This window comes from Rathayibacter sp. AY1C4, from assembly GCF_002932195.1.
Lineage (GTDB): Bacteria > Actinomycetota > Actinomycetes > Actinomycetales > Microbacteriaceae > Rathayibacter.
Genome location: NZ_PSWE01000011.1, coordinates 1 through 57,147, shown reverse-complemented (window position 1 = coordinate 57,147; position 57,147 = coordinate 1). Strand labels below are relative to the sequence as shown.

The following is a 57,147-nucleotide window of genomic DNA, read 5'->3' as shown; positions in this document are numbered from 1 at the left end:
TCCTCGCCCTGCGGCACGACCCGGCAGTTGTCGTACCAGCGGTGGTAGAGGCCGGCGACCTCCTCGAGGTACCGCGCGACGCGGTGCGGCTCGCGCAGCTCCGCGGCGTGCGCCACGATGCGCGGGAACTCCTGCAGGCCGCCGAGCAGCGCCGACTCGGTCGGATGCACCAGCGTCTCGGGCGCGAACGGCTCGACGGGGACGCCCGACGCCGCGGCCTTCGCCGCGACCTGGCGGGTGCGCGCGTGGGCGTACTGCACGTAGTAGACGGGGTTGTCGTAGCTCCGCTTGGTCAGCAGGTCGAGGTCGATGTCGAGGGTCGAGTCGGCCGAGGAGCGCACCAGCGAGTAGCGCGCGGCGTCCACGCCGACGGCCTCCGTGAGGTCCTCCATCGTGACGACGGTCCCCGCCCGCTTGGACATCCGGACCGCCTCGCCGTCGCGGAGCAGGTTGACCAGCTGGCCGATCAGGATCTCGAGGTTCACGCCCGGGGTGTCGCCGAACGCCGCGCACATCGCCATCATCCGGCCGATGTAGCCGTGGTGGTCGGCGCCGAGCATGATGATCGCCCGATCGAAGCCGCGCTCGCGCTTGTCGAGGTAGTAGGCGAGGTCGCCCGCGATGTAGGCCGCCTCCCCGTCGCTCTTGATGATGACGCGGTCGCGGTCGTCGCCGAACGAGGTGGTCCGCAGCCAGGTGGCGCCGTCCGCCTCGAAGATGTGCCCGAGCTCGCGGAGGCGCTCGATCGCGCGGTCGACGGCGCGCGACTCGTGCAGGGAGTTCTCGTGGAAGTACACGTCGAAGTCGACGCCGAACTCGTGCAGGCTCTGCTTGATCTCGCCGAACATCAGCTCGACGCCGATCGAGCGGAAGGTCTCGGCGAGCTCCTCCTCGGGCAGGACGGCGAGGTCGCCCGGGTAGGCGGCCGCGACGCGCTCGGCGATGTCGCCGATGTAGGCGCCGCCGTAGCCGTCCTCCGGGGTCGGCTCGCCGCGGTGGGCGGCGAGGAGGCTCCGCGTGAAGCGGTCGATCTGCGCGCCGTGGTCGTTGAAGTAGTACTCGCGGGTCACCTCGGCGCCCTGCGAGAGGAGCATCCGGGCCAGGCTGTCGCCGACCGCCGCCCAGCGCGTCCCGCCGATGTGGATGGGGCCGGTGGGGTTGGCGGAGACGAACTCGAGGTTCATCCGGACGCCGGCGTAGGCGGACCCGGTGCCGTAGGCCTCGCCCGCCTCGACGATCGCGCCGGCCAGGGCACCCGCGGCCGCGGCCTCGAGCCGGACGTTGAGGAAGCCGGGACCGGCGACCTCGACCGTGGCGACGCCCTCGACCGCGCCCAGCCCCTCGGCCAGCTCGGCGGCGAGCTCGCGCGGGTTCGCGCCGACCCGCTTCGCGAGCTTCATCGCGATGTTCGAGGCCCAGTCGCCGTGGTCGCGGTTCTTCGGGCGCTCCAGCACGACGTCCGAGAGCTCGACGCCCGCATCGCTCCCCCGTCGCTGCACGGCGTCGAGGACGAGGGCGTGCAGGGAGGCGGCGAGCTGTTCGGGAGTCACGGGGAGCGATTCTACCGGCCGCCGCGCCCGCGCCCCCCGTCCCTCCTGCACCGCGGGGCCGCTCGGCAGGGCGGCGTTGCTAGGGTGCGACGCATGCGCCGTCCCGCCGCCCTCCTCCTCGTCGCCCTCGCCACGGCGGCCCTCTCCGGCTGCTCCCCCGCGGCCGACCCGGAGCCGAGTGCGAGCGGCGCCGTCAGCGGCACGCCGATCCCCCTCGCCTGCGAGCAGCTGGTCCCGGCCTCGGCGCTCGCGGGCCTGTGGGGCGGATTCTCCCCGGACGACGGCATCGGGACCACCGCCGTCTCCGAGGAGATCGCCCAGTACGATGGCCTGGTCTGCGGATGGTCCGACGATTCGGGCGCCGAGCTGCAGCTGGCCGTGGCCCACCTCGACCCCGCGGTGATCGAGGCGCTCAAGAACGAGTTCTTCACCACCAGCAAGGCCGTCCCCACTTACGGCAAGCCGCCGGAGATCGAGGGCTACTACCAGGTGGCCGAGGGGCGGGGCGTCGCGGACGCCTTCGTCGGCGAGTACTGGATCGAGGCGTCCAGCGCCTCCTTCGTCGAGCCGGGCGACCCCGAGCCGCTCGTGCGGTCGGCGATCGGCGTCCTCGCCGACTGAGCCCCGGCGTCAGCCCAGGCGCACCGGCGAGACGTGGTCGTCGACGAGCGCCGCGTCGCAGTCGGCCTCCACGCTCATCCCGGTCAGGCGCAGGTCCGTCAGGTAGCTGCTGAGGAACGCGGTGTCGGCCGTGTCCCGGCCGGACGAGATGCGCAGCATCGACCCGCGCGGAGCCAGCCGGGTCGCGTCCACGACGTGCCAGGCGCCGCCGACCCAGGCCTCCGTGACCGCGTGGAAGTCGCGCGGCTCGAGGCCCGGCGCGTAGACCGCCGTCACCCGGGCGGGGATGTCGAGGGCGCGGAGCAGCCCGGCGACCGTGTGCGCGAAGTCCCGGCACACGCCCTGGCCGCTCTCGATGACCTGCGCCGCTCCCCCGGTGCCGACCGTCGACCCGTAGACGTACGACAGGTGGCCGTGCACCCATTCCTCGACGGCCGTCAGCGCCTCGAAGCCCCGGGCCCGCCCGAACTCGCGCCGGGCGATCCCGCCGAGCACGTCCGCCTCGGCGTACCGGCTCGGCCGCAGGTACTCGACGAGCTCGAGCTCGCTCGGCTCGTCCGGAGCGCCGTGCCCGGCGACCCGCGCCCGGTACTCGACCCGCAGGTCGCCCTCGTTCCCCGCGACGCGGTGCACGCGGGCGCCGTGCCGCGCCGGGAACTCCCGCACCGGCACGTCCTGCCCGTCGAGCCGGACGGTGAAGGAGTCCTCGAACGAGTCGCCCGTGGGCGTCGCCGCCACCAGGAAGATCAGGTCGGTCGGGCCGTTCAGACGCAGATCCAGCGAGGCGGAGACGGTGCGCAGCATGGCTCCATCGTGGCATGCGCGAGGACCGCTCCCGGCGTCGGGGCCCGCCCCGCCCGGGTGCTAATGTGGTCAGGCACTCCTGGCCCCCATAGCTCAGGGGATAGAGCACTGCCCTCCGGAGGCAGGGGCGTAGGTTCGAATCCTACTGGGGGCACACCCGCGGTCCTCCGCTCTCCTTCCTCGCACACGGGCGCTCAGCTCCGGTGCTCGACGCCCCTCGAGGCGCACCCCTCCATCACGGACCGAGCGGCGTCACCCGGTGGGCGACCGAGTCCGACCGTGGCGCTCCTCACCCGGCGCTCCGACACTCCCGAGACAGCACGAAGGCCCGCGATCGTCGATCACGGGCCTTCGAAACGTTCACCACCGGCACTCGGCCGGTCGGGCTCACTCATAGAGGTGGAAGGTGCCGGCGCAGTCGGCCGAGCAGAAGCCGTCGCGGCGACGGGCCGAGGCCGCTCCGCAGGCTTCGCAGCGGCGGCGTCCGAGCATCCGCGAGATCAGGCTCTGAGGCGCCGACGCGACCACCGAGACCGGGGTGTCGGGGCGCACGGGGGATCCCGTGGTCGAATCGAGCTGGATCCCAGCGATGTCGAGCGTGGCGCGAAGCATCCGTGTTCCTTCCGTTCGGTGAACTATGTGCGAGCACTGTATTGCCAGTCCCTGAGATTCTGCGAAGGGCTTGACGCGGCTCGCGATCGAGAGGAGCCGAAATCGACATCTGTCGGTCAGTCGGGATCGACCCGGGGAACGACGAACAGCCGCGCCCCCTCCTGGCGGAGAGAGGCACGGCTGTTCGGGCGTCGGGGATCGGTGGGCGGACGACGCCGGAGCTCATGGGAGCGGGGCGTCGAGCCCGGAACGACCGGGAAGTAGGCCTAGTACGCGCCGCTGGTGCTCCGGGTGTCGATCGCCACCGTCGGTGCGGGAACCGGCACCGGTCGCAGGGCGGGGAGCGAGGCGCTCCTGCCCGTGCGGAACGGCAGCAGGACGAGCATGACGGGAAGAAGGACGATCCACAGGAGGACCGACAGCGCGAGACGCGCCCAGATGGAAAGAATATTGAGAATTTTTGTGCCGCCTTCGGGTGACGGTAGAGGTGAACTTCGCGAACAGGATCATCGGGCCGACGGGGAGAGAAGAGTAGAAATGCGCCACTGATCGCGCCTCTCCCGCCACGCCCCCGAGCGGTCTGTTGCTCCTCATTCGTCGCCCAGCGCCGATCGGATGGGTCGATCCCGCATCCGATCGACACACGGCCCGCCCAGTGCGTCCTCCTGGGAGCCGGGCCGTAGGGTGAGCGCGTGAAGATCCTTGTCGTCGAAGACGATCCAGCCATGGGTGAGGCCCTCGTCGGCGGCCTCGAAGACGCCGGCTACGAGGCCGTGCTGACCACGAACGGCATCGACGCGCTCGTCGCGTTCAGCAACGCCGAGTTCTCGGCCGCCATCGTGGACGTCATGCTGCCGGCGATGTCGGGCTTCGAGATCTGCCGCCGGATCCGCGAGCTCGGCCGGCCCACGCCGATCATGCTGCTGACCGCGCGGGACGCGATCGAGGACCGCGTCTTCGGCCTCGACGCCGGAGCGGACGACTACCTGACCAAGCCGTTCGCGTTCACCGAGCTCAACGCGCGCCTCCGGGCCCTCCTGCGCCGCAGCCCGTCGCTGATGTCCACCTCGATCGACGTCGGACGCATCACCGTGGACGGATCGAGCATCCGGCGCACCGCCGACGGCTCGCGCATCCACGTCAGCCCGAAGGAGCTCGAGCTCCTCAAGCTCCTCATCACTCCCGTCGGCTCCGTCGTGACCCGCCAGCGGATCCTCTCCGAGATCTGGGGCGGCGGCGAGATCGTCGACAACAACATCGTCGACCAGTACGTCAGCTACCTGCGCAAGAAGCTCCCGACCGAGGACACGGGCGTCAGCATCGTGACCGTCCGCGGCAAGGGCTACTTCCTCCGCCCGGTCGAGTAGCCCGTGTCGCGGATGAGCACGGCACGCCGCCGGGTCGGCGCGCTCTCGATCCGCGCGAGGATCACCGTGGGAACGGTCGCTGTGGCGACCGCCCTCTTCGCGCTCGCGGCGCTGCTCTTCTACCAGTTGGTCACCGGCATCGTCGACCGCAGCGAGCGGACGATCCTGATGTCGATCGAGGACGAGGTGCGCCGCGACATCTCGGCGGGCAACGTCCCGCGCACGCAGGGCTCGTCGACGGGCCAGCTGTTCCTCGCTCTCGCGCCCGACGGGAGCGTCAGCACCTCGACCATGCCCTCGCGCCTGAGCGGCGAGGTGCTCAGCGCTCTGGCGGAGGAGCCGGCCGACACCTCGCCCCGGTACGCCGACGTGACGACGGCGAACGGCAGCTACCTGGTCCGCTTCACGGCCATCGAGAGCGATCGCGGCGTCTGGCAGGTCGCCTCCGCCCGCGATCAGGCCGCGTCGCAGCTCGTCCTCGACGACTTCGCCCACGTGCTCGTCTACGCCGCGATCTTCCTCGTCGTCACGTTCGGGCTCGCCTCGTGGATCCTGACGGGCGCGGCCCTCGCCCCGGTGCGCCGGATGCGGGCGCGCGCGGATCAGATCGCCGCCGAGCCCGGGCAGGGCGACCAGCTCCCGGTCGTCGGCACGCGCGACGAGATCGACGAGCTCGCGGTGACGCTGAACGCGTTCCTGACCAAGCAGACCGCGTCGCTGGCCCGGGAGAAGCAGATGGTGTCGGATGCGAGCCACGAGCTCCGCACTCCCCTCGCCGCGCTCTCCGCCCAGCTCGAGATCGCCCACCACCGCGTCGACGACCCGGTCGCGGTCGACCGGGTCATCCTCGACGCGCAGAAGAGCGTCGACCGGCTCGTGCGCCTCGCATCCGCCCTCCTCGACATCTCGCGCATCGAGAGCCGCACCGTCCGCCCGACCGCTCCCTTCGCCGAGCTCGTCGACGAGCTGGTGGGCGCCGTCGACCGCACCCGCCTGCTCGCCTCGGAGTCGGGGGTGGAGATCGACTACGAGATCGACGAGCGCGAGCCGGCGCGGCTCTACGCGGTCGCGTCCCAGGACTTCGGCCGGGTGATCGACAACCTCGTGAGGAACGCGATCCAGGCGATGACCGGCGGCGGCATGATCGTCGCCTCCCTCTCGCAGTCGGACGGGCGCCTGATGCTCGGCGTCTCGGACGACGGACCGGGGATGCCCGACGCCTTCATCCCGGTCGCCTTCGACCGCTTCTCCCGCCCGGACGACTCCCGGACCCTCGCCTCCGGCGGCAGCGGTCTGGGGCTGGCCCTGGTGCACACCACCGTGCTCTCGGCCGGCGGGACGGTCGCCCTGGTCAACCGCTCCCCCCGGGGTCTCGCGGTCGACATCGTCCTCCCGCCCGTCGGCTCCGCCTGATCCGCCCCGCCCCGGGAACGAATAAGGCCCCCGGCAGACCGGGGGCTTTCGTGGAGGATCGTCAGCGCGGGTCGTCCTCGGGGCGGACGGGCTGCGGCTGCGGGTCGCCGACCGCGGCGGGCGGCGGAGCCCAGGCCGTCTGCGGCGCCTCCGCCGGGGAGGTGCCGCCGTCGAGCAGGTTGCGCGCGCGGTTGACCACCTCGGGGTCCACGAGCACGGAGTAGCTGGTCGCGATCACCTGCATGGTCGAGGTGAAGTCGCGACGGCGGCGGTTCACGGCGTAGGAGGCGAGCCCGAAGAGCATCCCGAAGCCGGCGCCGAGGAGGACCGCCGCGATGAGGAAGGAGAACTCCGTCGTCGGCGAGAAGATGATGAGCAGGAGGCCCAGGAAGACACCGAGCCAGGCGCCGGAGGCCGCTCCGGCGAGGGCGACGCGGCCCCAGGTGAGCTTGCCGGTCACCCGCTCGACGCTCTTGAGCTCGTTGCCGATGATGGCGAGCTGGCGCACCGGGAAGTCGGCGCGGGCGAGCACGTCGACGGCGGCCTGCGCCTCCTGGTACGTGTCGAACGTGGCGAGGATCTCCCCGCGCGGGATCGTGGGGAAGGCCGGCCCTCGGCCGCTGAACGGCGTCTGCTGAGTCACCCGGACAGAATCGCACAGGCCACTTGAAGGTCTCTGAACGGATTCGGAGAACCGGCCGAGGGCGAGCCGGGAACGCTCGGCGTCCGCCCGGCTGCACGGGACTAGGTTTGTAGCCGTGAGTTCCGCCAGAGTCTTCGTCGCGCGCTTGGCCGGATGCAGTGTCTTCGACCCGGCCGGCGATCGCGTCGGCAAGGTCCGCGACGTGCTCCTGGTCTACCGGCAGAACGACGCCCCGCGGGTGGTCGGCCTGGTGGTCGAGATCCCCGGGCGCCGTCGGGTCTTCGTGTCGATCGGCCGGGTCACCAGCATCGGCAGCGGCCAGATCATCACCACCGGGCTGATCAACGTGCGCCGCTTCGAGCAGCGGGGCGGCGAGGTCCGCGTCATCGCCGAGCTCCTCGGCCGCCGGGTGAGCTTCGTGGACGGCTCCGGTGACGCGGTCGTCGAGGACGTCGCGATCGAGGAAGCCGCTCCCGGCGAGTGGGAGCTCGCGCAGCTCTTCGTCCGCCGGCCCAAGACCAGCCCCTCCCCCTTCGCCAAGGGCGCGACCGCCTTCGCCGGCTGGCGCGAGGTCCGCGAGAGCGTCTCGACCGAGGCGCAGTCCGCCGAGCAGTACGTCGCCAGCCTCTCCGAGCTCAAGCCCGCCGACCTCGCCAGCACGCTCCTCGACCTGCCGCAGCAGCGGATGCTCGAGGTCGCCGGCGAGCTCTCGGACGACCGCCTCGCGGACGTGCTCGAGGAGATGCCCGAGAGCGAGCAGGTCGAGATCCTCGGCCGGCTCGACGACGACCGCGCAGCCGACGTCCTCGACCAGATGCAGCCGGACGACGCGGCCGACCTGATCGCCCAGCTCTCGGAGGAGCGCGGCGAGGCGCTCCTGGAGCTGATGGAGCCGGAGGAGGCCGACGACGTCCGCATGCTCCTCACCTACGCCCCGGAGTCCGCCGGCGGTCTGATGACCACGGAGCCGATCATCGTCTCCTCCGAGGCGACCGTCGCCGAGGGTCTCGCCCTCATCCGCCGCCACGAGCTCGCCCCGGCCCTCGGCGCCGCCGTCTGCGTCACACTGCCGCCCTACGAGCCGCCGACCGGCCGCTTCCTCGGCATGGTGCACTTCCAGCGGATGCTCCGCTACCCGCCGCACGAGCGCCTCGGCACCCTGCTCGACCAGAGCATGGACCCGATCACGCCCGAGACCTCGGCGGCCGAGGTCGCCCGGATCCTGGCCAGCTACAACCTCGTCTCGGTGCCCGTCGTCGACGCGTCCCACCGCCTCGTCGGCGTCGTGACCATCGACGACGTCCTCGACTACCTCCTCCCCGACGACTGGCGCAGCCACGGCGACGACGACGAACCGAGGAGGCCGGTGACGACGGCGACGCAGGGCGTCCCGCTCGTGCCGCCGGCACCCGCGGCGACAGGCAGGACACGACGGGGACGGAGGGGCGCGCGTGGCTAGGGACACCAAGCAGGACCGGCGCCTGGACGCTCCCAAGGGCTTGCGCACCCGCGTCCTCTCGCGGCGGAACCGCCCGAGCAGCGACCGCTTCGGCCGCCTGACCGAGTCGTTCGCCCGCGGCATGGGCACGCCGTGGTTCCTGGTCGGGATGACGATCTTCTGCGTCTTCTGGCTGATGTTCAACACCTACGGGCCCGCGGACGCTCGCTTCGACTCTCAGGCCCTCGGCTTCACGGTGCTGACGCTGATCCTCTCGCTGCAGGCCTCCTACGCCGCGCCGCTCCTGCTGCTCGCGCAGAACCGACAGGACGACCGCGACCGCGTGCAGATCGAGCAGGACCGGCAGCGGGCCGAGCGCAACCTCGCGGACACCGAGTACCTCGCGCGCGAGGTCGTGGCCCTGCGCCTGGCGATCCGCGACATGGCGAGCAAGGACTTCATCCGCTCGGAGCTGCGCGGCCTGCTCGAGGAGCTCGAGAAGGATCGGGCGCAGGAGCCCGAGCGGCGCGATGCCTGACGTCGCCGCCATCGAGACCGCCGTCAGGACGGCGCTGGCCCGGGTCGTCGATCCGGAGATCCGGAAGCCCATCACCGAGCTCGACATGCTCGAGTCGGTCGAGGCGGCCGTCGACGGAGCGGTCCGCGTCGCGATCCGGCTGACCATCGTCGGCTGCCCGGCCGCCTCCGCGATCGAGCGCGACGTGCGCGAGGCCGCGGCCTCGGCTCCCGGAGTCACGGCGGTCGACGTCGTGGTCGGAGTCATGACGCCGGCGCAGCGCACCGCCCTCACCGAACGCCTCCAGGGCGGCCGCCGGAGCATGCCCTTCGGCCCGGACTCGCTCACCCGCGTGTACGCGGTCACCAGCGGCAAGGGCGGCGTCGGCAAGTCGACCGTCACCGCCAACCTCGCGGTCGCCCTCGCTCAGCGGGGTCTCGCGGTCGGCCTCGTGGACGCCGACGTGCACGGCTTCTCCATCCCCGGCCTGCTCGGCCTGATGCACGACGGGCGCGTCGCGGGGCCCACCCGCGTCGGCGAACTGATGCTGCCGCCGGTGGCGCACGGCGTGAAGGTCATCTCGATCGGGATGTTCCTCGAGGGCGACACCCGGGGGGCGGCCGTCTCCTGGCGCGGACCCATGCTGCACCGCACGATCTCCCAGTTCCTCACCGACGTGTACTTCGGCGACCTCGACGTGCTCCTGCTCGACCTGCCTCCCGGCACGGGGGATGTGGCGATCTCCATCGGGCAGCTGCTCCCGCATGCGGAGGTCCTCATCGTCACCACCCCGCAGCCGGCGGCCGCCGACGTGGCCGAGCGCAGCGGCGCGCTCGCCCGCCAATCGGGCCAGCGCATCGTCGGAGTGGTCGAGAACATGTCGGGGCTTCCGCAGCCCGACGGCTCGGTGCTGGAGCTCTTCGGCAGCGGAGGCGGGGCCGAGGTCGCGCGTCGGCTCACTGCGACGGGCGACGAGGTGCCGCTACTCGCGTCGCTGCCGATCTCCGTCGCGCTGCGGGCGGGGGGCGACGAGGGCGTGCCCGTCGTCGTCGGCGATCCGGAGGATCCTGCCGCCCGGGCGATCGACGCCCTGGCGGCGACGCTCGCCGCGCGGCCGCGGGGACTGACCGGCCGTCGTCTTCCGCTCGCCGTCGGCTGACGCCTCCGCGCGGCTTCGTGCGGGCGGCGTCGGTCGAGACGCCCGCCCGACGCTCCTCGCGGAGCAGGGCTCAGGTGGCCTCGGAGTCGATCGGCGGCGGCGCGACGCTCGAGAGCGTGCCGGACGAGACGGAGCGCTGCATCGTCGTGTAGTAGCTGTCCTGCGCGGAGCCGGTGCCGCCCGGCACGACCGGAGCGGCGACAGCGGTGGGCGGCTTCACGGTGGGGGCCGGATCGTCCTCGAGCAGGGCGTCGCGGATGATGCGGCGGGGATCGTACTGGCGCGGGTCGAGCTTCTTCCAGTCGACGTCGTTGAACTCGTCGCCCATCTCGTCCTTGACGCGCTCCCGGGCCTGCGTGGCGAATCCGCGCACCTTGCGCACGAGCTGCCCGAGCTGGGCGGCGTAGTGCGGGAGGCGGTCGGGACCCAGCACGAAGACAGCGATGACCCCGATGATGAGGAGCTTGTCGAACGTCAGACCGAACACGAGGACAACACTAACCCGCCGCGCCTCCCTCGCGGAGCCCGCGCGCCACCGTACCCTGACGATGCCCGGGCGCGATCCGCTCGGTGCACCGATCAGAGGAGCGCCCCCGTGTCCGACAAGGATGCCAACTGGAAGTACGCCGAGGACGCGGTCGTCGAGTCGGAGGCCATCGCCTCGGCCCGCCGGCTCTCGGTCGAGCTGGGCATCGACGCCGTCTCCCCCTCGATCGGAGCGCAGGCCGCGCTGGTCGCCGCCGCGGCGCGCGCGACCTCCATCATCGAGATCGGCACCGGCACCGGAGTGAGCGGCCTGTGGCTGCTCGACGGCGCCCCCGAGGCGATGCTCACCTCGATCGACTCCGAGGCCGTGCACCAGCAGCACGCGCGCGCCCAGTTCCACGAGGCGGGCATCTCGCCCAACCGGCTGCGGCTCATCCCGGGCCGCGCCCTCGAGGTGCTGCCCCGGATGAACGAGAACTCCTACGACATCGTCTTCGTCGACGGCGATCCGCTGCAGGTCATCGAGAACGTCGAGCACGCGCTGCGGCTCGTCCGTCCGGGCGGGACGGTCCTCGTCCCCCACGCGCTCTGGCGCGGACGCGTGGCCAACCCCGCGCAGCGCGACGAGATCGCGACGGCGTTCCGCACGCTGGTGGCCGAGGTCTGCGCCTCCCCCGCCGTGGTCAGCGTGCTCTCGCCGATCGGCGACGGCCTGCTGCAGGCCAACAAGCGCCGCGCCTGACGAGCGCGGCCGACCGAGGAAAGACGGAACGCCCGCCGCACGGTGTGCGACGGGCGTTCACGACGGTGCGGATCAGGCGGGAGACACCACCGACGCGAGCGCGTCGTGCAGCTCTTTCGCCTCTGCATCGTTGACCGAGACGACGAGGCGTCCGCCTCCTTCGAGCGGAACGCGCACGACGATGAGTCGGCCCTCCTTAACAGCCTCCATCGGTCCGTCTCCGGTCCTCGGCTTCATGGCCGCCATAGAGTTCCCCTTTCGTGACGTATCCCCCTATTATCGTGCATCCGCGGGGGTGTTCCGAACCGCGCCCGGAAGTCGGGCGTCAGCCGATCACGGCGGGGACCAGTCGCCCGGGGTGAACACCCAGCACAGCAGCACCCAGACGATCTGCCCGACGATCGATGCGGCCACCACGAACACCCTCAGGAGGGTCGACCGCGGCACCGCGAGCGCCCCGGCCAGCGGGAACATCGGCATCAGGATGCGGAACGTGCTCGACTGCGGGTAGAAGAACGCGAAGAGGTAGATCGCGTAGCCGCCGACCCAGAGCCGCGAGAAGACGTCGAGGCTGCGCGTGGCCCGCGAGAACAGGATCGCCAGGAATCCGAGCACCACCACGACAGTGATGCCCATGCCCGTGATCGGCGAGCCGAACCAGAGGCCTCCCCACCAGCCTCCACCGGCGAACCAGGAGGTGAAGGGGATGAGCTCGCCCTCGCCGATGAAGACGCTGCGCCAGGCGAGCTCGGTGTCGGTGTAGGCGGTGAAGGAGCCGGTCACGGCCCAGGCGATGAGCAGCCAGGCGAAGCCCACCGCGAGGGACCAGACCGTGAGGGAGACCGTGAAGGCGAACTCCCGGCGGGCGAACGGCTCGGTGCCGCGCACGTGGCGCCAGACGCGGTAGAGGAAGTAGAGGCCCGTCATCGCCGCGATCGCGAGGCCGCTCGGGCGCAGGAGCCCCACGACCAGCACGACGGGGAACGTCCAGATCCACTTGCGACGCACCAGCAGGAGGAGCAGCACGGCCGTCAGGAGGATGCCGCCGGACTCCGCGTAGCCGATCTGCAGGATCGGGGACGTCGGAGCGACGCAGAAGAAGACGATCCCCATCAGCGCCTGGCCCTCGCTGAGCGAGACGCGGAACAGCCGGTAGATCACCAGGCACGCCGCTGCACTGCAGACCAGGGCGACGAGCACCGCCGCGTTCGCCCAGTCGAGCCCGGTGATGTTCATCAGGCCGCGGACGGTGAACGGGTAGACGGGCATGAACGCCCAGGGGTTCTGCTCCACGGCTCCGGACGGCGAGAGCGGCAGCACCGACGGGTACCCCGTCATCCCGATCCGCTCGTACCAGCCGCCGTCCCACGTCGTCGCGAACCGGACGTAGGTGTCGCGGAGTCCCGTCCACTCGACGCCCTGACGCACGGCGCCGACACGGAGCATGATCACGGTCGTGACGACGCGGGACACGGCGAAGACCAGGAGCACCTGGATCCACCACGGGATCCTCCGGAGCAGACCCCAGCGGGAGCGGGACGGAGAGGCATCCTCCGTCTCCGGCGCGATCGCGGTGGCGCTCACGCGAGAGGCCCGCGGTCCGTCGAGGAGGCGGAGGCGGTCGTCAGCGGGGAGCGGGCGGGTGTCGCCGCGGCTCGCCGGCGGGTCGGCCGGAGGAGGGGCGACGCGTGTCGCGGCTCACCGGCTGGCGTGAGGGGAGACATTCCGACGAGCATACCCGTGCGGGAGTCGGGAGTCCCCGGAGGAGCACCGCGCCGGGCGGGCGCGCGGCACGATCACGGCGGGGTCCAGTCCGATCCGGCGACGGCCCAGCAGATCGAGATCCAGACGATCTGGCCGCCGATCCCGAGCAGGACAAGCGCGCCGCGGAAGACCGGCGAGCGCGGCACCGCCAGCGCTCCGACGAGCGGGAACATCGGGCCCAGCAGCCGGAAGGTGCTCGACTGCGGGAAGAAGAACGCCAGCAGGTAGACGCCGTACCCGGCGACCCAGGCCCGGCTGAAGAGATCGAGCCGCCGTGTCCACGGTGCGGCGAGGATCCCGACGAACGCCGCCAGCAGGAGCACCACCAGCACGACGCCGACGGCCGGAGCACCGAACCACCACGAGCCCCACCAGGCGCCGCCCTGGAACCACGGGGTCAGCGGGAGCAGCTCCTGGTAGCCGATGTAGACCGCACGCCACGCCAGCTCGGTGTCGGTGTACGCGGTCATCGACCCGGTGACGGCCCACGCCACGGCGGGCCAGAGGAAGCCGACCACGAGCCCCCACGCCGTCAGGCCCACGGCCGGCAGCCACTCCGACCGCGGGAACGGCTCCGTGCGGCGCCGGACGAATCGGTAGACGACGTACAGGCCGAGCGCGGCGGCGAAGGCGAGCCCGCTCGGCCGGGTCAGGCCCAGCAGCAGCACGACGGGCACGACCGCGAGCCAGCGCCGCCGCACCAGGAGGAGGAGCGTGACCGCGGTCAGGAGCATCGCCATCGACTCCGCGTAGGCGAGCTGCATCAGCGGCGAGGTCGGCGCCACGCAGAACAGCAGCACCGCCGTCAGCGACTGCGACTCGCCGAGGGAGTGCCGGAAGAGGCGGTACAGGACGAGGCAGGCTCCGGCTCCGCACAGGACGGAGACGGTCACGGCGGCCGGAGCCCAGGTGAGGCCGGTGAGCGCCATCAGCGCCTTCACGACGCCCGGGTAGAGCGGCATGAAGGCCCAGGCGTTCTCCCCCACGTGGCCGTCCTGCGTGATCGGCAGGAAGTCGGGGTACCCGGTGGCCGCGATGATCTCGTACCAGCGGCCGTCCCACATCGACGCGAAGGCCGAGTAGGACGGGGAGGGTCCGGTCCACGGGTTCGCGAGCTGGTGCGCGGCGAACTGCAGCAGGATCACCGTCGTGACCACGCGGGTCGCGATGTACACCAGGAGGACCCGCGCCCACCACGGGACCAGGCGCAGGCGGAGGCGGACGGGGACGGCCGTGGCGCTCGCGCTCACGAGGACGCGGTCAGCCAGCGGCGGAGGCCCTCGGTGCACTCGGTGATCTCGTGCACCGCCACACGCTCGTCGTCGGCGTGGGCCCGGAGCGGGTCGCCCGGTCCGTAGTTGACAGCCGGGATGCCCATGGCGGAGAACCGCGCGACGTCGGTCCAGCCGTACTTGGGCTTCGCCTCGGCTCCGACGGCGGAGAGGAAGGCCTGGGCCAGAGGTGCGTCCAGCCCCGGGCGGGCGCCCTCGGCCAGATCGTCCACCGTCACCTCGAACCCCTCGAAGAGCTCCTCGAGGTGGGCGAGCGCCTCCTCCCCGGACCGGTCGGGGGCGAAGCGGTAGTTGACCTGCACCGTGCAGAGGTCCGGGATCACGTTGCCCGCGACCCCGCCGGTGACGCGCACGGCGTTGACGCCCTCGCGGTACACGAGCCCCTCGACCTCGACCTCGCGCGGTACGTAGGCGGCGAGGCGGTCGAGGATCGGCGCGGCCGCGTGGATCGCGTTCTCGCCGACCCAGCTGCGGGCGGAGTGGGCGCGGACTCCTCGGGTGACCACGTCGACCCGGAGCGTCCCGTTGCAGCCGCCCTCCACTGCTCCGCTCGTCGGCTCGCCGAGCACCGCGAAGTCGGCGGAGAAGAGGTCGGGGCGGTGCCGGGAGAGGCGGCCGAGGCCGTTGAGGTCCGCTGCGACCTCCTCGTTGTCGTACCACATCCAGGTGATGTCGACGGCCGGATCGGAGAGCTCGGCGGCGAGGACGAGCTGCACCGCCACTCCGGCCTTCATGTCGACGGTCCCGCGGCCGACCAGGTGCTCGACGCCGTCGATCGTCTCGGCGACGACGGGCAGGTTGCCGTTGACCGGCACCGTGTCGAGGTGCCCGGCGATCACGACGCGCTGGGCGAGGCCGAGGTTCGTCCGCGCCACGACGGTGTGGCCGTCGCGGATGACCTCGAGGTGGTCGTACTGCTCGAGCGCCCACTGCACCGCGTCCGCAATCTCGAGCTCGTCGCCCGAGACGGACGGGATGTCGCAGAGGATCCGCGTCAGGGCGACCGGATCGGTGCGCAGATCGAGCGGAGGGGCGGTGGTCGGATCGGCCATGCGCCCCAGGGTAGCGGCCGGACGCTCCGCGCTACCCTGATCGGCATGACCCTCGAGCACTCCGCAGACTCCTCCGCGCCCGCCTCCGCCTGGGGATACGGGCTCGCCACCGTGGCCGCCGACGGCACCGTCCTCGACACCTGGTTCCCGGAGCCGCGCCTCGGCACCATCCCGGCCGGCCGCGACCCCTGGATCGTGCCGGCGGAGTTCGAGGAGCAGGCCGGCGAGGATCCGCGCCGCGAGGTCCGCATCGACGTGGTCACGCTGCAGATCGACGTGCAGGCGCCGCCCGCCTCCACGTCCGACGCCTACCTGCGGCTGCACCTGCTCTCGCACCTCCTGGTCCGCCCGAACGAGGTGAACCTCGACGGCGTCTTCGCCCACCTGCCGAACGTGGTGTGGACGAACGCCGGTCCGGTCTCGCCGGAGTCGTTCACCCGCCTGCGGCCCTCGCTCCGGCGCCACGGCATCCAGGCCACCGGCATCGACAAGTTCCCGCGGCTGACCGACTACGTCACCCCCGCGAAGGTGCGCATCGCGGACACCTCGCGCGTCCGCCTCGGCGCGCACCTGGCACCCGGCACGACGGTGATGCACGAGGGCTTCGTCAACTTCAACGCCGGGACTCTCGGCAGCTCGATGGTCGAGGGGCGCATCTCGCAGGGCGTCGTGGTCGGCGACGGCTCGGACATCGGCGGCGGCGCCTCCATCATGGGCACCCTCTCGGGCGGAGGAGTGCAGCGCGTCTCGATCGGCGCGCGGGCGCTGCTGGGTGCGAACTCGGGCATCGGCATCTCCCTCGGCGACGACACCGTCGTCGAGGCCGGCCTCTACGTGACCGCCGGCACCAAGGTCGTCGTGGTCGGCGGAGCGCCGCGCGCCGACGGCGCCCCGCAGACCGTGAAGGCCGTGCAGCTCTCGGGCGTGCCGAACCTGCTCTTCCGCCGCAACTCACTCACCGGAGCTGTCGAGGTCCTCCCCCGCACCGGCGCCGGCATCGAGCTGAACGCCGCCCTGCACGCCTGAGGACGGGCGTCCCGCGCCGCCGGGCCCAGCAGGCGGCACCCCGGGACGAACCGTGCTGATCGAGTCCGCGGCGACCACGCCGCTCTGCGTCCCGCCTCGAAGAAGCGGTTCGAGCCTCGGACGGCCGACGAGAGGCGGGTGCGCCGCACGGCGAGAGCCCGCCCCCGGCGGGGACGGGCTCTCGGGGACCGGTCAGCGGTCGGTCGGCCAGTGGCGCTCGGGTGACCCCATGTAGAGCTGCTGCGGGCGGCCGATCTTGGTCTGCTTGTCGGTGTTCATCTCGCGCCAGTGGGCGATCCAGCCGGGCAGGCGGCCGATCGCGAAGAGCACGGTGAACATCCGGGTCGGGAAGCCCATCGCCTTGTAGATGACGCCCGTGTAGAAGTCGACGTTCGGGTAGAGGCGCCGCTCCTTGAAGTAGTCGTCCTCGAGAGCGAGGGCCTCGAGCTCCATCGCGATGTCGAGCAGCGGGTCCTTCACGCCGAGGGCCTGCAGGACCTCGGAGGCGCTCTCCTTGACCAGCTTCGCGCGCGGGTCGTAGTTCTTGTACACCCGGTGGCCGAAGCCCATCAGGCGCACGCCCTCCTCCTTGTTCTTCACCCGCTCGACGAACGTCGACACGCTCTCGCCCGACTCGCGGATCCGGCCGAGCATGGTGAGCACCGCCTCGTTCGCTCCGCCGTGCAGAGGGCCGAACAGGGCGTTGATGCCGGCCGAGACGGAGGCGTAGAGGTTCGCCTCGGTGGAGCCGACGAGGCGGACGGTCGACGTCGACGCGTTCTGCTCGTGGTCCTCGTGGAGGATCAGGAGGCGGTCGAGCGCCTTCGAGAGCACCGGGTCGACCTGGTACTGCTCGGCCATCGTTCCGAAGTTGAGACGGAGGAAGTTGTCGACGAAGCTCAGCGAGTTGTCCGGGTAGAGGAACGCCTGGCCGATCGCCTTCTTGTGGGCGTACGCCGCCATCACGGGCAGCTTCGCCAGGAGGCGGATCGTGGTGAGCTCCACCGCCTCCGGATCCTTCGGGTTGGAACTGTCCTCGTAGTACGTCGACAGGGCCGAGACCCCGGCCGAGAGCACCGACATGGGGTGCGCGCTGTGCGGGAGCGCGTCGAAGAAGCGCTTGAGGTCCTCGTGGAGGAGCGTGTGGCGGCGGATGCGCTCGTCGAAGCCCGCGAGCTCGTCGGCCGTCGGCAGCTCGCCGTAGATGAGGAGCCAGGCCACCTCGAGGTAGGTCGCGTTGGTGGCCACCTCCTCGATCGGGTAGCCGCGGTAGCGGAGGATCCCCTGGTCGCCGTCGATGTAGGTGATCTGCGACTTGGTCGCCGCCGTGTTCACGAAGCCGTAGTCGAGCGACATGAAGCCGGTCTGCTTCGACAGGGTCGAGAAGTCGATGCTCGAGGAGCCGTCGACGCTGCGCAGGACCGGGAAGTCCGCGGTGCGGTCGCCGAAGGTGAGCGTGACCTTCTCGGGGAGCTCCTGCTCCGCCGGCGCGGGAGGCGGCGTCGTGGCGCTCCCGGTCGCGGGCTCCGTGGAGCCCACCGTCGCGGTTCCGTCGCTCTGCGTGCCGGATTCGGTCACAACGCCTCCCAGGTCGTCGCGGTCGCACCCCGGGAGCGCTCGCGCGGAGCGGGCGGCGCCGGGTCTGGATCGTGGTGCAGCCGGGGCCTCGCGAGGCGCCGTCGACCGAACCACATACAGCCTATGGGCAAAGCGGGGGCACTGTGACATCGCCCAGCGCTGGGGCCGGGTCCTTGTCGGAACCCGCCAGGATCGGCCGGGTCGAGCGCCTCAGAGGCCGCCGGACAGGCGCTCGACGGCCGCGTCGATCCGCTCGTCGGAGGCCGTCAGCGAGAGGCGCACGTGCTCGGGGAAGCCCTCCCCGTAGAAGACGCCGGGGCCCGCGAGGACGCCGAGGCGGGCGAGCCGGTCGATGGACTCCCAGGCCGCGCGGCCCTCGGTCGCCCACAGGTAGAGGCCGGCCTCGCTGCGGTCGATCCGGAATCCCGCGGACTCGAGGGCGGGCCGGAGGCGGTCGCGGCGGGAGCGGTAGCGCTCCTTCTGGGCGGCGACGTGCTCGTCGTCGGCGAGGGCGACGATCATCGCCTCCTGCAGCGGACCGGGCACGATCATGCCCGCGTGCTTGCGGACGGTCACCAGGCGCGCGATCAGGGCCGGGTCCCCGGCGACGAAGGCGGCGCGGTAGCCGGCGAGGTTCGACTGCTTGCTCAGCGAGTAGACGCCGAGGACCCCGGTGCGGTCCTCCCCCACCACGCGCGGGTCGAGGACGCTCGGGATCGGCTCGTCGGCCCAGCGGCCGTCCCAGCCGAGCTCGGCGTAGCACTCGTCCCCCGCGATCACAGCGCCCAGCTCACGGGCACGCGCGACGGCGCGCTGCAGGGCGGGCACGTCGAGCACGGCGCCATCGGGGTTGCCGGGAGAGTTGAGCCAGACCAGGCGGGTCGTCGCGGGCCACTCGGCCGGGTCGTCGGAGGCGAGCGCCTCGGCGCCGGCGATCGCCGCGCCCATCGCGTACGTCGGGTAGGCGGCGCGCGGATGCACGACCACGTCCCCCTCCCCGAGTCCGAGGAGGAAGGGCAGCCAGGCGACGAGCTCCTTGGAGCCGATCGTCGGCAGGACCTCGTCGATCCCGAGGCCCTCGACTCCGCGCCGCCGCGCGTACCAGGCGGCGATCGCCTCGCGCAGAGCGGGGGTGCCCACGGTCGTGGGGTACGCGTGCGAGTCCGTCGCGCGGGCGAGCGCGTCGCGGATCGGGGCGGGCGTCGGGTCCACCGGCGAGCCGATCGACAGGTCGACGATCCCGCCGGGGTGCTCCGCCGCCGTGCGGGCGAAGGGCGCCATCAGGTCCCAGGGGTAGTCGGGCAGCGCGCCGAGAGCCATGGGAGCGGCCTCAGTGGCTCTGCGGAGGCAACGCCGCGATGACCGGGTGGTCCTTCGCGATCACGCCGACCTTGGCGGCTCCGCCCGGGGAGCCGATCTCGTCGAAGAACTCGACGTTGGCCTTGTAGTAGTCGGACCACTCCTCGGGGAGGTCGTCCTCGTAGTAGATCGCCTCGACGGGGCAGACCGGCTCGCAGGCACCGCAGTCGACGCACTCGTCCGGGTGGATGTAGAGCGAGCGCTCGCCTTCGTAGATGCAGTCGACCGGGCACTCGTCGATGCAGGCGCGGTCTTTGACATCGACGCACGGAAGTGCGATCACGTAGGTCACGGTGCTCCAGGTCCCTTCGAACAGTGTGTCTATCGTACGGGGGCCGACGGGGCGTCGGCGTCCGCCGGCCGCGGGGCGGCGGCGGGAGCGGCCGCCCGCAGCCGCGGCCAGGCGATCACGACGAGGGCGATGAGGGCGGGGAGGAAGGTCCAGGCCACGCCGAGGCCGTTCGCCGGGACGAGGACGGATCCGCCCGTGCTGCGCAGGGCGAGCAGCCCGATCATCCCGAGCAGGCCCATCGCGGTGCAGAACGCGACGAACCGGTCGATGAGCACGAGGCGCAGCCCGAGCAGGAGCAGCAGCACGCCGGCGAGGGAGGCGGCGAGGCCGACCGGGAGGACGACACCGCCGACCGACACGGTGCTCTGATGGGCGACGGTCGTTATCGCTCCGACCACCGCGCCGACCAGGACTCCGGCGACGCCCGACAGCACCCGCGATCCCAGCGTCGGACGCTCCTCCGGCAGCGGCGCCGGACGCCCCGCCTGCGCGACCGGGCGGAAGCGCTCGATGCGGCCGATGGGGAACGGCGGACCGCTCGAGAGGCGGGCCTCGTCGCCGTCGACCACCAGCTGCGTCGCGTGCGCCTCGAGGGCCGCGCGCTTGCGGGCGTGGTCCTCGGCGGACAGCTCGATCACGACGTCCCCGGGGAGGGGCGGGGCCGCGTCGGGGAGGACGGCGAGGAAGCGCAGGCCCAGCAGCTCGGCGGCGCGCTCGGCGACCCGGGCGGTGCGGACGTGGTCCGGGTGGCCGTAGCCGCCGCCCGCGTCGTAGGACAGCACGACGCCCGCGTCGACCTGCCGGAGGACGGCGACGAGATCCGCCACCTCCTCGTCCTCGGGCGCGGCGGTGAAGGACGCGGGATGCACCGGCTCGAGCGGCACCGGGACGCGGCCGGGCCCCCACTGCATGCCGGAGTCCCGGTAGACGCGCGGAGCGAGGCCGGGTGCGCGGGCACCCGCCTCGCCGAGGAAGCGGTGGTCGGCGACGCCGAGGGCCGTCAGGGCGACGACGAGCTCGGTCGTCCGGTGCGCGGCCAGCTCGGCCGAGCCCTCGAGCGGAGCGAGGTCCTCGGGGATGACCTCGCCGCACTCCCCCCGCGTGGCGGTGACGACGGTGACGGAGGCGCCCTGCGCCACCAGCCGCGCCAGGGTCCCGCCCATGGTGATCGTCTCGTCGTCGGGGTGGGCGTGCACCGCCACCACCCGCTCCGCTGCTGCGTCCCGGCCCGCGTCCACTCTCCGCCTCTCGTCCTGCGCGGCCTCCGCTGCGGGCGCTTCTGGACAGCGACCGGGCAGCGGACTACAGTCGAGCCGGGTTAGGCAAGGCTTACCGAACAACGGAGCCCCGCCGACCGGATCGACTCGGGGCGGGAGTCGCCCCCTCCTCGTCCACCATCGACCAAGAGAACACGCGTGCTCGCAAACTACCTCATCGGCCTCCGCGAAGGCCTCGAAGCCGGCCTCGTCGTCGGCATCCTCGTGGCCTACCTGACCAAGCTCGGCCGGCGCGACGTGCTGCCGCGGCTCTGGACCGGTATCGCCGCCGCGATCGCGATCTCGCTCGTCACCGGTGCGATCCTCACCTGGGGCCCCTCGACCCTGTCGTTCCAGGCCCAGGAGCTCATCGGCGGCGGCCTCTCGATCCTCGCGGTCGGGCTGGTCACCTGGATGATCTTCTGGATGGGCGCGAACGCCCGCAGCCTCAAGGGCGACCTCGAGTCCCGGCTCGACGGCGCCGTGGCGGGGTCGGCCCTCGGCATCGTGGTCCTCGGCTTCATCAGCGTCGGGCGCGAGGGCATCGAGACGGCCCTCTTCGTCTGGGCGAGCGTGTCCTCGAGCAGTGCGGGATCGGGATCCAGTGCGTGGGTCGGCACGGTCGGCGCGCTGCTGGGCATCCTCAGCTCGGTCGTCATCGCGTACCTGATCTTCCGGGGCTTCGTCCGGATCGACCTCGGGCGCTTCTTCACCTGGACGGGCGGCTTCCTCATCCTCGTCGCGGCCGGCGTACTCTCCTACGGCGTCGGCGACCTGCAGGAGGCGTCGCTCCTGCCCGGCTGGGGCACCCCGCTGTTCTCGCTCGGCCCGATCCTTCCGCCGCCCGTGACCGCCGTGGTCGGCGGCCTCTTCAACTACACGCCCGAGCCGACCGCTCTGCAGTTCGCCGCCTGGCTGCTCTACCTCGTCGTCGTCGGTGCCCTGTTCGTCCGCCAGGTCCGCCTGCGCGGTCCGCGACGGGGCAGCGCGGCCCCGGTCGCCGCTCCCGCTCCCACCTCCGTCTGACCCGCTCCGGCACCGCCGGCGCACTCGCCCCGATCCAGGAGAAGCATGTCCTCGCGCGCTCGTCCCACCCTCCCCCGCGTCACCCTCGGCCTCGCCGGCGCCGGCGCCCTGGCGCTGATCCTCACGGGCTGCGTGCCGAACACCCCCGCGTCCTCCTCCTCCGTCGCGCTCGACGTCGCGATGAGGGACGACGCCTGCGAGGTGTCGACGGCGACCGCCGAGGCGGGAGCGGTGACGTTCTCACTGACCAACGGCGGCTCGGACGTCAACGAGTTCGAGATCCTGGCCGAGGACAAGCTGCGGATCGTGGGCGAGAAGGAGAACGTGACCCCGGGCCAGAGCGTCTCCTACGTCGCTCAGCTCGAGCCGGGCACCTACTACACCGCCTGCAAGTTCCAGCAGGTCGGCGCCCCGGTCGGGCTGAGCGAGTTCACCGTGACCGGTGAGGCCACCGCTCAGTCGGCGGACGAGAAGGCGGCGACGGAGGCGGCGGTCACCAACTACGTGGCGTACGTGAAGTCGCAGGTGGGCGAGCTGCTCCCCGCGGTGGCCGAGTTCGCGCAGGCCTACGAAGCCGGCGACGACGAGAAGGCGCGCGGCCTCTTCGCGTCGACCCGCGTCTTCTACGAGCGGATCGAGCCGACCGCGGAGGCGTTCGGCGACCTCGACCCGCGCATCGACTACCGCGAGGTCGACGCCGTCGCCGAGGGCCTGGACTGGACCGGCTTCCACCGCATCGAGAAGGACCTGTGGGCCCCCGCGGAGGGTGCGCTCAACTCCGACGGCACGAGCGCGCTCCTCGACTGGGCGCCCTCCACCCCCGAGCAGCGCGCGCAGTTCGGCCAGGGCCTCGTCGACGACGTGCAGAGCCTGGCCGACCTCGTGAACGCGCCCGGCTTCACCGTGTCGGTGGGCGACATCTCGAACGGCGCCATCGGCCTGCTCGACGAGGTCGCGGCCGGCAAGATCACGGGCGAGGAGGACTGGTGGTCGAGCACCGACCTCACCGACTTCGCCGCGAACGTCCAGGGCGCGGAGGTGGCGTTCGGCAACGTCGAGCCGATCGCGACCGCCAGCGGCGACGAGGGCGCCGACCTCACCGGACGGATCACGCAGCGGTTCTCCGAGCTCGACGCTCTGCTCGCGCAGTACGGCTCGATCGACTCCGGCTTCGCCGCGTACTCCACTCTCACCGCGGAGCAGAAGAAGGAGCTCTCGGACGCGGTCAACGCTCTCTCCGAGCCGCTCTCGCAGCTGACCCACACGGTGCTGGGCGTCGAGGAGCCGACCGCATAGTGGACGCCGAGCAGCACGAGGGAGCCCGGCCGACGGAGTCCGAGCAGCCCGCCGACGAACCCCGCCGCCTCTCGCGGCGCGGGCTGCTCGGCCTCGTCTCGGCGGGGACGGCCGGGCTGGCCGCCGGAGTGGGCGGCACGGTGGCCGTCACATCGTCCGCGAGCGCGACGGCCTCCTCCGACCCGCGCACCGTGCCGTTCTTCGGCGCGAACCAGGCGGGCATCACCACCGCCGCGCAGGACCGGCTGCACTTCGCCGCGTTCGACCTCGCCGCGGGCACCACGCGCGAGGACCTCGTCGAGCTCCTGAAGGACTGGACGCTCGCCGCCTCCCGGATGACCCAGGGCCTCGAGGTCGGCGAGAACGGCGCGGTGGACGGGCCGGACACGGCTCCCCCGGAGGACACCGGAGAGGCGCTCGGGCTCGACGCCGCGTCCCTCACCGTCACGGTCGGCTTCGGACCCACCCTCTTCACGGACGAGTCCGGCGCCGACCGCTTCGGCCTCGCCGACCGCCGGCCTCCTGAGCTGCAGGCCCTGCCCCGCTTCCGCGGCGACGCGCTCGTCCCCTCGGCCGGCGGCGGCGACCTGTGCATCCAGGCCTGCGCCGACGATCCGCAGGTCGCCGTGCACGCCATCCGCAACCTGAGCCGGATCGCGTTCGGCCGGGCCTCGCTCCGCTGGTCTCAGCTCGGCTTCGGCCGCACCTCCTCGACGTCCACCGCCCAGGCGACTCCGCGCAACCTCTTCGGCTTCAAGGACGGCACGGCGAACGTGAAGTCCGAGGAGGCCGACGCCGTCCAGGAGCACGTCTGGGTCCCCTCCTCCGACGGCCCCGCGTGGATGGTCGGCGGCAGCTACCTGGTCGCGCGGAAGATCCGGATGATCATCGAGACGTGGGACCGCAGCCAGCTGGGCGAGCAGGAGCGGGTCATCGGCCGCAGCAAGGGGTCCGGAGCCCCGCTCTCGGGCGGCACGGAGTCCACCGAGCCCGACTTCGCAGCGGCCGGCGCCACCGGTGCCCCGCTGATCGATCAGGAGTCGCACGTGCGCCTCGCGCACCCGAGCGTGAACAACGGAGTGCGGCTCCTGCGGCGCGGCTACAACTTCGTCGACGGCAACGACGAGCTCGGACGCCTGAACGCGGGGCTGTTCTTCCTCTCGTTCCAGCGCTCCCCGGAGCAGTTCGTCACCGTGCAGCGGAACCTCGCGACGGACGCGCTGAACGAGTACGTGAAGCACGTCGGCTCGGCCGTGTTCGCGGTGCCGCCCGGTGCTCGCGACGAGACCGACTTCCTCGGCTCCGGCCTCTTCGCCTGATCCCTGAGAGGACCCGCACTCCGTCCCAGGATCCGGCGGGCGCACTCCACGGCGCGCCGAAGCCTGCGCCCGTAGCGTCGTCGGCGATGTCCGGGAACAGTGCGAGAAGCGGCCTGACCAAGCGCGAGCGCCAGGAGCTCGCCCGAGCGCAGGCGCGGGAGCGCCGCGAAGCCGAGAGGCGCCGGCGGCGCCGGAACCGGCTGCTCGGGCAGGGCGGAGCGGTCGTCGGGCTCCTCGCGGTCGTGGCCCTGGTCTGCTGGAACGTCTGGTCGCAGCAGGAGGTCGCGAGCGCCGCCCCGGCGAACATGCTCAGCGACGGCATCGTCCTCGCGGGCGACGGCTCGGCCGTGACGGCGACGACGAGCGCGGCGATCGCTCCGGGAGCATCCCCCGTCCCGACCGATGAGCGCGCCACGCGTGCGGGCGGAGTCGTCGCCGTCGACCTCTACGTCGACTACCTCTGCCCGTACTGCGGGCAGTTCGAGAAGGCGAACGCCGAGCAGCTGCAGTCGTGGCTGACGAAGGGGGCGATCACGCTCGAGATCCACCCGGTGGCGATCCTCGACTCCTCCTCGGCCGGCTCCGAGTACTCCAGCCGGGCCGCGAACGCCGCCGCGTGCGTCGCCGACGAGGATCCGGACCGCTTCCTCGCCGTGAACGCGGCGCTCTTCGCGCAGCAGCCGGCGGAGGGGACGACGGGCCTCGACGACGACGCTCTGCGGGCGCTGGTGACCGGAGCGGGCGTCACCGACGACGACGTCCTCGCCTGCATGACCGGGGGCGAGTTCCGGCCCTGGGTGAAGGCCGCGACCGAGCGGGCCACCTCGCTAACTCCTCGCTGCCGAAGCTCGAGTCGACGCCCACCGTGCTGGTGAACGGCGAGCAGTACACGGGGAAGCCGGACGACGCGGCGGCGTTCGTCTCCTTCGTCACCTCGACGCTCGAGGCGGAGTCCTCGACCCCCTCTCCCTCTCCGAGTCCGGCGGGCTGATCCGGACCGCGGGGGACGGGATCGGCGCTGCACGCTGCAGCACCGGGCGGAGACGACGAGACCGGCCGGAGCATCGCTCCGGCCGGTCTCGTCGTGGGCGGGCGCCGAGGCGCCCGGGGCTCAGCCCTGCTTCTTGAGGCGGCTCGTCATGCGCGCGCGGGCGTTCGCATCGAGCTCCACCTTGCGGATGCGGACGACCTCGGGGGTGACCTCGACGCACTCGTCCTCGCGGGCGAACTCGAGGCACTCCTCGAGCGTCAGCTGACGCGACGGCGTCATCGACTCGAAGGTGTCGGAGGTGGACTGACGCATGTTGGTCAGCTTCTTCTCCTTGGTGATGTTGACGTCCATGTCGTCGTTGCGCGAGTTCTCGCCGATCACCATGCCCTCGTAGACCTCCTCGGTGGGGTTCACGAAGAAGGTCATCCGCTCCTGGAGCGCGATGATGGCGAACGGGGTCACGACGCCGTTGCGGTCCGCGACGATCGACCCGTTGTTGCGGGTGACGATCGCGCCGGCCCACGGCTCGTAGCCGTGCAGGATCGCGTTCGCGATGCCGGTGCCGCGCGTGGTGGTGAGGAACTCGGTGCGGAAGCCGATCAGGCCGCGCGACGGGACGATGAACTCCATGCGGACCCAGCCGGTGCCGTGGTTCGACATGCCGTCCATGCGGCCCTTGCGGGCGGCGAGGAGCTGCGTGATCGCGCCGAGGTACTCCTCCGGAGCGTCGATCGTGAGGTGCTCGAAGGGCTCGTGCGTCTTGCCGTCGACCTGGCGGGTGACCACCTGGGGCTTGCCGACGGTCAGCTCGTAGCCCTCGCGGCGCATCTGCTCGACGAGGATGGCCAGCGCGAGCTCGCCGCGGCCCTGGACCTCCCACGAGTCGGGGCGTCCGATGTCGACGATCTTGAGCGACACGTTTCCGATGAGCTCGCGGTCGAGGCGGTCCTTGACCATGCGCGCCGTGAGCTTGTGGCCCTTGACCTTGCCGACGAGGGGCGAGGTGTTGGTTCCGATCGTCATCGAGATCGCCGGATCGTCGACCGTGATGGCCGGCAGCGGGCGGATGTCCTCGGGGTCGGCGATGGTCTCGCCGATGGTGATCTCGGGGAAGCCCGCGATCGCGACGATGTCGCCGGGGCCCGCGGACTCGGCCGGGTAGCGGTCGAGCGCCTTGGTGATCAGCAGCTCGGTGATGCGCGCGTTGGTGTGGGTGCCGTCGTGGTGGACCCAGGCGACCGTCTGCCCCTTCTTGATCGTGCCGTTGAAGACGCGGAGGAGGGCGAGGCGGCCGAGGAACGGCGACGCGTCGAGGTTGGTGACGTGGGCCTGGAGGGGCGCGTCGTCGTCGTAGGTCGGCGCGGGGATGTGCTTGAGGATCGCCTCGAACAGCGGCTCCAGGTCCTCGGCGTCCGGCAGCGTGCCGTCCTCGGGCTTGTTCGCCGAGGCGCGGCCGGCCTTGCCGGAGGCGTAGACCACGGGGACGTCGAGGATCGCGTCGAGGTCGAGGTCCGGCACGTCGTCGGCCATGTCGGAGGCGAGGCCGAGGAGCAGGTCCTGGCTCTCGGCGACGACCTCGTCGATGCGCGCGTCGGGGCGGTCGGTCTTGTTGACCAAAAGGATGACGGGGAGCTTCGCCTCGAGCGCCTTGCGCAGCACGAAGCGGGTCTGGGGCAGCGGGCCCTCGGACGCGTCGACGAGGAGGCAGACGCCGTCGACCATCGACAGGCCGCGCTCGACCTCGCCGCCGAAGTCGGCGTGGCCCGGGGTGTCGATGACGTTGATGGTGATGGGACCGTCGCTCGCGTGCTTGCCGCTGTACGAGACAGCGGTGTTCTTCGCGAGGATCGTGATGCCCTTCTCGCGCTCGAGCTCGTTGGAGTCCATCGCGCGCTCGTCCACGTGGGCGTGCGCGTCGAAGGAGTTCGTCTGCTTGAGCATGGCGTCGACCAGCGTGGTCTTGCCATGGTCGACGTGGGCGACGATCGCGACGTTGCGCAGGTCGGAGCGGGTGGCACTTGCCATGGATACGGACTCGTCTCGTGTTCTCGTGCAAAAGGGGGACCATCCATCGTACCGCAGCGAGGCGTCCACACGGCGAAGGGCCCCGGATCCCCGCTCCGGAGGGCTCCGAGGAGCGCTCCAGGCGGGGCCGGGGCCCAGGTGACGGTCGGTCAGACCGCGAACTCGATGCCGGCGCCGGGGATGGCGTCGAGCAGCTCGCGGGTGTACTCCTGCTGCGGCGAGTCGAACACGGTGTCCGTCGGGGCGTGCTCGACGATCCTGCCCTTCTGCATCACGCAGACGTCGTCGGCGATCACGCGGACCACCGCCAGGTCGTGCGTGATGAACAGGTAGGTCAGCCCGAGCTCGGCCTGCAGGTCGGCGAGGAGGCGGAGGATCTGCGCCTGGACGAGGACGTCCAGAGCCGACACGGCCTCGTCGAGCACCACGATCTCCGGCTTCAGCGCGAGCGCGCGGGCGATCGCCACGCGCTGGCGCTGGCCGCCGGAGAGCTCGTTCGGGTACCGGCTCGCGATCACGCGCGGGAGGGACACCTGGTCGAGCAGCTCGAGGACGCGCTCGCGCTGCGACGTCCGGTCGCCGACCTTGTGCACCCGCAGCGGCTCCGAGATGGTGTTGCCGATGTTGTGCAGCGGGTCGAGCGAGCCGTACGGGTCCTGGAACACCGGCTGCATGGAGCGCCGGAGCGCCAGCATGTCGCGGCCCTTGAGCTTCTCGGTCCTTCGGCCGGCGATCGAGATCGCTCCGGACGTCGCCGTCTCGAGGCCCAGCACCAGGCGGGCGATCGTCGACTTGCCCGATCCGGACTCGCCCACGAGCGCCGTGGTGGTGCCCTTCGGGATCGAGAACGACACGTTGTCGACGGCGGTGAAGTCCTCGGCCTTCAGGCCGCCGCGGCGGATCTTGAAGACCTTGGTGAGGCCGTCGACCTCGATCATCGGGGCGCCCGAGGCGACCGCGCCGGCGTGGTGCGCGGCGCCCGCGCCGACCAGGTCGACCTCGCGGACGGCCTCCGACTCGCCGGGGACCGACTCCACGGCCCGGCCGGCCGTCGACTGGATGCGGCGCGACGCGAGGCTGGGCGCCGCCGCGATCAGGCGCTGCGTGTAGGGGTGCTGCGGGTTCTGCAGCACCTCCACCGAGGCGCCGGACTCGACGATGCGGCCCTTGTACATGACGATGAGCTTCTCGGCGCGCTCGGCGGCGAGGCCCAGGTCGTGCGTGATGAAGAGCAGCGCGGTGCCGTCGGTCTTCGTCAGAGTCTCGAGGTGGTCGAGGATCCGGCGCTGGACCGTGACGTCGAGCGCCGAGGTGGGCTCGTCGGCGATCAGCAACTGGGGAGCCGCGGCCAGGCCGATGCCGATCAGCACGCGCTGGCGCATGCCGCCCGAGAACTGGTGCGGGAACTGCTTGAGGCGCTTCTCCGCGTCGGCGAGGCCCGCGTTCTGCAGGACCTCGATCGCCTTGGCGCGCACCTCCTTGCGACCGGTCGCGAGGCCGTTGGCCTTGATGGTCTCCTCGACCTGGAAGCCGACCGACCACACGGGGTTCAGGTTCGACATCGGGTCCTGCGGGACGTAGCCGATCCGGCGGCCGCGGATGTCCTCGAGCTCGGTCCTCGTCGCCTTCGCGAGGTCCTTGCCGTCGAACAGCACGGAGCCGGCGGTGACCTGGCCGGTGCCGGGGAGCAGGCCGATGATCGCGGCGGCGGTCGTCGACTTGCCGGAGCCCGACTCCCCCACGATCGCGACGGTCTGGCCGTGCTCGATCGTGAGGCTCACGCCGCGGAGGGCGGGGACCAGTCCGCTGCCGGTCTGGAAGCCGACCTCGAGGTCGGTGACCTCGAGCAGCGGCCCGTGCGGTGCGTTCGGTGTCGTGGCGGTCATCGGAGGGCCCTCGCCTTCGGGTCGAGCGCGTCGCGGAGCGATTCGCCGAGGAGGATGAAGCTCAGCACCGTGACCGTCAGGGCGATCGACGGGTAGATCAGCGTCTGCGGGTTGGTGCGCAGATCGCGCTGGGCCTGGCTAATGTCGTTGCCCCACGACATGACCGAGCCGGGCAGGCCGACGCCGAGGAACGACAGCGTCGCCTCCGCGGTGATGGCCGCGCCGAGCGAGATCGTCGTGACGACGATGACGGGAGCGATCGAGTTAGGCAGCACGTGCCGGAACAGGATCGCCATGCGGGAGAGGCCGGTCGCGGTGGCGGCGCCGACGAAGTCGGCCTGCTTCACGCGGAGGACCTCGGAGCGCAGGACGCGCGCCGTCGTCGGCCAGGCGAACGCGCCGATCGCCAGGGCGATGACGAACACGTTCCGGTAGGCCGAGAAGACGGACATGATGACGACCGCGGCGAGGATGTAGGGGATCGAGAAGAAGATGTCGCCGAGGCGCATGATCACGGTGTCGACCCAGCCGCCGAAGAAGCCGGCCAGAGCGCCGCCGATGACGCCGGAGACCGTCGTGATCACGATCACGATGAGGCCGACGGTCAGCGACGTGGACGTGCCGTGGATGATCCGCGAGAAGACGTCGCAGCCCTGCTTGGTGTAGCCGAGCAGGCTGCCGTCGCCGGGGCCCTGGTTGCTGAACGAGAGCGCGCACTGGCGGGGGTCCACCGAGGTGAACAGGCCCGGGAACAGCGCGACGGCGATGATGACGAGGATCAGGACGCCCGAGATCCAGAACATGGGCCGCTTGCGCAGGTCGCGCCACGCGTCGGTCCAGAGGTTGCTGGGCTTCTCGTCGAGGCTGACGGCGTCGACCGACGCGATCGGCGTCTCCTCGAGCGGGGCCACGAAGTGGTCGATGCGGCGGGCCTTCTGCGCGCCGCCGGTGGACTCATTTGGCATAGCGGATCCTCGGGTCGAGTACGGCGTAGAGCAGGTCGACGAGGATGTTCACCACGAGGTAGAACAGCACCATGACCGTGACGAAGGAGACGACGGTCGGCCGCTCACCTCGGATGATCGCCTGATAGAGCGTGTTCCCGACTCCGGGAACGTTGAAGATGCCCTCGGTCACGGTCGCGCCGACGATCAGGAGGCCGAAGTCGGCTCCGAACTGCGTCGTGACCGGGATGAGCGAGTTGCGCAGGACGTGCACGGGGATGACGCGGCGTCGCGAGAGCCCCTTGCTGTACGCGGTGCGGACGAAGTCCGAGCCGGCCGTCTCGATGACCGAGCCGCGCGTGAGGCGGATGGCCGAGGCGACCACGAAGAGGGCGAGCACGATCGCGGGCAGCAGCAGCCTCTGGAACGACGCGTCGGCTCCGACGGTCGGAGGGAACCATCCCAGCTGGATCGCGAAGAAGGACTGCGCGATGAAGCAGAGCACGAAGATCGGCACCGACACGAGCAGGAGGCTGACGACCAGCGCGCTCGCGTCGAAGAAGCTGCCCTTGCGCAGACCGCTGATGAGACCGATGGTCAGCGCGACGACGATCTCGATGACGATCGCCATCATGGCGAGCGTCAGGGTGACCGGGAAGGTGCGGGCGAGGATCTCGTTGACGGACTGGCCGGAGAACGAGATGCCGAAGTCGCCGCGGACGACGCCTCCCAGGTAGTACAGGTACTGGACGAAGAAGGGCTCGTTCAGGTGGTACTGCTCCTCGAGACGGGCGAGGAGTGCGGGGCTCGGCGTCTTGTCACCGAAGAGCGACAGGAGCGGGTTCCCCGGCATGGAGAAGACCATGAAGTAGATGAGGAACGTGGTGCCGATGAGCACGGGGACGGCTTGCAGGATGCGTCGGACGATGTAGGCGAGCATGTCAGCCCAGCCGGTTCCGGAGTCGCATGGATGGGGACCTCATTCGATTGTGACCGAAACAGGGCGCTCCGCCCGTGCCGTGACCTGGTGGCCGACGGCACGGGCGAAGCGCCCCAGTGGTTCGAGCTTAGTTCTTGGTGATCTCGTAGTAGAGCGGCACCGAGTTCCAGCCGAACTCGACGTTCGACACGCCCTCGCCGTAGCCGCCGGTCACGTTCGCGTACCACAGGGGCAGCGACGGGAGGTCCTTCAGGAGGATCTCCTGGGCCTGCTGGAACGTCGTGTTCGCAGCGTCGGCGTCGGCGTCCGACAGGCCCTGCTGGAGCAGGGTGTCGAACTCGGGGTTCGAGTAGTCGCCGTCGTTGGACGAGGCGCCGGTCACGTAGAGCGGTCCGAGGAAGTTGTAGAGGCTCGGGTAGTCGGCCTGCCATCCGGTGCGGAACGCGGTCTCGATCGAGCGGTCGACGATCTTGGTGCGCGCCTCGGCGAAGGTCGGGTACGCGTCGCCCTCGGCGTCGATGCCCAGCGTGTTCTTGATCGAGTTGGTCACCGCGTCGACCCAGCCCTGGTGGCCGCCGTCGGCGTTGTAGGCGATCTTGAAGGTGCCGTCCCAGGGGCTGATCGCGTCGGCCTGAGCCCACAGCGCCTTGGCCTCGTCGGGGTTGTACTCGAGCACGTCGGCGCCGGAGAGGGCGTCGCTGTAGCCGTCGATCACCGGGGAGGTGAAGTCGGAGGCCGGGGTGCGGGTGCCCTCGAAGATCACGTCGGTGATCTCCTTGCGGTCGAAGGACATCGAGATCGCCTGGCGGCGGAGCTGGCCCTCCTCGCCGTCGAAGTGCGGGAGACGGCCCGGGATGGTGAAGGACTGGAACACGGCCGAGGGCTGGTTCACGGCGCGGTCGCCGAGGTCGCTCTCGAAGGTGCCGAAGGCGGAGTCCGGGATCTGGTCGATCACGTCGACGTTGCCGCCGAGGAGGTCGGCGTAGGAGGCGTCCTGGGTGGCGTAGAAGACGATCTTCAGGCCGCCGTTCTGGGCCTCGCGGGGGCCGGTGTACTCGTCGTTCTTGACGAGCTCGATCTGGACGTCGTGCTGCCACGCGTCGTCGCCGTCGAGCTTGTACGGGCCGTTGCCGATCGGGTTCTCACCGAAGGCGGCCATGTCGTCGAACGCGGCGGCGGGCAGCGGGTAGTACGCCGAGTAGCCGAGGCTGATCGGGAAGTCCGACTGGGGGGACTTGAGCGCGACGGTGAAGGTGGTGTCGTCCACGGCCTTGAGGCCGGTGAGCTCGCTGTCCTCGGTGTCGCTGAAGCCCTCGAAGTTCGAGAAGAACGACGCGCTGAGCTGGTTGTTCGACAGCTTGGCGCCGTAGTTCCAGGCGTCGATGAACGAGCTGGAGGTGACCGGGTCGCCGTTCGTGAAGGTCAGGCCCGACTTGATTTTGATCGTGTAGTTCTGCGCGTCGTCCGACTCGATGGACTCGGCGACGTCGTTCTCGGGGGCGCCCTTGGCGTCGTAGTAGACCAGGCCCGCGAAGATCTCGTCGAGGATCTTGCCGCCGCCCACCTCGTTGGTGTTCGTCGGGATCAGCGGGTTCTGCGGCTCGGAGCCGTTCGTGGAGATGATCGCGGCGGCGTCCCCTCCCGATGCACCTCCGCCCGAGTCGTTCGAGCTGCTGCAGCCGGCCAGGACCAGCGTGCTCGCGGCGACGAGCGCCAGAGCCCCGAATCCGTAACGTCTGATGTTCACTATTCCTCCAGTGATGTGGGGGCGCGCGAGAAGTGGTTTCCCTGACGCGTGGAGTGCCGTGCGCGTGGCGACGGCGGCGGCGCACGAGACTGGTGGCCGTCGCGCGGATGCCTTCAACGAGACTATGTATTCGCCCGCTATCTGCACAAAAGCATGTGGCAACCGTTACACAGCGGTAACCGGGAGGTGGAATCCTTGCGCTGTTCTGCACGAAACGTGCGTACCGGGCGGCCGTCGCGCAACACATCGACTTCAGAGGAGACGCACGGAGTGTCCACCGACCTGTCAGGATCCGCGCCCGGACGGCGCCGGATCCGCATCGAGATCCTGCTGGTCCTCGGGCTCTCGCTGGGCGCCTCCGCGGTCTACTCGGTGGTCTCCATCGCCAACCGGCTCACCCGCTCGACCGCACTGGCCGACCAGACCGCGACGATCAACGGCGCCCTCAGCGACCGCCCGGGCTTCGACCTCGTCTACCAGCTGCTCGCGCTCTTCTTCGACCTGGTGCCGGTGGCCCTCTGCGCGTTCCTGCTCTGGCAGAGCTCGGGCCGTCCGCTCGGGCGCCTGGGGCTCGACCTGCGCCGGCCGTTCGCGGACCTGGGGACCGGGACCGTCTTCGCGGTGGCGATCGGCGCGCCGGGCATCGCGCTGTACGCCGTCGGACGCGCGCTGGGCATCACCGTGGCGGTGGTGGCCTCGCCGCTGGACGCGTACTGGTGGACGGTGCCGGTGCTCGTGCTCTCCGCGATCCGGGCGGGAGTGCAGGAGGAGGTCGTCGTGATCGGGTACCTCTTCGCCCGCCTGGGCGATCTGGGCTGGGGGCGGTGGCGGATCCTGGTGACCAGTGCGCTGCTCCGGGGCAGCTACCACCTGTACCAGGGCATCGGGCCCTTCATCGGGAACGTGGTCATGGGCCTGGTGTTCGGACTGTTCTACCAGCGCTTCGGACGCACCCTGCCCCTGGTGATCGCCCACTCGATCATCGACATCGTCTCGTTCGTCGGCTACCCGCTGGCCGTCGCCCTCTGGCCCGAGCTGTTCGCGCCGCCGGCTCCGCGGCCGTGACGACGGACCGATCGCATCCGAGGAGCCGCAGGACCGCGCCGCGGCTCTCCACTGCCGCGGCGTGACGCCCGCACGGTGGAGCTGCTCGCTCGTCGCGACTCCGTCGAGCCCTGCCGGCACCTCCACCACGCGTTCCACACGGTCGGGCTCCCTCGTGCATCGGAGTCGCCGTGCGCCGTTCCCCCCGGATCGGGAGGACTGCGCCCCACTCCGCGCCTGTGCGGGACCGACGGTGCCCGCAACCGAGGGTCGGAGAGCCGAGGACGGGCTCGGTGCTCCGTTCCTGCTCTCTCACCCTCGGTTGCAAACGAGCGCGTGCGGGCGGATCAGGCGAAGGCCTCGATGGGCGGGCAGGCGCAGACGAGGTTGCGGTCGCCGTAGGCCTGGTCGATCCGTCGGACCGGCGGCCAGTACTTGCCGCGCACCAGCGAGCGGACCGGGTAGACGGCCTGCTCGCGGCTGTAGGGGTGCGTCCACTCCTCGGCCGTCAGGCACTCCGCGGTGTGCGGGGCGCCGCGCAGCGGGTTGTCGTCCACCGGCCACTCCCCCGCGCCGACGCGGTCGGCCTCGGCCCGGATCCCGATCATCGCGTCGATGAAGCGGTCGATCTCGGCGAGGTCCTCGCTCTCCGTCGGCTCGACCATCAGGGTCCCGGCGACGGGGAAGCTCATGGTCGGGGCGTGGAAGCCGTAGTCGACGAGGCGCTTGGCGACGTCGTCCACGGTCACTCCTGTCGCCGCCGTCAGCGGGCGGATGTCGAGGATGCACTCGTGGGCGACGAGCCCGTTGTCCCCCGTGTAGAGCACCGGGTAGTGCTCGCGGAGGCGCGCGGCGACGTAGTTGGCCGAGAGGACGGCCGCCCCGGTCGCGGCCCGCAGGCCCTCCTCGCCCATCATCCGGGCGTACGCCCACGAGATCGGCAGGATGCCGGGGCTGCCGTAGGGAGCTGCCGACACCGGCGCGCCGCCGTGGACGATCCGCTCGCCCTGCGTGCCCACGCCGTGCTCGAGCCGCTGCGCGAGCGGGTGGCCGGGCAGGAACGGCGCGAGGTGCGCCTTCGCGGCGACGGGACCGACGCCGGGACCGCCTCCGCCGTGCGGGATGCAGAACGTCTTGTGCAGGTTGAGGTGCGAGACGTCGCCGCCGAAGTCTCCGAAGCGGGCGAAGCCGAGGAGTGCGTTGAGGTTCGCGCCGTCCACGTAAACCTGTCCGCCGGCCTCGTGGATGAGGCGGCAGATCTCGTCGACCTCGTGCTCGTAGACGCCGTGGGTCGACGGGTAGGTGATCATCAGCGCGGCGAGGGAGCCCGCGTGCTCGGCGATCTTCGCCCGGAGGTCGTCCAGGTCGACGTTGCCGAGCTCGTCGCAGGCCACGACGACGACGCGCATGCCGGCGAGGACCGCGCTCGCGGCGTTGGTGCCGTGGGCGCTCGAGGGGATCAGGCAGACCGTGCGGTCCTCGTCGCCGTTCGACCGGTGCCAGCCGCGGATCGCCAGCAGGCCCGCGAGCTCGCCCTGCGAGCCGGCGTTGGGCTGGAGCGACACGGAGTCGTAGCCGGTGAGGTGGGCGAGCCACCCCTCCAGCTGGTCGATCAGCGCCAGGGAGCCCTGCACGTCCGCCTCGGGGGCGAACGGGTGCAGGTCCGCGAACTGGGGCCAGCTGACCGCCTCCATCTCGGTGGCGGCGTTGAGCTTCATGGTGCAGGAGCCGAGCGGGATCATGCCGCGGTCCAGCGCGTAGTCCGAGTCGGCGAGGCGCTTGAGGTAGCGCATCATCGAGGTCTCGCTGTGGTGGCTGCTGAAGACCGGGTGCACGAGGAACGGCGTGCGGCGGTCGAGCTCGGCGGGGATGCTCCGCGCGGAGCCGCTGAGGAAGCCGAACGACGAGTCCAGCTGCCCGACGGCGGTCGCGACGGCGATCACCTCGAGGTCGGTGACCGTCTCGTCGATCGACACCGAGACCGTGTCGGCGTCGACCAGGCGCACGTCGAAGCCGGCCTGGCGGGCGCGGGCGACCGCCGCCTCCGCGCCGCCGGGCACGACGACCGAGACGGTGTCGAAGAAGTCGGCGTGCCGGAGGGAGTGGCCCCGGTCGAGGAGGAGGCGCGCGAGGAGCGCGGCCCGGCCGTGCACGCGCTCGGCGATCGCGGCGAGCCCGTCCGGCCCGTGGTAGACCGCGTACATCGCCGCCATGACCGCCAGGAGGACCTGCGCGGTGCAGATGTTCGAGGTCGCCTTCTCGCGGCGGATGTGCTGCTCGCGGGCCTGGAGGGACAGGCGGTAGGCGGGGTGGCCGTCCGCGTCCTGGCTGACGCCGACGAGGCGGCCGGGCAGCTGGCGCTCGAGTCCCTTGCGGACGGCGAGGTAGCCGGCGTGCGGTCCTCCGAAGCCCAGCGGGACGCCGAAGCGCTGCGTGGTGCCGACCGCGACGTCCGCGCCGAGCTCGCCCGGCGAGCGCACCAGGGTCAGCGCGAGCAGGTCGGCGGCGACGACGGCCAGGCCGCCGTGGGCCTTCACCGCGGCGAGCACCGCCGACGGGTCCCAGAGGTGCCCGGACGCGCCGGGGTACTGCACGAGGGCGCCGAAGCACTCCGGCACCTCCTCCGCGGCGGTGCGCGAGAGCGGGAGCTCGACGATGCGGATGCCGACGGCCTCCGCGCGGCCGCGCAGCAGCGCGAGGGTCTGCGGGAGAGCGTCGGAGTCGACGACGAAGACGTCGGTGCGCGCCTTCGAGGCGCGGCGCGCGAGCAGCATCGCCTCGACGACGGCCGTACCCTCGTCGAGCATCGACGCGCCGGCCGTGTCGAGGCCGGTGAGGTCGGAGACCATCGTCTGGAAGTTGATCAGCGCCTCCAGGCGCCCCTGCGAGATCTCGGGCTGGTACGGCGTGTAGGCCGTGTACCAGCTGGGGTTCTCGAGCACGTTGCGCTTGATCACGGCGGGGGTGTGCGTGCCGTAGTAGCCGAGGCCGATCATCGGCCGACGCTCCGCGTTCCTCGCGGCGAGGGCGCGCAGCTCGGCGAGCGCCTCCGTCTCGGTGGCCGGAGCGGGCAGCACCTGCGGGAGGTCGCGGACGTGGATCGACTCGGGGACGGCGGCGGTGACGAGCTCCTCCACGGAGTCGTAGCCGAGAGCCGCGAGCATGGTGCGCTGCGCGTCGGCGTCGGTCCCGATGTGGCGGGACTCGAAGGCGCCGGGGGTCCTGGTGGCCGCCATCTACTCGCCGACCAGCTCGGTGTAGGCGGCGGAGTCGAGGAGGCCGTCGGGCAGGGCGTCGAAGCGGACCCGGATCAGCCACCCCTCGCCGAACGGGTCGGAGTTGACGAGCTCGGGGCTGTCGACGACGGCCGTGTTGGCCTCGAGGACCTCGCCGTCGACGGGGGCGAACAGCTCGCCCACCGACTTGGTCGACTCGATCTCGCCGACGACGCTGCCGCCCTCGACGCGGGCTCCCGCCTCGGGGAGCTCGACGAAGACGACGTCGCCCAGCTTGTCCGCGGCGTATGCGGTGATGCCGACGGTCGCGACCTCTCCGTCGACCCGGATCCACTCGTGGTCGGAGGTGTACTGCAGCTCGGTGGGCACGGCCATGTCAGTTCTTCTTTCTCGAGTAGAAGGGGAGCTCGGTGACGGTCATCGGGAGGCGCGTGCCGCGGATGTCGACGGCGAGCGCCGTCCCGGGCTGCGCGGAGGCGGGGGCGACGTAGGCCATCGCGATCGGGACGCCCAGGGTCGGCGAGAGGACGCCGCTGGTGACCACTCCGACCTCGTCGTCGCCGGAGAGGACGGTGTAGTCGGCACGGGCGGCGCGGCGGCCCTCGCCGACGAGCCCGACGAGCACGGGAGCGTCTCCGGAGGGACCCTCCTCGCTGGCCGCGCGGCCGACGAAGTCGATCGGCTTCCCGAAGGCGACGACGCGGCCGAGGCCGGCCTGTGCGGGGAAGACGTCGCGGGAGAGTTCGTGGCCGTAGAGCGGCATGCCCGCCTCGAGGCGGAGGGTGTCGCGGGCGGCGAGGCCGGCGGGGACGAGGCCCGCTCCGGCGCCGGTCTCGGCGAGAGCCTGCCAGAGCGTGGGAGCGGAGTCGGGCGAGACGTAGATCTCGAAGCCGTCCTCGCCTGTGTACCCGGTGCGCGCGATCAGGATCGGGTGCGCCTCGAAGGTCGCGGGCACGGCGCGGTAGTAGCGCAGCTCCGCGAGCAGGCGGGCGGCGTCGTCCGTGTCGAGCACCGACTCCGCTCCCCGCTCGGTCTCGACGGCGAGGCCCTGGACGTTCTGCAGGATCTCGAGCGAGCGCGGGCCCTGCAGCGCGATGAGGGCGACGTCGTCGCTCTCGTCGAACAGCTCGCACTCGAACATCGCGGTGCGGTCGCGGAGCGTCTCGACGACGATGTGCCGGTTGGCCGCGTTCGCGACGACCATGAAGCGGTCCTCGCCCGTGCGGTAGACGACGAGGTCGTCGATCACGCCGCCCGTGCGCTCCAGGAGAAGGGTGTACTTCGCGCGGCCGGCGGCGACGGCCGAGATGTCGCTCGCCAGCGCGTAGTCGAGGGCGTCGACCGCCTCGGGGCCGACGACGAGGATCTCGGCCATGTGCGAGAGGTCGAAGAGGCCGGCGGCGGTGCGCACGGCGTGGTGCTCGGCGAGATCGCCGGAGTAGCGGACCGGCATCTGCCACCCGGCGAAGTCGGTGAAGGACGCGCCGGCGGCGACGTGCACCTCGTGCAGGGGCGAGTAGCGGGCTTCGGGGCTGGTCGTCGGGGTCTCGGACATGAGTTCTCCATTTCGTCGCAGTGCTGGACTCGCGCCGCGTTCGCGGCAGAGCACAGCAGTGCCGTGGGAACTCCCCCTCTGTCGTGGAGCCTGAGAGATTCGCGCCGCCCCGAGGGGTCGAGCGCTTTCACCATGGGCGGATCCGAGCGGATCGCTTTCCAGAGTGGCCAGTTCGACGCGGTACAAGACCTGAGAGATTGGCGGGGAGGCTTGCTCCTTCGGTGCCGACCGGAGTCGGCTCTCCCGCGTCGCGTATTGCGGCCCGGTATTCGGTTGTGCGGTCAGCCTAGCGGTGAGGGCGGACCCTGCGCGGCGTGTCGCCTCTTCCGCTAGGTGTTCAGGTGTTCGTGACACTAAGGTGATCTCAGCACTTACAGTCGGTGCGACTCTTAGTAGGGGGCACCGGATGCCGGACGTGCAGCTCGCCGTGTCGACGGTGATCTTCGCCCTGCGGCCGCACCCGGAGACCGGAGCGAGCACCGTCTGGATCCCCGTCGTCCGGCGCATCCGCGAGCCGTTCGAGGGACTCTGGGCACTGCCCGGCGGACCGCTGCATCCGGACGAGGACCTCGCCGAGTCGGCCCGCCGCACTCTCCGCGAGACCACGGGCCTGGCTCCGCGCTACCTCGAGCAGCTCTACGCCGTCGGCGGCACCGACCGCTCCCCCGGCGAGGACCGCGTCGTGTCGATCGTCTACTGGGCGCTCGTGCGCTCCGCCGAGGCCGACGAGGCCATCGTGGGAGAGAACGTCGCCTGGCTCTGCACCGATCTGCCGCTCGAGCTCGCCTTCGACCACGGACTGATCGTCGACTACGCCCTCTGGCGCCTGCGCAACAAGATGGAGTACTCCCGCATCGCGCAGGCCTTCCTCGGCGGCGCCTTCACCCTGTCCCAACTGCGGGAGGTCCACGAGGCCGTCCTGCAGAAGCCCCTCGACCCGGCCAACTTCCGCCGGACGATCGAGAGCTCCGGCACCGTGGTGCCCACCGGGGAGCGCCTGACGGGCACCCGCCACCGTCCCCCGCGCCTCTACCGCTACGACGAGTCGGCGGCGCTCGTCGACAACGGCCCGCTGCCCGTCTGAGCGCGCCGCCCGACTCCCCCACCCGCCTCACGAGGAGAACACCGTGACATCCGTCGACAGCACCATCCGGCTCATCGAGGGCGGCTCCGCGCCCGGCGCCACCTGCGCGCCCGAGCTCGCGGAGGCCCCCTGGTCGTTCGACCTCGGCCTGCCCGCCTACGGGCCCGGCGCCTCCCAGGCCGACCCGATCCCGGCCGACGCCCCGGTCCAGGGACGTCTGCCGGAGGAGTACACGACGGCGAGCGCCGACGAGCTGCACCACCGCATCCTCGCGGCGAAGGAGACGCTCGGCGAGCGGGTCGTCGTGCTCGGGCACTTCTACCAGCGGGACGAGGTGGTGCAGTACGCCGACTACGTGGGCGACTCGTTCCAGCTGGCGAAGGCGGCGACGAGCCGGCCCGACGCCGAGGCGATCGTCTTCTGCGGCGTGCACTTCATGGCGGAGACGGCCGACATCCTCTCCGGTCCGGAGCAGGCCGTGATCCTCCCGAACCTGGCGGCCGGCTGCTCGATGGCAGACATGGCCGACATCGACTCCGTCGAGGACGCCTGGGCCGAGCTCACCGAGCTCTACGGCACCGAGCCGGACGCCGACGGCCGCGTGCCGCTCGTCCCGGTCACGTACATGAACTCCTCCGCCGCGCTGAAGGCGTTCTGCGGCCGCAACGGAGGCGTGGTCTGCACCTCCTCGAACGCGGCGACCGTGCTCGAGGACGCGTTCGCGCGCGGGCAGCGGGTGCTGTTCTTCCCCGACCAGCACCTCGGCCGCAACACCGCCAAGGCGATGGGCGTGCCGCTGGAGCGGATGCCGATGTGGAACCCGCGGAAGCCGCAGGGCGGCTCCGACACTGCGACGCTCCTGGACGCGCAGGTGATCCTCTGGCACGGCTTCTGCTCGGTGCACAAGCGCTTCACGACGGCCCAGATCGCGAAGGCGCGCGCCGAGCACCCGGGCGTGCGCGTGATCGTGCACCCGGAGTGCCCGATGGCGGTCGTCGACGCGGCCGACGAGTACGGCTCGACCGACTACATCGTGAAGGCGATCCAGGCGGCACCCGCGGGATCGACCTTCGCGATCGGCACCGAGATCAACCTGGTGCAGCGCCTCGCCGTCCAGTACCCGCAGCACACGATCTTCTGCCTCGACGACGTGGTCTGCCCCTGCTCGACCATGTACCGCATCCACCCCGGCTACCTCGCCTGGGTGCTCGAGGGACTGGTCGCGGGGACGGTGCTCAACCGGATCGAGGTCGCGGAGTCGGTGCAGGCCGAGGCGCGCATCGCCCTCGAGCGGATGCTCGCGGCCGTTCCGCCCGCCGGGCCGGCGGCGGTCTGACATGGCGCGGGTCGTCGTCGTCGGCAGCGGCATCGCCGGGCTGGTCGCCGCGCTGACGGCGCAGCACCGCCACGAGGTGCTGCTCGTCACCAAGGGCACGCTGGCGGAGTCGTCGACGCGCGCCGCGCAGGGCGGGATCGCCGCGGTCACGGCGCCGGGCGACTCCGTGGCGCTGCACGTGGAGGACACGCTCACCGCCGGTGCGGGCCTCGCCGTGCGCTCGGCGGTCGAGGTGCTCTGCGCCGAGGGGCCGGAGGCGGTCGCGGTGCTGCAGGAGTGGGGCGTCGGCTTCGACCGCGAGGGCGGCGAGCTGGCGCGGGGACTCGAGGGCGCCCACTCGCGTCCGCGGATCCTGCACGCCGGCGGCGACGCGACGGGCGCCGCGATCGAGGCCGCTCTCGTGGCGGCGGTGCGGGCCTCGTCGGTCGAGGTGCGCGAGCACGCCGCCCTGGTCGACCTGGTGCGGGAGGGCGGCTCGGTCACGGGCGCCGACGTCCTGCACGACGGCGTGCTCGAGCGCCTGGCGGCCGACGCGGTCGTGCTGGCCACCGGAGGCGCCGGGCAGCTCTACCGGCACACCACCAATCCGTCCGTCGCGACCGGGGACGGGCTCGCCGCCGCCCTGCGGGTGGGAGCGGAGACGGCGGACCTGGAGTTCTACCAGTTCCACCCGACCACGCTCGCGCTGCCGGGCGGCTTCCTCGTCTCGGAGGCGGTGCGCGGCGAGGGCGCGGTGCTGCGCGACTCCGCGGGCGAGCGGTTCCTGGCCGGGGTGCACCCCGAGGCCGAGCTGGCGCCGCGCGACGTCGTGGCGCGCGCGATCGCGGAGCGGATGCGACTGCAGGGCGGACTGCCCGTGCACCTGGACGCCCGGGCGATCGACCCCGAGGTGCTGGCGAAGAGGTTCCCGACGATCTCGGCGGCCTGCCGCGAGAACGGGCTCTCGCTCGCCGACGACCTGCTGCCCGTGACTCCGGCCGCGCACTACTGGATGGGCGGGATCGCGACCGACCTGGACGGGCGCACCAGCCTCCCCGGGCTGCTCGCAGTGGGCGAGGTCGCCCGCACCGGCGTCCACGGCGCGAACCGCCTCGCCTCCAACAGCCTGCTCGAGGGCGTCGTGTTCGCGCGCCGCGCGGCGCTCGCCCTCGACTCCCTCTCCTGGAGCGGCGGCCCGGTCGCCCCTCCCCGCGCCGTCGTCCCGATGACGCTCGACCGCACCGCTCTCCAGGACGCGATGTGGGCGGGAGCCGGCCTCTCCCGGGACGCGGCGGGGCTCACAGCGGCGCGCGACGCGCTCGTCGCCTCCGCCTCGCCCGCTCCGCTCGGACTGAGGACGCTCGAGGACGCGAACCTGCTGACCTGCGCCCTCGCTCTCATCGACGCCGCGCTCGCGCGCACGCACTCCGTCGGCGCCCACCACCGCACCGACTCCCCCGACCCCGCGACGGCGAGCGCCGCCGCCCCCACCAGAGAGGCGGCCCTTCCGTGCTGACCCGCCAGAGCATCGACCGCGTCGTCACCCTCGCCCTCGAGGAGGACGCGCCCTGGGGCGACCTGACCTCCGACACCCTCCTCCCCGCGGACGCCACCGCGAGCGCAGCCCTCGTGGCCCGCGAGCCCGGCGTCTTCAGCGGCGGCGCCGTCCTCGTCGGCACGATGCGGCAGGTCGACTCCCGGATCCGCTGCTCGGTGCTCGTGGAGGACGGCGCGGTCTTCGAGGCCGGGCAGACCCTCGCCCGGATCGAGGGCCCCGCGGGCGGCGTGCTCCGCGGCGAGCGGGTCGCGCTCAACCTCGTGCAGCGGATGAGCGGCATCGCCACCCTGACGGCGCAGTACGTCGCCGCTGTGGAGGGGACGCGCGCCCGCATCGTCGACACCCGCAAGACCACGCCGGGCCTGCGCGCGCTCGAGAGGCACGCCGTCCGCAGCGGCGGCGGCCGCAACCACCGCTTCTCGCTCTCGGACGCGGTGCTGGCGAAGGACAACCACCTCGCGGTGCTCGCCGCGCGCGGGATCGACCTGACCGCGGCCCTGCGGGCGGCGCGCGCCTCGATCCCGCACACGGCGCACCTCGAGGTCGAGGTCGACCGGCTCGACCAGATCGAGCCCGCGCTGGCGGGAGGCGCGGACACGATCATGCTCGACAACTTCACCCCCGAGCTGCTCCGCCAGGGCGTCGCCCTCATCGGCGGGCGGGCCGTGGTCGAGGCGAGCGGCGGCGTCGACCTCACGACCGTGCGCGCGATCGCGGAGGCGGGAGTCGACGTGATCTCCGTCGGCGCGCTCACCCACAGCGTCCGCTCGCTCGACCTCGGCCTGGACATCGCGGTCGAGTGATCTACCTCGACCACGCCGCGACCTCGCCCGTGCGCCGCGAGGTGCTGGAGGCCATGTGGCCGTTCCTCACCGCCGAGTACGGCAATCCGTCGAGCAGCCACTCGCTCGGCGACGCCGCGGCGCGCGCGCTGGAGGCGGCGCGCGCTCACGTGGCCCGCTTCCTCGGCGGCCGCGCCTCCGAGACGCTCTTCACCTCCGGCGGCACGGAGTCGATCAACACGGCGGTCAAGGGCCTCGCGCTGGGATCGCCGCGCGGACGGCACCTGGTGATCTCGGCGCTCGAGCACGAGGCGACCGTCGAGTCGGCCGACCACCTCCGGCGCCTGCACGGCTTCGAGGTGTCGACGGCCCCCGTCGACGCGACCGGCCTGCTCGACCTCGACGCGCTCGCCGCGCTGGTCCGGCCGGACACCGCGCTGGTCTCGGTGCTCGCGGCGAGCAACGAGATCGGGACGGTGCAGGACGTTCCGGCGATCGCGGCGCTCTGCCGATCGCGCGGCGTGCCGCTGCACGTGGACGCCGTCCAGGCCGCCGGCTGGCTGGACGTCGCGGGCTGGGGCGCCGACGCGGTCTCGGTCTCGGGGCACAAGCTCGGGGCGCCGAAGGGCGTGGGGGCGCTGCTGCTGCGCAGCCGGCTCCCGTTCGAGCCCCTGCTGCACGGCGGCGGCCAGGAGCGGGAGCGGCGCTCGGGCACCGAGAACGTGGCCTTCGCGGTCGCGCTCGGCACCGCGGTGCGCCTGCTCGATCCGGACCGCGCGGCGCGGGTCGGAGCGGTCCGGGACGCGTTCGCCGAGCGGGTCGCGGCCCTGGCGCCCCGGGCCGTGCCGCTGGGCTCCGCGGCGCACCGGCTCCCCTCGATCGCCGCGTACGCCGTCCCCGGGCGCAGCGGCGAGTCGACGCTCCTCGAGCTGGAGGAGCGCGGCGTCGTCGTCTCGAGCGGCTCGGCGTGCGCCGCCGGGCGCGACGAGCCCTCGCCCGCGCTGCTGGCCCTCGGCCTCGACCCCGACGTCGCCCGGACCGCCGTGCGGTTCAGCTTCGGCGAGGGCGCCACGCTCGAGGAGGCCGAGGCCGCGTCCTCCGCGCTCTCCACGGTCCTCACCTGAGACCTCTCGCAGCGGATCCCCGTCGATCGGGAATGTCCGGGGCGTCCGCCGCTGTTCTCCCTCCGTACCCCGCATCCGCGCCCGCGAGTCGAGCCGTCGATGCGCCCCTCACACCGATCCCCTCACGACCGGAGAACACCTGTGACCGAGCGCAGCACCCTTCCCGCCGCGCGGCCCGCCGCACCCGCCGCCGCCACGACCCTCGAGCCGCGCAGCCGCCTGGTCATCAGCCTCCTGCTGGTGTCGGCGTTCGTCGTGATCCTCAACGAGACGATCATGAGCGTGGCGCTGCCCGACCTCATGCGCGACTTCGACGTCGAGGCGCACGTGGGCCAGTGGCTCTCGACCGCCTTCATGCTCACGATGGCCGTCGTCATCCCGATCACGGGCTACCTGATCCAGCGGCTGCACACCCGCACGCTCTTCGCCGCCGCGATGATCCTCTTCAGCCTCGGCACGCTCACCGCCGCGCTCGCCCCGACCTTCGCGGTCCTCCTGGCGGCCCGCGTGGTGCAGGCCGGCGGCACGGCCATCATGATGCCGCTGCTGATGACGACCGTGATGACGCTGGTGCCCCCGGCGATCCGCGGCCGGATGATGGGCAACATCTCGATCGTCATCTCGGTGGCTCCGGCCGTCGGACCGACGATCTCGGGCGTCATCCTCAACTTCCTCGGCTGGCGCTGGATGTTCTGGATCGTGCTGCCGATCGCGATCGGCGCGCTGCTCCTGGGCCTGCGCAAGGTCGAGAACGTCACCGAGCCCCGCTCCATCCCGATCGACTCGCTCTCGGTCGTCCTCTCGGTCTTCGGCTTCGGCGGCCTCGTCTACGGCCTGTCGAGCCTCGGCGAGGGCGGAGCCGCGGTCGTCGCGCCGTGGATCCCGTTCGTCGTCGCGGGTCTCGGCCTCGCGGGCTTCATCGCGCGCCAGCTGCTGCTGCAGCGCACCGACCGGGCCCTGCTGGACCTCCGGACCTTCTCCTCCGCGAACTTCACCATCGTCATCGCGATGATGGCGGTCAGCATGTCGGCGCTCTTCGGCACGCTGATCCTGCTGCCCCTCTACACGCAGAACGTGCTGGGCCTCACTCCGCTGGAGACCGGGCTGCTCCTGCTCCCCGGCGGCCTGCTGATGGGCCTGCTCGCGCCGTTCGTCGGCCGCGGCTACGACCGCTTCGGCCCGCGCGTGCTGCTCGTGCCCGGCTCGATCGTCGTCGCCGGCGCACTGTGGGGGTACACCCTGCTCGCGGCGGACTCGTCGCCCTGGTTCGTCCTCTCGCTGCACGTCACCCTCAGCCTGGGCCTCGCCTTCGTCTTCACGCCGCTGTTCACCGCCGGCCTCGGCTCGGTGCGCCCCTCGCTCTACTCCCACGGCAGCGCCATCATCGGCACCGTGCAGCAGCTGGGCGGCGCGGCCGGCACGGCGCTGTTCGTCACCGTCCTCTCGATCCGGTCGGCGGAGCTCGCGCAGGGCAGCGCCGACGAGGTCGCCTCCTACGCCGGCGGCATCCACTCCGCGTTCCTGTGGGGCGCGTCGATCGCGACGGTCGCGATCGTGGCCGCGTTCTTCGTCCGCCGCCCGGCGGAGTCGGACGCGCCGCTCCCGATGGCGCACTGAGCCGGGCGGGCCGACCCCGCCTGTTCACCTCCGCGTCACCCCGCCTCCCTACGGTGTCGCCCCGGCCGCCGCGCTCCCGATCGCGCGGCCGGGACGGAGACGAGACGTGACCGAGACGGCCGGCCCCCAGGACGTGCTCGACGCCGGAGCAGCCACCCCTCCTCCTCGCACGCTGGTCGACGTCCTCCGCGACACCGCGGAGCGCCACCCGGACGCCTCCGCGCTGGAGGACCCGGCCGGAGCGCTCAGCTACCGGGAGCTGCTGGCCCGCACGGTGCAGCTCGCGGGCGAGCTCACCACCGCAGGGGTCCGACGCGGCGACCGCGTCGGGATCCGCATGCCCAGCGGCTCCCGCGAGCTCTACCTCGCGATCCTGGCCGTCCTCGCCGCGGGAGCCGCGTACGTCCCGGTGGACGCGGACGACCCCGAGGAGCGGGCGCGCCTCGTCTTCGGCGAGGCCGCCGTCCGCGGCGTGATCACCGGCTCCGGCCGCTTCGAGCGCACCGGCGCCGACGAGCCGGCCGCGCGCCTGTTCACCGCGAGCGCGCCGCACCCGAGCACGGCGTCGATCCCGCTGCTGCAGCCGCCCTCGCTCGAGGACGACGCCTGGATCATCTTCACCTCCGGCTCCACCGGAACCCCCAAGGGAGTGGCGGTCAGCCACCGCTCCGCCGCCGCCTTCGTCGACGCCGAGGCGCGCCTGTTCCTCCAGGCGGAGCCGCTCGGCCCCGGGGACCGGGTGCTGGCCGGTCTCTCGGTCGCGTTCGACGCGTCCTGCGAGGAGATGTGGCTCGCCTGGCGGCACGGCGCCTGCCTCGTCCCCGCTCCCCGCTCGCTGGTCCGCAGCGGCATGGACCTCGGCCCCTGGCTGACCACGCACGGCATCACCGTGGTCTCGACCGTGCCGACCCTCGCGGCGCTCTGGCCCGCGGAGTCGCTCGAGAACGTCCGCCTGCTGATCTTCGGTGGCGAGGCGTGCCCGCCGGAGCTCGGCGAGCGCCTGGCCGTCGAGGGTCGCGAGGTCTGGAACACCTACGGGCCGACCGAGGCCACCGTCGTCGCCTGCGCCGCGCCCCTCGGCGGGCCTCCCCCGGTGCGCATCGGGCTGCCGCTGGACGGCTGGCGGCTCGCCGTCGTGGACGCGGACGGGCAGCGGGTCGGCGAGGGCGAGGTCGGCGAGCTGGTCATCGGCGGGGTCGGGCTCGCGCGCTACCTCGACCCGGTCAAGGACGCCGAGAAGTACGCGCCGGCACCGCTCCTGGGCTGGGAGCGGGCCTACCGCTCCGGCGACCTGGTGCGCTTCGAGAGCGCCGGCCTCGTCTTCCAGGGGCGCGCGGACGACCAGGTGAAGCTCGGCGGTCGGCGGATCGAGCTCGGCGAGGTCGAGGCGGCGCTGCAGGCGCTCCCCGGAGTCTCGGGGGCGGCGGCCGCGGTCCGCACCACGGCGGCCGGCAACCAGGTCCTCGTCGGCTACCTGGCCCTCGCCGGCGGCCGGGAGCTCGACCGCGACGCGGCGCTCGCCCGCCTGCGTGAGGAGCTGCCCGCATCCCTCGTGCCGCTGCTGGCCGTGGTCGAGGAGCTGCCGACCCGCGTCTCCGGCAAGGTCGACCGCGCCGCACTCCCCTGGCCGCTCGCCGTGGGCACGACCGAGGACGCCTCCCTCGACCCCGAGGAGGCGTGGCTCGCCGCCCTCTGGCGCGACGTGCTCGGCGTGCCGGTCGACGAGCGGGCGAACTTCTTCGACCTCGGCGGCGGCTCCCTCGCCGCCGCCCAGCTGGTCGCGCGGATCCGCGAGCGCGACCCCGAGTTCACGGTCGCCGACGTCTACGCCCACCCGCGTCTCGCGGCGATGGCCGCCGAGATCCAGAGCCGCTCGACCGGCACTGCGGAGGTGTCCGCTCACCGCATCGCGCCGGTCCCCCTCAGGATGCGCGTGCTGCAGACCCTCCTCGGCGCACCGCTGCTCGTGCTCGGCAGCGCCCGCTGGGTCACTGCGATCCTCACCGTCACCGCGGTGCTCGACCTGGTGCCGGGGTTCGGCTGGCTGCCCACCGCTCCGCTCGCCGCGCTGATCCCCGCGTTCGCGCTCTTCCTCACGCCGTTCGGGCGGATGGGGCTCACCGTCCTCGCCGCGCGCACCCTGCTGCGCGGGATCCGAGCCGGAGACCACCCGCGCGGCGGGAGCGTGCACCTCCGGCTCTGGCTGGCCGAGCAGATCGCGTTCCAGCTCAAGGCCGTGAGCCTCGCGGGCGCGCCCTGGGTCGCCTATTACGCCCGCGCGCTCGGCGCCCGCATCGCCGACGACGTCGACCTGCACTCCCTCCCTCCGCTGACCGGGATGCTCACGCTCGGGCGCGGCGCCGCGATCGAGCCGGAGGTCGACCTCTCCGGCTACTGGATCGACGGCGACGTCCTGCGCGTCGGCGCCGTCCGGGTCGGCGCGGGCAGCACGGTGGGCGCGCGCAGCACGCTCCTCCCCGGCGCCCGGATCGGCAAGCACGCGCAGATCGAGCCGGGATCGGCCGTCTTCGGGCGGGTGCCGGCCGGGCAGCGCTGGGGAGGATCCCCCGCCCAGCGGCTCGGCAGGGCGAACGCCGGGTTCCCCTCGGAGCGCCCGGCGCGCCGCCCGGGCTGGGTCTGGGCGTACGGAGCGTCCGCGGTCGGCCTCGCAGCGGTCCCGGTCCTCGCCCTCGCGGCCGGGCTCGCCGTCGTGGCCGCCGCCGTGCGCGGCTCGGCCGGCCTCGGCGCCGCGCTCGGGCCCGCTCTCGCCGCCCTCGTGCCCGCCGTCGCCGTCTCCGGAGTCGTCCTCGCCGCCCTCGTCGTCGTCCTGGTGCGCCTGCTCGGCCGGGGCGTCGAGCCGGGCACCCACCCCGTGCGCGGTCGGATCGGCTGGCAGGTCTGGTCGACGGAGCGGCTGCTCGACTCCGCGCGGGTCCTGCTCTTCCCGCTCTACTCGGGCCTGTTCACCCCGGTCTGGCTGCGGCTCCTCGGCGCGAAGGTCGGACGCGACGTCGAGGCCTCGACGGTGCTGCTCCTGCCCGCGATGACGACCATCCGCGACGGCGCGTTCCTCGCCGACGACACGCTCGTCGCCTCCTACGCGCTCGGCGGCGGCTGGATGCGGCTCGCCCGCGCCGAGATCGGCGAGCGCGCGTTCCTCGGCAACTCCGGCATGGCGGCTCCCGGTCACACCGTGCCCGCCGGCGGACTCGTCGCCGTCCTCTCCTCCGCGCCCCGGAAGTCGAAGGCGGGCTCGTCGTGGCTGGGCTCACCGCCCGTGCGGCTGCGGCGCACCGTCGTCGAGGCGGAGTCGGCGCGCACCTTCCGCCCGGCCCGCCGACTCCGCGCGGCCCGCATCGCGTGGGAGCTCGGCCGCTTCGTCCCGGTGGTCGTCTCGGTCGCGATCGGCCTCGGCGTGGTCGCCGGACTGCTCGCGCTGATCCAGACGCTCGGGGCGGTGCTCGCCGCGCTCGTGGGAGGCGTCGTGCTGCTGGCCGCCGGGGCGGTCGCCGCGGCCGTCTCCACCGCCGCGAAGTGGATCCTGATCCAGCGGGTCGAGCCGAGCGAGCAGCCGCTGTGGTCCTCGTTCGTCTGGCGGAGCGAGCTGGCCGACGCCTTCACCGAGATGGTCGCCGCGCCCTGGTTCGCCCACGCCGCCGCGGGCACTCCGGCGCTGGTCTGGTGGCTGCGGAGCCTCGGCGCTCGGATCGGACGCGGCGTCTGGTGCGAGAGCTACTGGCTCCCCGAGGCCGATCTGATCTCGCTCGGCGACGGAGCGACCGTGAACCGGGGCTGCGTCGTGCAGACGCACCTGTTCCATGATCGAATCATGAGCATGGATCTCGTGAGCCTCGACGCCGGCGCCACCCTGGGCCCGCACAGCGTGATCCTCCCCGCCGCGCGGATCGCCGAGCACGGCACGGTCGGCCCGGCCTCGCTCGTGATGCGGGGGGAGCTCGTGCCCGCGGGCAGCCGCTGGAGCGGCAACCCGATCGGCCCGTGGCGCGAGGTGCGCGTCGCCGACTACCACGCGCCCGTCGCGTGAGCCCCGCGCTGACCGGGCTCGAGACCGCCGGCGACCCCTACGTCCCCGGCATCGGGAACACCGGCTACCGCGTCGAGTCCTACGACCTCGACCTCGACTACCGCGTCGCCTCGAACCGCCTGGCCGGCCGGGCCGTGCTGCGGATCGTCGCGCTGCAGCCGCTCCGGCGGTTCTCCCTCGACCTCTCCCGGCTCCGCGTGGCCCGCGTCCGGATCGACGGACGCCGCGCCCGCCACGAGCAGGCGCCGCACAAGCTGCGGGTGTCCCCCGCCGAGCCGCTGGCCGCTGGCGAGAGCGTCGACGTCGAGATCGAGTACAGCGGCCACCCCGCCCCCCGCGCCACCCACTGGGGCGAGCTCGGCTGGGAGGAGCTGGAGGACGGGGTGCTCGTCGCCTCGCAGCCCTCCGGCTCCTCCACCTGGTTCCCCTGCAACGACGACGTCGCCGAGAAGGCTCCGTACCGCCTGCGCGTCACCGCCGAGGAGGGCTACGCCGTGCTCGCGAACGGGGTGCTCATCGACTCGAGCGCCCGCTCCGGCCGCCGCACCTGGCTCTACGAGCAGCGCGAGCCCAGCGCCGCGTACCTCGCCTCGGTGCAGATCGGCCGCTACGCGATCGAGGAGTGCGTGCTCGCCGGCGTCGCGGTGACCCTCGCCCGCCCCGCCGCCCTGGCCGCTCGGGTCGCGCACGACTTCGCTCCGCTCGAGCGCATGCTCGCCCTGTTCACGCGGCTGTTCGGGCCCTACCCCTTCGCCCGCTACTGCGTCGTCGTCACGGCGGACGAGCTGGAGATCCCGCTCGAGGCGCAGGCGATGGCGGTGTTCGGCGCCAACCACGCCGACGGCCGCGGCGGCTCGGAGCGCCTCATCGCGCACGAGCTCGCGCACCAGTGGTTCGGCAACAGCGTGGGCATCGCCCGGTGGCGCCACATCTGGCTCAACGAGGGGTTCGCCTGCTACGCGGAGTGGCTGTGGTCGGAGGAGTCGGGCCGCGCCACCGCCGACGCCTGCGCCCGCCGCCACCACGCGGTGCTGCGGGATGCGGCGCAGGATCTCGTGCTCGCCGATCCGGGGCCGGTCGCGCTCTTCGACGACCGCGTCTACAAGCGCGGCGCGCTCACCCTGCACGCGCTGCGGCTCACCGTCGGCGACGAGCCCTTCCTCCGGCTGCTGCGGGAGTGGACGTCCCGCTACGCCTCCGCCGCCGTCACCGACGAGGAGTTCCGCGAGCTCTGCACCGAGGTCCTCGGCGAGGGCGTGGACGACCTGCTCGACGCCTGGCTCCTCGACGAGGAGCTGCCGCCGCTACCGTCCGGGCGCTGACACCAGCGAGTCCGCGAGCGCGTCGCCGTGCTCGCGCCGCCAGCCGATGATGGGCCCGGCGCCCGCGTCCCCCATCGGCCCGAGGGCGACGCTGACCCGCAGCGCGGGGTCCAGCTGCGGCTCGGCCAGCCGGAAGCGGACGCCGTCGATCCGCGCCTCCGCCGCGTGGTGCGACTCGTGCACGTGCACCCGGCGCGGGTCGAGCTCGAGCCCGCGGCCGTCCGCCTTCAGTGCGGCCTCGATCCGGGTCCAGTGCAGGACGGGGTCGGCGGGGCGCATCCCGCCCGTGGCGAAGGGCGCCCCGGCGATGCGCGTGATCCGCTCCCCGCGCTCGGGCGTGCCCAGCGTCGGCTCCACATCGACGCCGACCGCACCGGCGCTGCTCGCCGCGACCACGACGGCGCCCGCGCAGTGCGCGATGCTCACCGACAGCAGCTCGAGCGCGATCCCGCGTCCCTCCAGCCGCGGCCGGCCGTGCGCGCCCCCGCAGCGCGGGCAGCACGCGACGACCCGGACCTCCGACGCGCGCGTCCCCGTGAGCTCGGCCGCGAGCATCCGCAGGAGCACCCGCCCGAAGACGAATCGCTCGGCCGCCGACGCGGCGACCGTGCCGGCGTAGCGCTCGCGCTCCTCGTCGCTCAACAGCGGCAGCAGCCGCTCGGCGTCCAGCGTCTGCTCGTCGAGCGCCAGCCAGCGCAGGTGCACCCCCGGCAGCTCCGCGCCGATCCCCGACTCCCCCATGTCCGTCCCCCCTGTCAGCTCGTCGCGGCGTGCTCGCCGCGCTCGTACACGTCCGCGGCCGATCCGACGATCAGCGGGTCCGGACCCAGCGGGCCCACGACCTCCTCGTCGCGTCCGTCGTAGTCGTAGAGGCTCAGGACGTAGCGCATGGCCTCGAGCCGGGCGCGCTTCTTGTCGTTGCTCTTCACGATGGTCCAGGGAGCGTCGGCGGTGTCGGTCGCCGCCATCATCGCCTCCTTGGCCGCGGTGTAGTCGCCCCACTTGTCGAGCGAGGCGAGGTCCATCGGCGAGAGCTTCCACTGGCGCACGGGGTCGATCATGCGGATCGTGAACCGGGTGCGCTGCTCCTCCGCCGAGACCGAGAACCACAGCTTCACCAGGTCGATGCCGTCGCCGACGAGCATCCGCTCGAACAGCGGCGTCTGGCGGATGAACTCGTCGTACTGCGCCGGCGTGCAGAAGCCCATCACGCGCTCCACGCCGGCCCGGTTGTACCAGGAGCGGTCGAAGAGGACGATCTCGCCGGCGGCCGGCAGGTGCGAGACGTAGCGCTGGAAGTACCACTGACCGGCCTCGCGCTCGGTCGGCTTCTCGAGCGCGACCACGCGGGCTCCGCGCGGGTTGAGGTGCTCGGTGAAGCGCTTGATGGTGCCGCCCTTGCCCGCGGCGTCGCGCCCCTCGAACACGACCACGAGTCGGCGCCCGTGCTTCTTGATCCAGTTCTGCAGCTTCAGCAGTTCGATCTGGAGGAGGCGCTTGCCTGCCTCGTACTCCTCGCGCGACATCCGCTCGTCGTAGGGGTAGCCCTCGCGCCAGGTGTCGATCTGCGTGCCGTCGCGGCGCAGGAGCACCGGATCGTCGTCGTCCTCGTCCAGCACGACGAGGTCCCGCGCGTCGGCGGGCGTGAGCGTGCGGAGCAGCTCGGGAGTGGGACGGAGGGCGTCATCGGCGGTGTCGGGCACGGAGGGACGCTAGTGCGCCCGTGCGACGCTCCGGTGAACGGCGGGTATCCCCGCGTCTGCGGGGAGGACGGTCGGACGGGCTGCCGCGCCGATCGCGGTCCCGGCCGCCGGATGCGCAGGCTGATCACGGCGGCTGTACGCAGCCGAGCCTGCAGTGCTCGATCCGGGGCGCTCCCGCGAGGATCGACCGGCTCCGCCTCGTCTCGGGACGGCGTCAGCCGGTGAACGCCGCAGGAGGCAGGTCGGTCTCGCCGCCCTCGACCGCGTCGAGCAGCCGGTCGACCACGTCCTGCGGCGCCAGACCCGCGCCGAAGCGGGGCGCGACTCCCGCGAGAGGGTGCCGGGACAGCTCGGTCTCGGTGTGGCCGGGGCGCGCGTCGAGCAGGAGGACGCCCGCCCGCTTGTACTCACGGGCCGAGGCCTTCACGAAGGAGTGCAGTGCCGCCTTCGAGGCGGAGTACGCGGCGAGTCCCGCGGTCGGAGCCTCCGCCACCACGCCGCTGATGGTCAGCGCGAACGGCTCGCGCCCCTCGCCCGCCGACGCGACGAGCGACGGCAGCGCGGCGGTCAGCACCCGGATCGGCGCCAGCGCGTTCACCTCGACGAGCTCCTCCAGAACGGCCGGATCGAGCTCGGCGGAGGGCCCGAAGGCCACGACGCCCGCGGCCACGACGACGCCGTCGAGGCGCCCGTGCCGCTCGAGCACCTCGGCGACGACGCGCCGGGGCTCGTCCTCCCCGCGCAGGTCGGCGACCAGGGGTGCCTCGCCGAGCGCCGCGGAGTCGCGCCCCGAGCGCACCGCGACGGCACCGCGCGCCTCCAGCGAATCGGCCAGGAGGCGGCCGAGGCCGCCCGAGGCTCCGAGGACGAGGACGACGGCACCGTCGAGACGAGTCATGTGGCGAGCCTAGACGGGTGCGCTGTCGCGGATCGGCACTACCGTCCGAGCGACCGGGCCCCTACCGTGAGGCCCATGACACGACTGCAGAGCCGTGCCGTGCTGCACCGCCTGCTCGAGGTCCTCGAGGATCCCGCCCCCGTCACCATCGGCCACGCGCGTCACGTCCGGATGCTCGTCCGCGAGGCTCTGGAGTGGATCGCCGGCCCTCGGGCGCACGAGTCCGGTGCGTGGAGCGGCCCCGCTTCGGGAGAGCCCGCGGCCGCGCTCGCCCCCCAGGATCCCGCCGCCACGGACCCGGGTCTCTGACGCTCCCGCCCTCCTCGTAGACTCGTTCGCCGGAGGAACGGGGGGGGGTCGATGGACGAGGGTGCGCCGGCGGGCTGGTACCGCGACGAGGCCGATGCGGCCGAGATGCGCTGGTGGGACGGCAGGCGGTTCACCGGGGCGCGCCGCTCCGCGCAGGACAGTGCCGCGGTGGTGCGGGACGCACCCGTCACCCCCGTCACGGAGCGCGTCGTCTACCGCCTCCCGAACGCCGACGGCGCCCCGAGCGTCGACGCCCTCGCCGAGGCCGAGCGGATCGAGGAGATCGCCGATCTGATCGGCCGCACGCTCGAGCAGGGCGAGATCAACGAGCGGACCCTCGAGGTCGACCTGATCCCCGAGCCCGACCACCCCACCGGCCTCGACGCCGTCTCGGTCCGGGTCGGCGGCCGCGTCCTCGGCTACCTGCCGAACGCCTCCGCCCACCGGGCCGCTCTCGACCGGGTCGTGGCGAGCGGAGCCGTCCCGGTCACGACCGCGCGCCTCCGGGTCGAGCGCGGCGAGGAGGGCCTGCGGGCCGTCCTCCGCGTCGCCCTCGTCGCCCCCGAGCTGCTCGTGCCGCTCAACGAGCCGCCCGTCGAGCGCCACTCGATCCTCCCCTGGTCGCGGGGCCTGCCGGTCCTGCGCGAGGACGAGCACTTCGCCCGCCTCTCGACGGTCGTTCCGGCGAGCGGCCGCGGCCTGCTGCTGGTGACCCTGCACCCGGCGGGCGACCTCGTCGAGCTCCGTCTCGACGGCGAGCGGGTGGGCGAGCTCTCCCCGACCCTCTCGGCGGATTTCACCCCGACCCTCCGCCACCTCGCGAGCCTCGGTCTCACCGCCGCCGCCTACGCCTCCCTCCGCGGATCCCCGCTGAAGGTCGAGCTCACACTGCAGGCCGCGAAGGCCGCGGAGCTGCCCGCCGAGTGGGTCGACGGCCGTCCGGTCACTCTCCCCCGACTCCTCCCGCCGGCCCGGACCTACACCGTCCCGCCCGCGTACACGCCGCCGCTGCGTCCCACTCCCCGCAGCTCGGGGGCGGTCTCCCGTTCGGTCCGCCGGACCGTCGCCTGGGTGGTCGTCGGCGTCTGCACCCTCGTCGGGCTGTCGAGCTGGCTGATCGGGGACGTGCTGAACTGACGGGGCGGGGCGGACGTCCGGGGATGTGACCGGCCTCGTGTCGGACTCCCGGGGTCGGCGATCCCGCACCTCCGCGCAGAAGCGCCCGGCTCGCGGATCCGGGGATCCGAGCGAACCGGGCGCCTCGAGCCGAGCGCGGCCGTCCTACACGTTGAAGCGGAACTCCACGACGTCGCCGTCCTGCATGACGTAGTCCTTGCCCTCGATGCGGGCCTTGCCCTTCGCGCGAGCCTCGGCGATCGAGCCGGTCTCGACGAGGTCGTCGAACGAGATGATCTCGGCCTTGATGAAGCCCTTCTGGAAGTCGGTGTGGATGACACCGGCGGCCTGGGGCGCGGTCCAGCCCTTCCCGATGGTCCAGGCGCGCGTCTCCTTCGGGCCGGCCGTGAGGTACGTCTGGAGGCCCAGGGTGTCGAAGCCGATGGTCGCGAGCTGGTTGAGGCCCGACTCCGTCTGGCCGGTCGACTCGAGCATCTCGGCGGCGTCGGCCTCGTCGAGGTCGATCAGCTCGGACTCGATCTTCGCGTCGAGGAAGATCGCCTTCGCCGGCGCGACCAGGGCCGCGAGCTCGGCCTTCCGGGCGTCGTCGGTCAGCACGGCCTCGTCGACGTTGAAGACGTAGATGAAGGGCTTGGCGGTCAGCAGGCCGAGCTCGCGGATCGGCTCCAGGTCGATCGAGGAGGCCGACAGCGGCTTGCCCTGGTCGAGGAACTCGCGCGCCTTCTTCGCGGTCTCGACCACGATCGGCTCGATCTTCCTCCCCTTGAGCTCCTTCTCGTAGCGGGCCTCGGCCTTCTCGAGGGTCTGGAGATCGGCGAGGACCAGCTCGGTGTTGATCGTCTCCATGTCGCTGGCGGCGTCGACCTTGCCGTCGACGTGGACGACGTCTGAGTCCTCGAAGCCGCGGATGACCTGCGCGATCGCGTCGGCCTCGCGGATGTTCGCGAGGAACTTGTTGCCCAGGCCCTCGCCCTCGGACGCGCCGCGCACGATGCCGGCGATGTCGACGAAGGAGACGGGCGCCGGGAGGATGCGCTCGGAGCCGAAGATCCCGGCGAGCACCTCGAGGCGGGAGTCGGGCAGGTTCACCACACCCACGTTCGGCTCGATCGTCGCGAACGGGTAGTTCGCCGCGAGCACCGTGTTCTTGGTCAGTGCGTTGAAGAGCGTCGACTTGCCGACGTTGGGGAGACCGACGATTGCGATAGTGAGAGCCACGGGCATCCATCCTACGGCGTGGCGGCGGAAGGGCCGGGCGCCTCCCGTTTCTCTC

49 protein-coding genes, 1 tRNA gene and 1 riboswitch (1 of these 51 only partly in view) are annotated in these 57,147 nt (G+C 72.3%); of the genes, 25 read left to right on the top strand and 25 right to left on the bottom strand.

Annotated elements, in window-relative coordinates:
* On the bottom strand, positions 1–1,550 hold the 5' portion of the coding sequence (argS, locus tag C5C99_RS07520) for an arginine--tRNA ligase (protein ID WP_104339860.1). 109 nt of this gene lie to the left of the window's left edge; the window shows 1,550 of its 1,659 coding nt (coding positions 1–1,550); the start codon lies at positions 1,548–1,550; the stop codon falls past the left edge of the window.
* A gap of 93 nt (positions 1,551–1,643) precedes the next feature.
* On the opposite strand from argS, the gene C5C99_RS07515 reads away from it, so the two are divergent.
* Positions 1,644–2,171, top strand: coding sequence for a hypothetical protein (locus tag C5C99_RS07515; RefSeq protein WP_104260120.1), 528 nt, complete (start codon positions 1,644–1,646; stop codon positions 2,169–2,171).
* Positions 2,172–2,180: 9 nt separating this feature from the next.
* Here C5C99_RS07515 and C5C99_RS07510 read toward each other — a convergent pair whose 3' ends face one another.
* Positions 2,181–2,975: a transglutaminase family protein gene (locus C5C99_RS07510; RefSeq protein WP_104232730.1), complete on the bottom strand. Its 795-nt coding sequence runs from the start codon at positions 2,973–2,975 to the stop codon at positions 2,181–2,183.
* An 82-nt stretch (positions 2,976–3,057) separates the two neighbouring features.
* On the opposite strand from C5C99_RS07510, the gene C5C99_RS07505 reads away from it, so the two are divergent.
* Positions 3,058–3,129, top strand: a tRNA-Arg gene (locus C5C99_RS07505).
* Between the two features lie 233 nt (positions 3,130–3,362).
* On the opposite strand, the gene C5C99_RS07500 is transcribed toward C5C99_RS07505, so the two are convergent.
* A complete protein-coding gene (locus tag C5C99_RS07500; RefSeq protein ID WP_104339859.1) occupies positions 3,363–3,587 on the bottom strand; it encodes a hypothetical protein in 225 nt (74 codons plus the stop codon).
* A gap of 692 nt (positions 3,588–4,279) precedes the next feature.
* Here C5C99_RS07500 and C5C99_RS07495 point away from each other — a divergent pair.
* Both C5C99_RS07495 and C5C99_RS07490 read left to right on the top strand, forming a co-directional pair.
* Positions 4,280–4,954 carry a response regulator transcription factor gene (locus tag C5C99_RS07495; RefSeq protein WP_258059273.1) on the top strand — a complete coding sequence of 225 codons (675 nt, stop codon included), beginning with the start codon at positions 4,280–4,282 and terminating at the stop codon, positions 4,952–4,954.
* Between the two features lie 12 nt (positions 4,955–4,966).
* Complete coding sequence (locus C5C99_RS07490; RefSeq protein ID WP_146085480.1) at positions 4,967–6,367, top strand: cell wall metabolism sensor histidine kinase WalK; 1,401 nt, start codon at positions 4,967–4,969, stop codon at positions 6,365–6,367.
* Between the two features lie 61 nt (positions 6,368–6,428).
* On the opposite strand, the gene C5C99_RS07485 is transcribed toward C5C99_RS07490, so the two are convergent.
* Complete coding sequence (locus C5C99_RS07485; RefSeq protein WP_258063423.1) at positions 6,429–7,010, bottom strand: general stress protein; 582 nt, start codon at positions 7,008–7,010, stop codon at positions 6,429–6,431.
* A 115-nt stretch (positions 7,011–7,125) separates the two neighbouring features.
* Here C5C99_RS07485 and C5C99_RS07480 point away from each other — a divergent pair, with 115 nt between their 5' ends.
* Genes C5C99_RS07480 through C5C99_RS07470 form a run of 3 tightly spaced genes read left to right on the top strand, consistent with a single transcriptional unit; the run spans position 7,126 to position 10,124 of the window.
* A complete protein-coding gene (locus tag C5C99_RS07480; protein WP_104319105.1) occupies positions 7,126–8,469 on the top strand; it encodes a magnesium transporter MgtE N-terminal domain-containing protein in 1,344 nt (447 codons plus the stop codon).
* Positions 8,462–8,986: a DUF1003 domain-containing protein gene (locus tag C5C99_RS07475; RefSeq protein ID WP_104222991.1), complete on the top strand. Its 525-nt coding sequence runs from the start codon at positions 8,462–8,464 to the stop codon at positions 8,984–8,986. Before C5C99_RS07480 ends, C5C99_RS07475 begins: the two co-directional genes overlap by 8 nt.
* Positions 8,979–10,124 (top strand): Mrp/NBP35 family ATP-binding protein, encoded by a 1,146-nt coding sequence (locus C5C99_RS07470; RefSeq protein WP_104232735.1) that lies wholly within the window; start codon positions 8,979–8,981, stop codon positions 10,122–10,124. The genes C5C99_RS07475 and C5C99_RS07470 overlap by 8 nt, the downstream gene beginning before the upstream one ends.
* 70 nt (positions 10,125–10,194) lie before the next feature.
* Here C5C99_RS07470 and C5C99_RS07465 read toward each other — a convergent pair whose 3' ends face one another.
* Positions 10,195–10,611 (bottom strand): twin-arginine translocase TatA/TatE family subunit, encoded by a 417-nt coding sequence (locus C5C99_RS07465; protein ID WP_146076468.1) that lies wholly within the window; start codon positions 10,609–10,611, stop codon positions 10,195–10,197.
* Between the two features lie 108 nt (positions 10,612–10,719).
* Between C5C99_RS07465 and C5C99_RS07460 the strand changes: the two genes are divergently transcribed.
* Entirely contained in the window at positions 10,720–11,352 is a 633-nt protein-coding gene (locus tag C5C99_RS07460; RefSeq protein WP_104222989.1) for an O-methyltransferase, read from the top strand.
* Between the two features lie 72 nt (positions 11,353–11,424).
* Here C5C99_RS07460 and C5C99_RS07455 read toward each other — a convergent pair whose 3' ends face one another.
* The 4 genes from C5C99_RS07455 to dapE form a co-directional block, all read right to left on the bottom strand.
* Entirely contained in the window at positions 11,425–11,598 is a 174-nt protein-coding gene (locus tag C5C99_RS07455; protein ID WP_068208299.1) for a DUF3117 domain-containing protein, read from the bottom strand.
* An 87-nt stretch (positions 11,599–11,685) separates the two neighbouring features.
* Positions 11,686–12,936 carry a hypothetical protein gene (locus C5C99_RS07450; protein ID WP_104222988.1) on the bottom strand — a complete coding sequence of 417 codons (1,251 nt, stop codon included), beginning with the start codon at positions 12,934–12,936 and terminating at the stop codon, positions 11,686–11,688.
* Between the two features lie 212 nt (positions 12,937–13,148).
* Complete coding sequence (locus C5C99_RS07445; RefSeq protein WP_258063662.1) at positions 13,149–14,366, bottom strand: hypothetical protein; 1,218 nt, start codon at positions 14,364–14,366, stop codon at positions 13,149–13,151.
* Positions 14,363–15,460, bottom strand: coding sequence for a succinyl-diaminopimelate desuccinylase (dapE, locus tag C5C99_RS07440; RefSeq protein ID WP_104249555.1), 1,098 nt, complete (start codon positions 15,458–15,460; stop codon positions 14,363–14,365). Before dapE ends, C5C99_RS07445 begins: the two co-directional genes overlap by 4 nt.
* Positions 15,461–15,505: 45 nt before the next feature.
* Here dapE and dapD point away from each other — a divergent pair, with 45 nt between their 5' ends.
* Complete coding sequence (dapD, locus tag C5C99_RS07435) at positions 15,506–16,486, top strand: 2,3,4,5-tetrahydropyridine-2,6-dicarboxylate N-succinyltransferase (RefSeq protein WP_104232738.1); 981 nt, start codon at positions 15,506–15,508, stop codon at positions 16,484–16,486.
* Between the two features lie 192 nt (positions 16,487–16,678).
* Here dapD and C5C99_RS07430 read toward each other — a convergent pair whose 3' ends face one another.
* From C5C99_RS07430 to C5C99_RS07415, 4 genes are all read right to left on the bottom strand, one after another.
* Positions 16,679–18,064 (bottom strand): citrate synthase, encoded by a 1,386-nt coding sequence (locus C5C99_RS07430; RefSeq protein ID WP_258059270.1) that lies wholly within the window; start codon positions 18,062–18,064, stop codon positions 16,679–16,681.
* A gap of 210 nt (positions 18,065–18,274) precedes the next feature.
* The gene (gene dapC, locus C5C99_RS07425) at positions 18,275–19,384 is read right to left on the bottom strand and encodes a succinyldiaminopimelate transaminase (protein WP_104339857.1); all 1,110 of its coding nucleotides are present in this window, start codon (positions 19,382–19,384) and stop codon (positions 18,275–18,277) included.
* Positions 19,385–19,394: 10 nt separating this feature from the next.
* Complete coding sequence (gene fdxA, locus C5C99_RS07420) at positions 19,395–19,715, bottom strand: ferredoxin (RefSeq protein WP_104222984.1); 321 nt, start codon at positions 19,713–19,715, stop codon at positions 19,395–19,397.
* A gap of 29 nt (positions 19,716–19,744) precedes the next feature.
* On the bottom strand, positions 19,745–20,953 hold the full coding sequence (locus tag C5C99_RS07415) for a PIG-L family deacetylase (RefSeq protein WP_146084281.1): 1,209 nt from the start codon (positions 20,951–20,953) through the stop codon (positions 19,745–19,747).
* Between the two features lie 177 nt (positions 20,954–21,130).
* On the opposite strand from C5C99_RS07415, the gene efeU reads away from it, so the two are divergent.
* The 5 genes from efeU to C5C99_RS17470 all read left to right on the top strand — a co-directional run bounded on the left by efeU (position 21,131) and on the right by C5C99_RS17470 (position 25,603).
* Positions 21,131–21,997, top strand: coding sequence for an iron uptake transporter permease EfeU (efeU, locus tag C5C99_RS07410; RefSeq protein ID WP_104232741.1), 867 nt, complete (start codon positions 21,131–21,133; stop codon positions 21,995–21,997).
* Between the two features lie 45 nt (positions 21,998–22,042).
* The gene (gene efeO, locus C5C99_RS07405; RefSeq protein ID WP_104268464.1) at positions 22,043–23,293 is read left to right on the top strand and encodes an iron uptake system protein EfeO; all 1,251 of its coding nucleotides are present in this window, start codon (positions 22,043–22,045) and stop codon (positions 23,291–23,293) included.
* Positions 23,293–24,612, top strand: a complete 1,320-nt coding sequence (gene efeB, locus C5C99_RS07400) for an iron uptake transporter deferrochelatase/peroxidase subunit (RefSeq protein ID WP_104336946.1) — start codon at positions 23,293–23,295, stop codon at positions 24,610–24,612. Before efeO ends, efeB begins: the two co-directional genes overlap by 1 nt.
* 86 nt (positions 24,613–24,698) lie before the next feature.
* Positions 24,699–25,487 (top strand): thioredoxin domain-containing protein, encoded by a 789-nt coding sequence (locus C5C99_RS07395; RefSeq protein ID WP_104339856.1) that lies wholly within the window; start codon positions 24,699–24,701, stop codon positions 25,485–25,487.
* Positions 25,478–25,603 carry a hypothetical protein gene (locus C5C99_RS17470; RefSeq protein WP_258063661.1) on the top strand — a complete coding sequence of 42 codons (126 nt, stop codon included), beginning with the start codon at positions 25,478–25,480 and terminating at the stop codon, positions 25,601–25,603. Before C5C99_RS07395 ends, C5C99_RS17470 begins: the two co-directional genes overlap by 10 nt.
* Before the next feature lie 120 nt (positions 25,604–25,723).
* Here the strand turns inward: C5C99_RS17470 and typA are convergent, their stop codons facing one another.
* From typA to C5C99_RS07370, 5 genes are all read right to left on the bottom strand, one after another.
* Positions 25,724–27,628, bottom strand: coding sequence for a translational GTPase TypA (typA, locus tag C5C99_RS07390; protein WP_104222978.1), 1,905 nt, complete (start codon positions 27,626–27,628; stop codon positions 25,724–25,726).
* A gap of 149 nt (positions 27,629–27,777) precedes the next feature.
* Positions 27,778–29,514, bottom strand: coding sequence for an ABC transporter ATP-binding protein (locus C5C99_RS07385; protein ID WP_104225543.1), 1,737 nt, complete (start codon positions 29,512–29,514; stop codon positions 27,778–27,780).
* Entirely contained in the window at positions 29,511–30,479 is a 969-nt protein-coding gene (locus tag C5C99_RS07380; protein ID WP_104222976.1) for an ABC transporter permease, read from the bottom strand. Before C5C99_RS07380 ends, C5C99_RS07385 begins: the two co-directional genes overlap by 4 nt.
* Positions 30,469–31,398 carry an ABC transporter permease gene (locus C5C99_RS07375; protein WP_104222975.1) on the bottom strand — a complete coding sequence of 310 codons (930 nt, stop codon included), beginning with the start codon at positions 31,396–31,398 and terminating at the stop codon, positions 30,469–30,471. Before C5C99_RS07375 ends, C5C99_RS07380 begins: the two co-directional genes overlap by 11 nt.
* Before the next feature lie 127 nt (positions 31,399–31,525).
* Positions 31,526–33,145 carry an ABC transporter substrate-binding protein gene (locus C5C99_RS07370; RefSeq protein ID WP_104260131.1) on the bottom strand — a complete coding sequence of 540 codons (1,620 nt, stop codon included), beginning with the start codon at positions 33,143–33,145 and terminating at the stop codon, positions 31,526–31,528.
* Between the two features lie 270 nt (positions 33,146–33,415).
* On the opposite strand from C5C99_RS07370, the gene C5C99_RS07365 reads away from it, so the two are divergent.
* Positions 33,416–34,210 carry a CPBP family intramembrane glutamic endopeptidase gene (locus tag C5C99_RS07365; RefSeq protein WP_258063660.1) on the top strand — a complete coding sequence of 265 codons (795 nt, stop codon included), beginning with the start codon at positions 33,416–33,418 and terminating at the stop codon, positions 34,208–34,210.
* A gap of 326 nt (positions 34,211–34,536) precedes the next feature.
* Here the strand turns inward: C5C99_RS07365 and gcvP are convergent, their stop codons facing one another.
* Genes gcvP through gcvT form a run of 3 tightly spaced genes read right to left on the bottom strand, consistent with a single transcriptional unit; the run spans position 34,537 to position 38,980 of the window.
* Positions 34,537–37,425: an aminomethyl-transferring glycine dehydrogenase gene (gene gcvP / locus C5C99_RS07360; RefSeq protein ID WP_104339855.1), complete on the bottom strand. Its 2,889-nt coding sequence runs from the start codon at positions 37,423–37,425 to the stop codon at positions 34,537–34,539.
* The gene (gene gcvH, locus C5C99_RS07355; protein WP_104237541.1) at positions 37,426–37,800 is read right to left on the bottom strand and encodes a glycine cleavage system protein GcvH; all 375 of its coding nucleotides are present in this window, start codon (positions 37,798–37,800) and stop codon (positions 37,426–37,428) included.
* 1 nt (position 37,801) lies between these two features.
* Entirely contained in the window at positions 37,802–38,980 is a 1,179-nt protein-coding gene (gcvT, locus tag C5C99_RS07350; protein WP_104222970.1) for a glycine cleavage system aminomethyltransferase GcvT, read from the bottom strand.
* 168 nt (positions 38,981–39,148) lie between these two features.
* Positions 39,149–39,236: riboswitch (glycine riboswitch) on the bottom strand.
* Between the two features lie 150 nt (positions 39,237–39,386).
* Here gcvT and C5C99_RS07345 point away from each other — a divergent pair.
* From C5C99_RS07345 to C5C99_RS07310, 8 genes are all read left to right on the top strand, one after another.
* Positions 39,387–40,064 (top strand): NUDIX domain-containing protein, encoded by a 678-nt coding sequence (locus C5C99_RS07345; protein WP_104222969.1) that lies wholly within the window; start codon positions 39,387–39,389, stop codon positions 40,062–40,064.
* Between the two features lie 43 nt (positions 40,065–40,107).
* Complete coding sequence (nadA, locus tag C5C99_RS07340) at positions 40,108–41,400, top strand: quinolinate synthase NadA (protein WP_104222968.1); 1,293 nt, start codon at positions 40,108–40,110, stop codon at positions 41,398–41,400.
* Position 41,401: 1 nt separating this feature from the next.
* A complete protein-coding gene (nadB, locus tag C5C99_RS07335; RefSeq protein WP_104246614.1) occupies positions 41,402–42,895 on the top strand; it encodes an L-aspartate oxidase in 1,494 nt (497 codons plus the stop codon).
* On the top strand, positions 42,889–43,740 hold the full coding sequence (gene nadC, locus C5C99_RS07330) for a carboxylating nicotinate-nucleotide diphosphorylase (protein ID WP_104237538.1): 852 nt from the start codon (positions 42,889–42,891) through the stop codon (positions 43,738–43,740). Before nadB ends, nadC begins: the two co-directional genes overlap by 7 nt.
* Positions 43,737–44,843, top strand: coding sequence for a cysteine desulfurase family protein (locus C5C99_RS07325; protein ID WP_104246615.1), 1,107 nt, complete (start codon positions 43,737–43,739; stop codon positions 44,841–44,843). The genes nadC and C5C99_RS07325 overlap by 4 nt, the downstream gene beginning before the upstream one ends.
* Positions 44,844–44,942: 99 nt before the next feature.
* On the top strand, positions 44,943–46,460 hold the full coding sequence (locus tag C5C99_RS07320) for a DHA2 family efflux MFS transporter permease subunit (RefSeq protein ID WP_104317626.1): 1,518 nt from the start codon (positions 44,943–44,945) through the stop codon (positions 46,458–46,460).
* A 106-nt stretch (positions 46,461–46,566) separates the two neighbouring features.
* Positions 46,567–50,505 (top strand): Pls/PosA family non-ribosomal peptide synthetase, encoded by a 3,939-nt coding sequence (locus C5C99_RS07315; protein WP_258063658.1) that lies wholly within the window; start codon positions 46,567–46,569, stop codon positions 50,503–50,505.
* On the top strand, positions 50,502–51,827 hold the full coding sequence (locus C5C99_RS07310) for a M1 family metallopeptidase (protein WP_258063657.1): 1,326 nt from the start codon (positions 50,502–50,504) through the stop codon (positions 51,825–51,827). Before C5C99_RS07315 ends, C5C99_RS07310 begins: the two co-directional genes overlap by 4 nt.
* Here the strand turns inward: C5C99_RS07310 and C5C99_RS07305 are convergent.
* The 3 genes from C5C99_RS07305 to C5C99_RS07295 form a co-directional block, all read right to left on the bottom strand.
* A complete protein-coding gene (locus C5C99_RS07305) occupies positions 51,810–52,568 on the bottom strand; it encodes a 4'-phosphopantetheinyl transferase superfamily protein (RefSeq protein ID WP_104222962.1) in 759 nt (252 codons plus the stop codon). The two genes, C5C99_RS07310 and C5C99_RS07305, sit on opposite strands and share 18 nt — an antisense overlap.
* A 14-nt stretch (positions 52,569–52,582) precedes the next feature.
* Positions 52,583–53,443 (bottom strand): polyphosphate kinase 2, encoded by an 861-nt coding sequence (gene ppk2, locus C5C99_RS07300; protein ID WP_244229668.1) that lies wholly within the window; start codon positions 53,441–53,443, stop codon positions 52,583–52,585.
* Between the two features lie 301 nt (positions 53,444–53,744).
* Positions 53,745–54,428: an SDR family oxidoreductase gene (locus C5C99_RS07295; protein ID WP_104291548.1), complete on the bottom strand. Its 684-nt coding sequence runs from the start codon at positions 54,426–54,428 to the stop codon at positions 53,745–53,747.
* Positions 54,429–54,503: 75 nt separating this feature from the next.
* Here C5C99_RS07295 and C5C99_RS07290 point away from each other — a divergent pair, with 75 nt between their 5' ends.
* Together C5C99_RS07290 and C5C99_RS07285 are read left to right on the top strand one after the other, a co-directional pair.
* Positions 54,504–54,737 carry a hypothetical protein gene (locus tag C5C99_RS07290; RefSeq protein ID WP_146078402.1) on the top strand — a complete coding sequence of 78 codons (234 nt, stop codon included), beginning with the start codon at positions 54,504–54,506 and terminating at the stop codon, positions 54,735–54,737.
* 51 nt (positions 54,738–54,788) lie between these two features.
* Positions 54,789–55,874 (top strand): DUF2510 domain-containing protein, encoded by a 1,086-nt coding sequence (locus C5C99_RS07285; protein WP_104339854.1) that lies wholly within the window; start codon positions 54,789–54,791, stop codon positions 55,872–55,874.
* A gap of 144 nt (positions 55,875–56,018) precedes the next feature.
* Here the strand turns inward: C5C99_RS07285 and ychF are convergent, their stop codons facing one another.
* Positions 56,019–57,092: a redox-regulated ATPase YchF gene (gene ychF / locus C5C99_RS07280; protein WP_104222958.1), complete on the bottom strand. Its 1,074-nt coding sequence runs from the start codon at positions 57,090–57,092 to the stop codon at positions 56,019–56,021.
* Positions 57,093–57,147 lie beyond the last annotated feature (55 nt).

Excerpts from the sequence above, each read along its gene's own strand:
- C5C99_RS07470 (WP_104232735.1), top strand. The coding sequence starts at position 8,979 with ATGCCTGACGTCGCCGCCATCGAGACCGCCGTCAGGACGGCGCTGGCC.
- dapD (WP_104232738.1), top strand. The coding sequence starts at position 15,506 with ATGACCCTCGAGCACTCCGCAGACTCCTCCGCGCCCGCCTCCGCCTGG.
- nadB (WP_104246614.1), top strand. The coding sequence starts at position 41,402 with ATGGCGCGGGTCGTCGTCGTCGGCAGCGGCATCGCCGGGCTGGTCGCC.
- C5C99_RS07385 (WP_104225543.1), bottom strand. The coding sequence starts at position 29,514 with ATGACCGCCACGACACCGAACGCACCGCACGGGCCGCTGCTCGAGGTC.
- C5C99_RS07510 (WP_104232730.1), bottom strand. The coding sequence starts at position 2,975 with ATGCTGCGCACCGTCTCCGCCTCGCTGGATCTGCGTCTGAACGGCCCG.
- dapE (WP_104249555.1), bottom strand. The coding sequence starts at position 15,460 with ATGGCCGATCCGACCACCGCCCCTCCGCTCGATCTGCGCACCGATCCG.
- dapC (WP_104339857.1), bottom strand. The coding sequence starts at position 19,384 with ATGGCTCTCGGCGCGCTGCCCGACTACCCCTGGGACCTGATGGCGCCC.
- C5C99_RS07395 (WP_104339856.1), top strand. The coding sequence starts at position 24,699 with ATGTCCGGGAACAGTGCGAGAAGCGGCCTGACCAAGCGCGAGCGCCAG.
- C5C99_RS07490 (WP_146085480.1), top strand. The coding sequence starts at position 4,967 with ATGAGCACGGCACGCCGCCGGGTCGGCGCGCTCTCGATCCGCGCGAGG.
- C5C99_RS07380 (WP_104222976.1), bottom strand. The coding sequence starts at position 30,479 with ATGCCAAATGAGTCCACCGGCGGCGCGCAGAAGGCCCGCCGCATCGAC.
- C5C99_RS07295 (WP_104291548.1), bottom strand. The coding sequence starts at position 54,428 with ATGACTCGTCTCGACGGTGCCGTCGTCCTCGTCCTCGGAGCCTCGGGC.
- gcvP (WP_104339855.1), bottom strand. The coding sequence starts at position 37,425 with ATGGCGGCCACCAGGACCCCCGGCGCCTTCGAGTCCCGCCACATCGGG.
- C5C99_RS07375 (WP_104222975.1), bottom strand. The coding sequence starts at position 31,398 with ATGCTCGCCTACATCGTCCGACGCATCCTGCAAGCCGTCCCCGTGCTC.
- C5C99_RS07320 (WP_104317626.1), top strand. The coding sequence starts at position 44,943 with ATGCGCCCCTCACACCGATCCCCTCACGACCGGAGAACACCTGTGACC.
- gcvH (WP_104237541.1), bottom strand. The coding sequence starts at position 37,800 with ATGGCCGTGCCCACCGAGCTGCAGTACACCTCCGACCACGAGTGGATC.
- C5C99_RS07345 (WP_104222969.1), top strand. The coding sequence starts at position 39,387 with ATGCCGGACGTGCAGCTCGCCGTGTCGACGGTGATCTTCGCCCTGCGG.
- efeO (WP_104268464.1), top strand. The coding sequence starts at position 22,043 with ATGTCCTCGCGCGCTCGTCCCACCCTCCCCCGCGTCACCCTCGGCCTC.
- C5C99_RS07515 (WP_104260120.1), top strand. The coding sequence starts at position 1,644 with ATGCGCCGTCCCGCCGCCCTCCTCCTCGTCGCCCTCGCCACGGCGGCC.
- C5C99_RS07290 (WP_146078402.1), top strand. The coding sequence starts at position 54,504 with ATGACACGACTGCAGAGCCGTGCCGTGCTGCACCGCCTGCTCGAGGTC.
- C5C99_RS07305 (WP_104222962.1), bottom strand. The coding sequence starts at position 52,568 with ATGGGGGAGTCGGGGATCGGCGCGGAGCTGCCGGGGGTGCACCTGCGC.
- gcvT (WP_104222970.1), bottom strand. The coding sequence starts at position 38,980 with ATGTCCGAGACCCCGACGACCAGCCCCGAAGCCCGCTACTCGCCCCTG.
- C5C99_RS07455 (WP_068208299.1), bottom strand. The coding sequence starts at position 11,598 with ATGGCGGCCATGAAGCCGAGGACCGGAGACGGACCGATGGAGGCTGTT.
- C5C99_RS07285 (WP_104339854.1), top strand. The coding sequence starts at position 54,789 with ATGGACGAGGGTGCGCCGGCGGGCTGGTACCGCGACGAGGCCGATGCG.
- typA (WP_104222978.1), bottom strand. The coding sequence starts at position 27,628 with ATGGCAAGTGCCACCCGCTCCGACCTGCGCAACGTCGCGATCGTCGCC.
- C5C99_RS07500 (WP_104339859.1), bottom strand. The coding sequence starts at position 3,587 with ATGCTTCGCGCCACGCTCGACATCGCTGGGATCCAGCTCGATTCGACC.